The 55,827-nt window shown below is 59.2% G+C and carries 55 protein-coding genes and 1 pseudogene (1 of these 56 cut by a window edge); 28 read left to right on the top strand and 28 right to left on the bottom strand.

Annotated features, from left to right (window positions below):
- From ACU4F7_RS05170 to ACU4F7_RS05135, 8 genes and pseudogenes are all read right to left on the bottom strand, one after another.
- A protein-coding gene (locus tag ACU4F7_RS05170) for a sugar porter family MFS transporter (RefSeq protein WP_029592052.1) crosses the window boundary here: on the bottom strand, window positions 1-378 show its 5' portion. The gene continues 1,041 nt to the left of window position 1, outside the view; the window shows 378 of its 1,419 coding nt (coding positions 1-378); the start codon lies at window positions 376-378; its stop codon lies beyond the left edge, outside the window.
- Window positions 379-742: 364 nt separating this feature from the next.
- A complete protein-coding gene (locus ACU4F7_RS05165) occupies window positions 743-2,278 on the bottom strand; it encodes an FAD-dependent oxidoreductase (RefSeq protein WP_481638181.1) in 1,536 nt (511 codons plus the stop codon).
- A 124-nt stretch (window positions 2,279-2,402) separates the two neighbouring features.
- Entirely contained in the window at window positions 2,403-3,503 is a 1,101-nt protein-coding gene (adrA, locus tag ACU4F7_RS05160; protein ID WP_029592050.1) for a diguanylate cyclase AdrA, read from the bottom strand.
- 103 nt (window positions 3,504-3,606) lie between these two features.
- The gene (locus ACU4F7_RS05155; protein WP_029592049.1) at window positions 3,607-3,921 is read right to left on the bottom strand and encodes a PsiF family protein; all 315 of its coding nucleotides are present in this window, start codon (window positions 3,919-3,921) and stop codon (window positions 3,607-3,609) included.
- Window positions 3,922-4,113: 192 nt separating this feature from the next.
- Window positions 4,114-4,456, bottom strand: a pseudogene (locus tag ACU4F7_RS05150) (alkaline phosphatase); the annotation flags it as partial.
- A 144-nt stretch (window positions 4,457-4,600) separates the two neighbouring features.
- Complete coding sequence (gene iraP, locus ACU4F7_RS05145) at window positions 4,601-4,861, bottom strand: anti-adapter protein IraP (RefSeq protein WP_029592048.1); 261 nt, start codon at window positions 4,859-4,861, stop codon at window positions 4,601-4,603.
- A 235-nt stretch (window positions 4,862-5,096) separates the two neighbouring features.
- Window positions 5,097-6,311: a multidrug efflux MFS transporter gene (locus tag ACU4F7_RS05140; RefSeq protein WP_481638180.1), complete on the bottom strand. Its 1,215-nt coding sequence runs from the start codon at window positions 6,309-6,311 to the stop codon at window positions 5,097-5,099.
- 165 nt (window positions 6,312-6,476) lie between these two features.
- The gene (locus tag ACU4F7_RS05135) at window positions 6,477-7,175 is read right to left on the bottom strand and encodes an extensin-like domain-containing protein (RefSeq protein WP_029592046.1); all 699 of its coding nucleotides are present in this window, start codon (window positions 7,173-7,175) and stop codon (window positions 6,477-6,479) included.
- Window positions 7,176-7,307: 132 nt separating this feature from the next.
- Here ACU4F7_RS05135 and ddlA point away from each other — a divergent pair, with 132 nt between their 5' ends.
- Window positions 7,308-8,408: a D-alanine--D-alanine ligase gene (ddlA, locus tag ACU4F7_RS05130; protein WP_024555675.1), complete on the top strand. Its 1,101-nt coding sequence runs from the start codon at window positions 7,308-7,310 to the stop codon at window positions 8,406-8,408.
- 3 nt (window positions 8,409-8,411) lie between these two features.
- Here ddlA and ACU4F7_RS05125 read toward each other — a convergent pair whose 3' ends face one another.
- Window positions 8,412-8,633: a DUF2754 domain-containing protein gene (locus tag ACU4F7_RS05125; RefSeq protein ID WP_481638179.1), complete on the bottom strand. Its 222-nt coding sequence runs from the start codon at window positions 8,631-8,633 to the stop codon at window positions 8,412-8,414.
- A 267-nt stretch (window positions 8,634-8,900) separates the two neighbouring features.
- Here ACU4F7_RS05125 and ACU4F7_RS05120 point away from each other — a divergent pair, with 267 nt between their 5' ends.
- Window positions 8,901-9,206 carry a DUF2755 family protein gene (locus ACU4F7_RS05120; protein ID WP_024555673.1) on the top strand — a complete coding sequence of 102 codons (306 nt, stop codon included), beginning with the start codon at window positions 8,901-8,903 and terminating at the stop codon, window positions 9,204-9,206.
- Here ACU4F7_RS05120 and ACU4F7_RS05115 read toward each other — a convergent pair.
- From ACU4F7_RS05115 to ACU4F7_RS05105, 3 genes are all read right to left on the bottom strand, one after another.
- The gene (locus tag ACU4F7_RS05115; RefSeq protein ID WP_481638178.1) at window positions 9,203-10,324 is read right to left on the bottom strand and encodes a DUF1615 domain-containing protein; all 1,122 of its coding nucleotides are present in this window, start codon (window positions 10,322-10,324) and stop codon (window positions 9,203-9,205) included. The genes ACU4F7_RS05120 and ACU4F7_RS05115 overlap by 4 nt on opposite strands.
- Window positions 10,325-10,439: 115 nt before the next feature.
- A complete protein-coding gene (sbmA, locus tag ACU4F7_RS05110) occupies window positions 10,440-11,657 on the bottom strand; it encodes a peptide antibiotic transporter SbmA (protein WP_481638177.1) in 1,218 nt (405 codons plus the stop codon).
- A gap of 153 nt (window positions 11,658-11,810) precedes the next feature.
- Window positions 11,811-12,365, bottom strand: a complete 555-nt coding sequence (locus tag ACU4F7_RS05105) for an isochorismatase family protein (RefSeq protein ID WP_481638176.1) — start codon at window positions 12,363-12,365, stop codon at window positions 11,811-11,813.
- Window positions 12,366-12,571: 206 nt separating this feature from the next.
- Between ACU4F7_RS05105 and ampH the strand changes: the two genes are divergently transcribed.
- The 5 genes from ampH (at window position 12,572) to olsF (ending at window position 18,122) form a co-directional block, all read left to right on the top strand.
- Window positions 12,572-13,729: a D-alanyl-D-alanine-carboxypeptidase/endopeptidase AmpH gene (ampH, locus tag ACU4F7_RS05100; RefSeq protein ID WP_029592041.1), complete on the top strand. Its 1,158-nt coding sequence runs from the start codon at window positions 12,572-12,574 to the stop codon at window positions 13,727-13,729.
- A gap of 154 nt (window positions 13,730-13,883) precedes the next feature.
- Window positions 13,884-14,378: a 2-oxo-tetronate isomerase gene (locus tag ACU4F7_RS05095; protein WP_024555668.1), complete on the top strand. Its 495-nt coding sequence runs from the start codon at window positions 13,884-13,886 to the stop codon at window positions 14,376-14,378.
- A gap of 104 nt (window positions 14,379-14,482) precedes the next feature.
- Window positions 14,483-14,962, top strand: a complete 480-nt coding sequence (locus ACU4F7_RS05090) for a carboxymuconolactone decarboxylase family protein (RefSeq protein WP_024555667.1) — start codon at window positions 14,483-14,485, stop codon at window positions 14,960-14,962.
- Window positions 14,963-15,065: 103 nt separating this feature from the next.
- Complete coding sequence (gene hemB, locus ACU4F7_RS05085; protein ID WP_029592040.1) at window positions 15,066-16,043, top strand: porphobilinogen synthase; 978 nt, start codon at window positions 15,066-15,068, stop codon at window positions 16,041-16,043.
- A 363-nt stretch (window positions 16,044-16,406) separates the two neighbouring features.
- Entirely contained in the window at window positions 16,407-18,122 is a 1,716-nt protein-coding gene (gene olsF, locus ACU4F7_RS05080; protein WP_481638175.1) for a bifunctional ornithine lipid synthase OlsF, read from the top strand.
- A gap of 29 nt (window positions 18,123-18,151) precedes the next feature.
- On the opposite strand, the gene melR is transcribed toward olsF, so the two are convergent.
- Window positions 18,152-19,084, bottom strand: a complete 933-nt coding sequence (gene melR, locus ACU4F7_RS05075; protein WP_024555664.1) for a transcriptional regulator MelR — start codon at window positions 19,082-19,084, stop codon at window positions 18,152-18,154.
- A gap of 237 nt (window positions 19,085-19,321) precedes the next feature.
- On the opposite strand from melR, the gene melA reads away from it, so the two are divergent.
- The 3 genes from melA to ACU4F7_RS05060 all read left to right on the top strand — a co-directional run bounded on the left by melA (window position 19,322) and on the right by ACU4F7_RS05060 (window position 22,432).
- A complete protein-coding gene (gene melA / locus ACU4F7_RS05070) occupies window positions 19,322-20,674 on the top strand; it encodes an alpha-glucosidase/alpha-galactosidase (protein WP_029592038.1) in 1,353 nt (450 codons plus the stop codon).
- An 82-nt stretch (window positions 20,675-20,756) separates the two neighbouring features.
- Window positions 20,757-22,175 carry a melibiose:sodium transporter MelB gene (gene melB, locus ACU4F7_RS05065; RefSeq protein WP_481638174.1) on the top strand — a complete coding sequence of 473 codons (1,419 nt, stop codon included), beginning with the start codon at window positions 20,757-20,759 and terminating at the stop codon, window positions 22,173-22,175.
- 2 nt (window positions 22,176-22,177) lie between these two features.
- On the top strand, window positions 22,178-22,432 hold the full coding sequence (locus tag ACU4F7_RS05060) for a SemiSWEET transporter (RefSeq protein ID WP_024555661.1): 255 nt from the start codon (window positions 22,178-22,180) through the stop codon (window positions 22,430-22,432).
- A gap of 70 nt (window positions 22,433-22,502) precedes the next feature.
- Here ACU4F7_RS05060 and asr read toward each other — a convergent pair whose 3' ends face one another.
- The 3 genes from asr to mmuP form a co-directional block, all read right to left on the bottom strand.
- Window positions 22,503-22,898: an acid resistance repetitive basic protein Asr gene (asr, locus tag ACU4F7_RS05055; protein ID WP_481638173.1), complete on the bottom strand. Its 396-nt coding sequence runs from the start codon at window positions 22,896-22,898 to the stop codon at window positions 22,503-22,505.
- A 159-nt stretch (window positions 22,899-23,057) separates the two neighbouring features.
- The gene (gene mmuM, locus ACU4F7_RS05050) at window positions 23,058-23,996 is read right to left on the bottom strand and encodes a homocysteine S-methyltransferase (protein ID WP_481638172.1); all 939 of its coding nucleotides are present in this window, start codon (window positions 23,994-23,996) and stop codon (window positions 23,058-23,060) included.
- Window positions 23,983-25,386 (bottom strand): S-methylmethionine permease, encoded by a 1,404-nt coding sequence (gene mmuP / locus ACU4F7_RS05045; protein ID WP_481638171.1) that lies wholly within the window; start codon window positions 25,384-25,386, stop codon window positions 23,983-23,985. Before mmuP ends, mmuM begins: the two co-directional genes overlap by 14 nt.
- 305 nt (window positions 25,387-25,691) lie before the next feature.
- On the opposite strand from mmuP, the gene fdhF reads away from it, so the two are divergent.
- The 4 genes from fdhF to ACU4F7_RS05025 are packed head-to-tail and all read left to right on the top strand — an operon-like array spanning window position 25,692 to window position 31,579.
- Window positions 25,692-28,664, top strand: a complete 2,973-nt coding sequence (fdhF, locus tag ACU4F7_RS05040; RefSeq protein WP_481638170.1) for a formate dehydrogenase subunit alpha — start codon at window positions 25,692-25,694, stop codon at window positions 28,662-28,664.
- Entirely contained in the window at window positions 28,664-29,149 is a 486-nt protein-coding gene (locus tag ACU4F7_RS05035) for a helical membrane plugin domain-containing protein (protein WP_481638169.1), read from the top strand. Before fdhF ends, ACU4F7_RS05035 begins: the two co-directional genes overlap by 1 nt.
- 17 nt (window positions 29,150-29,166) lie before the next feature.
- Window positions 29,167-30,579, top strand: a complete 1,413-nt coding sequence (locus ACU4F7_RS05030; protein WP_481638168.1) for a cytochrome ubiquinol oxidase subunit I — start codon at window positions 29,167-29,169, stop codon at window positions 30,577-30,579.
- Entirely contained in the window at window positions 30,572-31,579 is a 1,008-nt protein-coding gene (locus ACU4F7_RS05025) for a cytochrome d ubiquinol oxidase subunit II (protein ID WP_029592033.1), read from the top strand. Before ACU4F7_RS05030 ends, ACU4F7_RS05025 begins: the two co-directional genes overlap by 8 nt.
- Here ACU4F7_RS05025 and ACU4F7_RS05020 read toward each other — a convergent pair.
- Genes ACU4F7_RS05020 through ACU4F7_RS05005 form a run of 4 tightly spaced genes read right to left on the bottom strand, consistent with a single transcriptional unit; the run spans window position 31,549 to window position 35,386 of the window.
- Window positions 31,549-32,502, bottom strand: coding sequence for a GlxA family transcriptional regulator (locus ACU4F7_RS05020; protein WP_481638167.1), 954 nt, complete (start codon window positions 32,500-32,502; stop codon window positions 31,549-31,551). The genes ACU4F7_RS05025 and ACU4F7_RS05020 overlap by 31 nt on opposite strands.
- Window positions 32,503-32,534: 32 nt before the next feature.
- Window positions 32,535-33,749, bottom strand: coding sequence for an MFS transporter (locus tag ACU4F7_RS05015; protein WP_481638166.1), 1,215 nt, complete (start codon window positions 33,747-33,749; stop codon window positions 32,535-32,537).
- A gap of 50 nt (window positions 33,750-33,799) precedes the next feature.
- Window positions 33,800-34,561: an SDR family oxidoreductase gene (locus tag ACU4F7_RS05010; protein WP_029592030.1), complete on the bottom strand. Its 762-nt coding sequence runs from the start codon at window positions 34,559-34,561 to the stop codon at window positions 33,800-33,802.
- Between the two features lie 18 nt (window positions 34,562-34,579).
- Window positions 34,580-35,386, bottom strand: a complete 807-nt coding sequence (locus tag ACU4F7_RS05005; protein WP_481638165.1) for an SDR family NAD(P)-dependent oxidoreductase — start codon at window positions 35,384-35,386, stop codon at window positions 34,580-34,582.
- 492 nt (window positions 35,387-35,878) lie between these two features.
- Here ACU4F7_RS05005 and ACU4F7_RS05000 point away from each other — a divergent pair, with 492 nt between their 5' ends.
- Window positions 35,879-36,025 (top strand): Hok/Gef family protein, encoded by a 147-nt coding sequence (locus ACU4F7_RS05000; RefSeq protein WP_028019862.1) that lies wholly within the window; start codon window positions 35,879-35,881, stop codon window positions 36,023-36,025.
- Window positions 36,026-36,187: 162 nt separating this feature from the next.
- Here ACU4F7_RS05000 and zapE read toward each other — a convergent pair whose 3' ends face one another.
- Window positions 36,188-37,195, bottom strand: a complete 1,008-nt coding sequence (gene zapE / locus ACU4F7_RS04995; RefSeq protein ID WP_481638164.1) for a cell division protein ZapE — start codon at window positions 37,193-37,195, stop codon at window positions 36,188-36,190.
- Between the two features lie 207 nt (window positions 37,196-37,402).
- Here zapE and eat point away from each other — a divergent pair, with 207 nt between their 5' ends.
- The 8 genes from eat (at window position 37,403) to ACU4F7_RS04955 (ending at window position 44,755) form a co-directional block, all read left to right on the top strand.
- Entirely contained in the window at window positions 37,403-38,782 is a 1,380-nt protein-coding gene (gene eat, locus ACU4F7_RS04990) for an ethanolamine permease (RefSeq protein WP_029592027.1), read from the top strand.
- A 10-nt stretch (window positions 38,783-38,792) separates the two neighbouring features.
- Window positions 38,793-40,175, top strand: a complete 1,383-nt coding sequence (locus ACU4F7_RS04985) for an ethanolamine ammonia-lyase subunit EutB (RefSeq protein WP_029592026.1) — start codon at window positions 38,793-38,795, stop codon at window positions 40,173-40,175.
- Window positions 40,176-40,177: 2 nt separating this feature from the next.
- On the top strand, window positions 40,178-40,945 hold the full coding sequence (gene eutC / locus ACU4F7_RS04980; protein ID WP_481638163.1) for an ethanolamine ammonia-lyase subunit EutC: 768 nt from the start codon (window positions 40,178-40,180) through the stop codon (window positions 40,943-40,945).
- Window positions 40,946-41,021: 76 nt separating this feature from the next.
- Window positions 41,022-41,591 carry a GNAT family N-acetyltransferase gene (locus tag ACU4F7_RS04975; protein WP_029592024.1) on the top strand — a complete coding sequence of 190 codons (570 nt, stop codon included), beginning with the start codon at window positions 41,022-41,024 and terminating at the stop codon, window positions 41,589-41,591.
- Between the two features lie 183 nt (window positions 41,592-41,774).
- Entirely contained in the window at window positions 41,775-42,995 is a 1,221-nt protein-coding gene (locus ACU4F7_RS04970; RefSeq protein ID WP_029592023.1) for a SpoIIE family protein phosphatase, read from the top strand.
- 14 nt (window positions 42,996-43,009) lie between these two features.
- Window positions 43,010-43,585, top strand: coding sequence for a SiaB family protein kinase (locus ACU4F7_RS04965; RefSeq protein ID WP_481638162.1), 576 nt, complete (start codon window positions 43,010-43,012; stop codon window positions 43,583-43,585).
- The gene (locus tag ACU4F7_RS04960) at window positions 43,578-43,994 is read left to right on the top strand and encodes a DUF1987 domain-containing protein (RefSeq protein ID WP_029592021.1); all 417 of its coding nucleotides are present in this window, start codon (window positions 43,578-43,580) and stop codon (window positions 43,992-43,994) included. Before ACU4F7_RS04965 ends, ACU4F7_RS04960 begins: the two co-directional genes overlap by 8 nt.
- A complete protein-coding gene (locus ACU4F7_RS04955; protein WP_029592020.1) occupies window positions 43,988-44,755 on the top strand; it encodes a GGDEF domain-containing protein in 768 nt (255 codons plus the stop codon). Before ACU4F7_RS04960 ends, ACU4F7_RS04955 begins: the two co-directional genes overlap by 7 nt.
- Before the next feature lie 234 nt (window positions 44,756-44,989).
- Here ACU4F7_RS04955 and ACU4F7_RS04950 read toward each other — a convergent pair whose 3' ends face one another.
- The 4 genes from ACU4F7_RS04950 to ACU4F7_RS04935 form a co-directional block, all read right to left on the bottom strand.
- On the bottom strand, window positions 44,990-45,385 hold the full coding sequence (locus tag ACU4F7_RS04950; RefSeq protein WP_481638161.1) for a VOC family protein: 396 nt from the start codon (window positions 45,383-45,385) through the stop codon (window positions 44,990-44,992).
- 97 nt (window positions 45,386-45,482) lie between these two features.
- Window positions 45,483-46,406, bottom strand: coding sequence for a kdo(2)-lipid IV(A) palmitoleoyltransferase (gene lpxP, locus ACU4F7_RS04945; RefSeq protein ID WP_029592018.1), 924 nt, complete (start codon window positions 46,404-46,406; stop codon window positions 45,483-45,485).
- A 457-nt stretch (window positions 46,407-46,863) separates the two neighbouring features.
- Window positions 46,864-47,040, bottom strand: a complete 177-nt coding sequence (locus ACU4F7_RS04940) for a hypothetical protein (RefSeq protein ID WP_167541506.1) — start codon at window positions 47,038-47,040, stop codon at window positions 46,864-46,866.
- Window positions 47,041-47,097: 57 nt separating this feature from the next.
- Window positions 47,098-47,601 carry a P-loop nucleotide/nucleoside kinase family protein gene (locus ACU4F7_RS04935; RefSeq protein WP_029592017.1) on the bottom strand — a complete coding sequence of 168 codons (504 nt, stop codon included), beginning with the start codon at window positions 47,599-47,601 and terminating at the stop codon, window positions 47,098-47,100.
- A gap of 599 nt (window positions 47,602-48,200) precedes the next feature.
- On the opposite strand from ACU4F7_RS04935, the gene cspE reads away from it, so the two are divergent.
- The gene (cspE, locus tag ACU4F7_RS04930) at window positions 48,201-48,413 is read left to right on the top strand and encodes a transcription antiterminator/RNA stability regulator CspE (RefSeq protein WP_029592015.1); all 213 of its coding nucleotides are present in this window, start codon (window positions 48,201-48,203) and stop codon (window positions 48,411-48,413) included.
- 23 nt (window positions 48,414-48,436) lie between these two features.
- On the opposite strand, the gene ACU4F7_RS04925 is transcribed toward cspE, so the two are convergent.
- On the bottom strand, window positions 48,437-48,832 hold the full coding sequence (locus tag ACU4F7_RS04925) for a hypothetical protein (RefSeq protein WP_481638160.1): 396 nt from the start codon (window positions 48,830-48,832) through the stop codon (window positions 48,437-48,439).
- A 90-nt stretch (window positions 48,833-48,922) separates the two neighbouring features.
- Window positions 48,923-49,885 carry a chemotaxis protein gene (locus ACU4F7_RS04920; RefSeq protein WP_481638159.1) on the bottom strand — a complete coding sequence of 321 codons (963 nt, stop codon included), beginning with the start codon at window positions 49,883-49,885 and terminating at the stop codon, window positions 48,923-48,925.
- Window positions 49,886-50,182: 297 nt separating this feature from the next.
- Here ACU4F7_RS04920 and ACU4F7_RS04915 point away from each other — a divergent pair, with 297 nt between their 5' ends.
- From ACU4F7_RS04915 to fdnI, 4 genes are all read left to right on the top strand, one after another.
- Window positions 50,183-50,353 (top strand): hypothetical protein, encoded by a 171-nt coding sequence (locus ACU4F7_RS04915; RefSeq protein WP_481638158.1) that lies wholly within the window; start codon window positions 50,183-50,185, stop codon window positions 50,351-50,353.
- Between the two features lie 188 nt (window positions 50,354-50,541).
- Window positions 50,542-53,589 carry a formate dehydrogenase-N subunit alpha gene (gene fdnG / locus ACU4F7_RS04910; protein ID WP_481638157.1) on the top strand — a complete coding sequence of 1,016 codons (3,048 nt, stop codon included), beginning with the start codon at window positions 50,542-50,544 and terminating at the stop codon, window positions 53,587-53,589.
- An 11-nt stretch (window positions 53,590-53,600) separates the two neighbouring features.
- On the top strand, window positions 53,601-54,482 hold the full coding sequence (fdxH, locus tag ACU4F7_RS04905; RefSeq protein ID WP_029592011.1) for a formate dehydrogenase subunit beta: 882 nt from the start codon (window positions 53,601-53,603) through the stop codon (window positions 54,480-54,482).
- Complete coding sequence (gene fdnI / locus ACU4F7_RS04900; RefSeq protein ID WP_029592010.1) at window positions 54,475-55,128, top strand: formate dehydrogenase-N subunit gamma; 654 nt, start codon at window positions 54,475-54,477, stop codon at window positions 55,126-55,128. Before fdxH ends, fdnI begins: the two co-directional genes overlap by 8 nt.
- A gap of 52 nt (window positions 55,129-55,180) precedes the next feature.
- Here the strand turns inward: fdnI and ACU4F7_RS04895 are convergent, their stop codons facing one another.
- A complete protein-coding gene (locus tag ACU4F7_RS04895; RefSeq protein WP_481638156.1) occupies window positions 55,181-55,561 on the bottom strand; it encodes a hypothetical protein in 381 nt (126 codons plus the stop codon).
- Window positions 55,562-55,827 lie beyond the last annotated feature (266 nt).

Below are 55,827 nucleotides of genomic sequence, written 5' to 3'. Positions count from 1 at the left end.
CACCGCCACGCCGAGCACCACGCGGAAAATCAGCAACATCTCAAGCGAAGTGGCGAAAGCGGAGCCCAGCGAGCCGAGAATAAATAAGATTGCGCCCGCCAGCAGGCTATATTTTCGTCCCAGCCGCGAGGAGAGCCAGCCGTTAAAAAGCGCGCCAAGCGCGGCGCCCAACATCATGCTGCTCACCACCCACTCCTGCGCCCGGCTGCTCAGGGAAAAATGGTGAGTAATAAAAGGCAAAGCTCCGGAAATAACGCCGATATCAAGGCCGAACAATAACCCGGCGACGGCGGCGGAAACAGAAACAAAGAGGTTCATGCGGCGCACTTTACGCTCGTGCGCGGTTAATCCAGGCGTGACATCACTTACCGAGGACATCTTTACTTCTCCCGTTGAGAGGCACGTTGCCAACACGATAACGGTAGAAGAATCCTGCAAAGAGAGTCAGGCGTTAAAGCGGCGCAGATATGGATTAATCTGCTGCACACCTCCGTTTTGTGACGCAACCGTCAAAATAAAAGGGCGAGTGGCATCACCTTATCGCTCAATTAATCACCAAAAAGTGTGACTGATGCACAATTAGCCGTTCCGTTGCGTATTTTTGAGCGAACAAGCGGCATGGACGATTATGCAATGAGAAGGCGTTACGGAAAAGCCGCGGCGCGCCTGATATGTCCATAAAAAAACCGGGGCGCTAAATAAACGCCCCGGTGTTCTGGCTGCATAAAAAGCTTCGGGGCGATTACCCCTGCGCCGATAAAATAATCTCCTGCGCATCTTCCAGGGTTAATGGCTGCCGCATTCGCAGCAACAGCGCCGCCGTGCCGGTGTAATAACCGCAGCTGAATACGGCTTTCAGCACGCCAGCCTCGCCATAAAGAGCGATAAATTTTTTCTCTGCAAAGGAGCCGATAAATTTAAAATTATCCCAGTTCTTCGTGTGGCCGAGATATTCATAGCGGGTGCCGTAATGGGTGGTCCAGAAAAAAGGCACACGGTCGAACACCTCATTTTTGCCCAGCATATTGCGGGCGGCGATACGCCCCTGCTGCTGCGCCACGCGCCAGTGCTCAACGCGCCGCACGCCTTCCGGCGCCGGATAGCTGGCGATGTCGCCCACCGCCCAGATGTCGGCACTGGCTTCGAGCCGGTCATTGGTGCGCAGGCTACCGTCCTCTTCCTGCGCCAGCGTATGCGTAAAACCCGTAACCGGTTTGATGCCGGTGGCGAAAACGACCACTTCAGCCGCAACCTGGCGGCCATCTTTGAGCTTCACGCTGTGAACGTGCTCGTCGCCTTCCAGCGCCTGCAGCTCGCCAGTGACAAAACGCACGCCGTTTTGTTCGTGCAGCTGGCGAAATCCCCGCGCCACCTCTTCGCCAAACTGCTTCTCAAACGGCTGCGGATGGCGCGCGATTACCGTGACGTCGATATCCTGATTGCGCAACGCTGAGGCGAGTTCGAGGGCGATAAAGCTGTTGCCGATAATCACTAACCGCTGCTCGCTATTGACCTCCCTGAGCAAGCGTTCGGCCTGCCCGATGCTGCGCAGCACATGAACGCCCTTTAACTGGTTGCCGGGCAACGCAGGGCGCTGCGGCGCGCCGCCGGTCGCCAGCAACAGTTTGTCGAAAGCCAGGGTTTCTCCGCTGGCAAGACGCAGCTCACGAAGCGAAGGGTCAAGGGAGTCGACCTCTTCACGGATAACCTCCACGCCGGGCTGCTGCCAGAAATTTTCATCCAGCGGGTGCGGCACCTCGCTGATTTTCATTTTGCCGGAGGGGACGAATTTGCTGAGCGCGGTGCGGTCGTAGGGCGCTTCGCGCTCCCGGTCGATAAGAATTAACTTGCCGCTGAAGCCTTCGTCACGCAGCGTAATGGCCGCCGCGCTGCCCGCCGTCCCGACGCCGAGGATAACGAACGTTTGCGAGCCATCGCCGCGAATTTGCGGGCGTGAGGCGGGCGACATCGCCTTCGGGCTCACGTAGACCTTGCCCTCTTCCACGCGTACCGGATACTGACGCAGGCTGGAAAGCGCTAACGGCTCGCGCCATGCGCCGTTGCTGATGTCAAACACCGCTTTATGCCATGGGCAGACCAGATGCCCTTCGCAGACCGCCCCTTTTTCCAGCGGCGCGCCCGCATGCGGACATTTGCTCTGAAATGCGCGCACCGTCTCACCGGTGCGGATCAGCACCACCTCGCTTTCGCCCACTTCCGCTTTCTGCGGCTGGCTTTCCGGCAATTCATTCATGCTCGCCACATACTGATAATTCATCGCAATGCACCTCCTGATTGTTATTGTGCGTCGGCGCGGCTTATCCGCCGCGTCGCGAGAGTCGGTTATGTTGCAGCGCTCTTTTAAGCCTGGCAGAGATGACGGGGTCGGCAAACGAGGAGGATCAGGCGGCCACTTCAGTGCGGTTGCGGCCCGCTTTTTTAGCTTTATAAAGGGCGTTATCCGCCGCTTTCAGCCATTCGCGGTAGTGCGTCATTTGCGGCGTGAGCGGCGCCACGCCTACGCTTATGCGCACCCGCAGATCCGGCGCGGAGTCAAAGCGATAATCATCAAGATGTTCATGCACCCGGTGCATGGCGGCGATGGCGCTCTGCACCGACGTGCCCGTCATAAACACCGCAAATTCGTCGCCGCCAAACCGGCCGATGACGTCGGTGGTGCGTAACGTGAGCTGTAAATGCTGCGTGATGGCAAGAATCGCTTCATCGCCGACATCATGCCCGTAGGTATCGTTAATGGTCTTGAAATGGTCGAGATCGATCAACAACAGCGTGGAAATGCGCTGATAACGTCGGCAGTTGTCGAACTCGTTATGCAGCAGATGCTCCCAGTGGCGTCGGTTATAGACGCCGGTCATGCCGTCGCGGGTACTGAGAAGCTGCAGCCGACGCTTGCGTTCGGCCAGGTTGATGGCGGTGCGGTAGGTCACAAAGCCAAAGAAAACCGGGTAAATAAGCAGCGCAGGCAAGCAAACCCACATCTCAAGCGGCGTGGTGGCGATATCCACCGGCAGGTTCGTTATCGCAATCGTCGTAAAGCAGGCCGCCGCTTGCAGCAGCAGGCCGACCAGAAAAAGCTTTACGCCGCCTGCCCCCATATTATTCATGTTGACCATCATCAGAATAAGTATGGAGGGCAGCGCGTTGAGCCCGATTGCGCCGATCCAGACGCCGCCCATCACTGAATCGAACGTCAGGTTGCGCTGTTCGGCGGCCATCGGGTTAGCGGCGCGGTCCGCCAGCAGCCAGGCGACATGCGGCCAGATAAACGCGTAAACCGACAGCACCAGCCACCACCAGGCGGAGAGCGGTTGGGTGAGCAGAATGGGGGCGAGAAAAAGAAAGCTGATGCCGTGGCCTACCGTGCGCGGCGGCCAGATGCGGCGTGCGAAGCGTTGCCCGGAGCGCAGATAGTCATCCGTAAAGCGAGCCTGTTGGCGGGCCTGCCAGGAGGTCCATCGACTAAATATTTGTTGTTGATTCATTTTTTCGGGACGGTTTCGCAACATTTCCCAAAGTATAAGGAGGCGGCAAACGGCCCGAGTATGAAATTTCGGGTGAGCGGTTTTAGCCACTCACCCATATGAACTACCAGCCGGATTGGGCCATACAGTCGCCTGCCGCGCGGCGGCGTTCGTCACCATCCAGCATCTGCGTCTGCGCGCTGCATTTTTTCATTTGCTGCTCATACGGCGTCAGGCTTTTATCGCGAGGCGCGCTCTGGCGGTTTTGCAGGCAGTTGCGAATATAGACCTTGCGGGCGTCGCCGGTGATTTGCGCGGCGGTGGCCTGCTGATTGCAGACGGTGCGCGATGGCGGAAGCATAGCGCCGCGTTCGGCGCTCCAGGTCGGCGCTGGCGAGAGCATCCCCATCACCAGCGCGGTAAGCAGCGTGGTTTTCATTGTTTCTCCTGCAAGCGATAGCCGCGCTATAAGCCTGGTCAGGAGAGCCGGGAAAAACCACCTGGCAGCGTCAGGAATGTCTGCCCGGTAGCATTTTTTATAACAGGCCGGGGCTGGCTTTCTGCTGTAGAAAAGAGGGCTTGATGGGTTAAGCCGCTACAGCGGCCGAGCGCGGGCTGTTGTCAATTTTCACGCCGTGGCGCAAGCGGCGGCGCCAGTAATGAAATCGGGCTTGTGGGGTTTTTATCAAGGGGATAGCGGGTGTGCTGGTCAGTCAGCGGCAGCGCGGCACTACCTTTAAAAAAGCCGCCGGCACCCTCGGCGTCATTGCGCGCTGCCGTTATTTCCGAATCATCGATACCATCGCCAATTCACAAAATACCTTTTTTGCCGACCGATTATTTAATGAGGCGCGCAACGCTTCAGTTTGATCGCTCGTCAGACGGCGCGCGCCGGCTGGCTGAGTAATATCCCTTCGCGCCGCCCGATTATCGAGCCCGGACGGTTTGCATGCGCGACACTGGCCGCAACACAACTCAACGATGATATTAAGGCAATTGCTATCGCGCACTTTTCTACCTTATTTCTTGCCTTTAAAAGATAAAAAAGAAATAACAACAGCGCGACGATAGAATCAAATTATGACGGCATCATGACGAATCATGATGCCGTTAACAGACTAGCTTCTGGGGTGCCGTAAAAGCTTTTTTACGTATTGGTTGAGCAATTCAGTATCGCGGTGCGGAACTTCGCTCGGCGGGTTTGCTTCCTGCAATGCCCCTTCAATGCCCTGAATCAGTGCATCCTGCTCTTTCTGCTCCATATGGCGCAGCATTGCAGTCACGACTATCTCCAGCGCCTCGACCTGGGCCACCAGCTCTTTTGACTCTTCCTCTTTTTGTGCAAGCTTTACCAGCAATTCGGCAATAAGATTTTTCATAACCCAATTCCCTTAGTTAATATCGGGTGAAAGTTATCACCCCGTTTCAAAGTTGCAAAGTAAAAATGAATCAATTTTTATATTAATTTAATGGAAGTGTGGCTCGGCACAAAAACTAAGCAATGACGAAACGTTTCTGTTATTTAACTTAAATTCCTGGCGCAGCTATGCAGATAAAACCCTTCTTTTTGTGTATTGTAATTAAGTAAAATCTATTGCATTAGATATCATTAAGTTAAGTCCCCTTTCGACGCAAAGCGCTCAACCGCCGCTGGCGCAGCGACCATGCCAGCTGCCCCACATTCACCAGCACCACCAGCGCGGTGGCGATAAAGACCCAGCGGTAGCCCGCCATCGCCGAAATGCCCGCCCCCATCAGCGGCCCCAGCACATTCCCCAGATACATAAACGACTGGTTGTAACCAAAAATGCGCCCTGTCACCTGGTCGCTTGAATACTTCACCAGCAGCGTCTGCACCGCAGGCAGCATGGCGCCATCGGCGAAGCCGAGCAAAAAGCGCAGCACAGCGAGCTGCGTTGGCGAGGTGACAAAAGACATGGCGAAAAAGAGCGCGACGGCGAAGATAAGCGTCGCCATCAACACCCGGGCGGTGCCGATGCGGTCGCCGAGCTTGCCAAGACGCGGGGCGGAAATCAGCGCCGAGACGCCTGGCACGGCGGCAATCATGCCGCTCAGAAAGGCGATATTGTCGCTCTGCGGCGAAAGCGCCTTAATAAACAGCGCCAGTATCGGGCTGATGGAACCGTTGCAAAGCTGGATAACCATGGTGGTAATAAAGAGACTGATAACCAGCCCCGGATAAGGCAGCGAGGCGAAGACCGCCTTGCCGGAAAGGCGCTGGGCTTTGCTGCCTGCAGGACGCACGCCTTCTTTTATCAGCAGCAGCGTCACCAGGAAGCTTATCATCAGCAAAAGCGCGGTCACCAAAAAGACGGTGCGCAGACCAAGATGGTCGGCCAGAAAGCCGCCCATCAGCGGGCCGCAAATCACGCCGCTGATTTGCGCCGTGGAGAGCGTGCTGAGCGCCCAGCCGCTGCGCTCGCGCGGCACTTGCGAAGCCACCAGCGCCATGGCGTTGGGAATATACCCCGAGGTCAGCCCCATGATGGCCCGCAGGAAAAAGAGCTGCCAGACGTTGGTGGCGAACGCCTGCAACAGAATCGCTATCGCCATGCCGAGGGAAGCGCGCAGCAGCATCAGCTTGCGGCCTTTGCGGTCGGCCAGGCTGCCCCACATGGGAGAGACGATGGCCGAAACCAGAAACGTGACGCTGAAGGTTAAGCCCGACCACATCGACAGGGCTTCATGGGAGGTCACGCCCAACTGGGCGACATAGAGCGGCAGAAACGGGAGGATTTGACTGATGGCGAGGCCGGTGAAAAAGCAGCCGAACCAGACCGAGATAATATTGACCTTCCAGGATTCCATACGCCCGCGACAAAAAGAATGAAATGAATAAGTCCACCATACCAGCCGCTCTCTTCCTGCGCGTGGCATCCCTTGCGCTCTGATTCATTTCAGGATTTTATCTTTCAGAACGAAGTATTTGTGATATTTATCACATAAGCCGCCGTCACTGCCGCACTTTTCTCTTTAACGGCAGATGCCGAACCCCCGCATGCCTAAGTGAAAATGGTTAGCGTGAGCGGCGTTATAGTCCGGTCCCAGCGAATTGCCGAAGAACGGACAGCTCTGATTGAACAGCGCGTGCAGCGTTTCTCCTCGCGCGTTTTGCTCGTTCCACCCTTTCAGCACGGTGATGTGCTGGCCGTTGGCGAAACGAAAGCCGCTAATATCCAGCGCGTCCGCCGTCGCGTGCTCGCTTAACCGTGCGCCGGGGCGGTTGTAGATATTGCGGCAGGCATAGCTGCCTAAATGATCGATGCGCGTCAGCTCGCTCTTCATGATGGAAGCGGCAACGGGTTTCGCGCGCTGCTGGACATACATGGCGCTGCTCAACGCCAGCGGACAACTGGCGAGAAACGAACTGCTGAGCCGCACGTCGCCAAAGCGGGTGACGCGCACCGGCGCGTCGAGCGGACATTTGCCCGCCACGTTAGTTTGCTCGCGAAAGCTAATCATGCCCTTGTCGCTCGCCTGCCTGAGGATGGCGAGGCAGGCCTGCGGCTCGCTTGCCATCTGGCGCAGCTTATAGCGTGTCACCAGGGTGGGCGGGTCATCGGGCGAGAGCGGCGCAAACGGGTTGTACCAGGCGGGCAGCCAGTTATACAAGCTGTACGCGATAAGCGCCGCTACCCCGACTCCCGCCACTACGCCTCCCGCTTTCGCCATGCGCTCTCCCTTTCTTTGATCTGAATTCTGAGTATAGCCGCCGCTTTCCAGCGTACCGCAGGAAGCGCATGAAACGCGCCTTATCGCGTGCTATGTTGTCAGCTTTCGTAAGCATTCAGGATGGATTGTGTGATGGCAAAACTGCGCGTGGGCATCGTCTTTGGCGGAAAATCGGCGGAGCATGAAGTGTCGCTCCAGTCGGCGAAAAATATCGTCGACGCCATTGATAAAGAGAAGTTTGAGGTTGTACTGCTGGGAATTGATAAACAGGGCCAGTGGCACGTCAACGAGGCGTCCGGCTACCTGCTGAACGCCAACGACCCGGCGCGCATCGCGCTTCATCGCTCAGAGAAAACCGTCGCGCTGGTGCCAGGCCAGACCGAAGCGCAGTTGATTGAGGCGAACAGCCGCCAGGCGCTGGATCAGGTGGATGTGATTTTCCCCATCGTGCACGGCACGCTTGGCGAAGATGGCTCTCTGCAGGGCATGCTGCGCATGGCCAACCTGCCGTTCGTCGGCTCCGGCGTGCTCGGCTCGGCGGTCAGCATGGATAAAGATGTCGCCAAGCGGCTGCTGCGCGACGCGGGCTTAAACGTCGCGCCCTTCGTTACGCTCACCCGCGCCAGCCGCAACCGCGTGAGCTTCAGCGAACTTGAGCAAACCTTCGGCCTGCCGCTGTTTGTGAAGCCCGCGAATCAGGGCTCATCCGTCGGCGTAAGCAAAGTGACCAGCGAAGCGCAGTTTCACCAGGCGGTGGCGCTGGCCTTTGAATTCGACCATAAAGTGGTGGTGGAACAGGGCATTAAAGGACGTGAAATCGAATGCGCGGTGCTCGGTAACGACGAGCCGCAAGCGAGCACCTGCGGCGAAGTGGTTGTCAACGACGAGTTCTATTCTTACGACACCAAATACCTTGATGACAAAGGCGCGCAGGTGGTAGTGCCTGCGGCCATCACGCCGGATATTAACGATACAATTCGCGCCATCGCTATCCGCGCTTATCAGGCGCTGGAGTGCTGCGGCATGGCGCGCGTCGATGTCTTCCTGACCGCGGATAACGACGTTATTATTAACGAAATCAACACGCTGCCAGGCTTTACCAATATCAGCATGTATCCCAAGCTGTGGCAGGCGAGCGGCCTTAGCTACCAGGCACTGATTACCCGCCTTATTGAACTGGCGCTGGAGCGCCACCGCGCCGACAGCGCGCTGAAAAGCGCCATCACCCGCTAACGGTTATTCTTTTGCCGCGTCCGGTTTCTCTTCTTCCGGACGCCGGCGAATAATCAGCCCCGCGAGCCAGAAGCTGATAAGCCAGGTTACCAGCCCGACGGCGTAGTTTTGCCAGCCTTTTGTCTCAACGCCCAGCAGGCCGATAATTCCGTTAAGGATAAAAATAAGCCCGATGGCGAAGGCGTAATAGTGCCAGTCGCGGCGGATTTTCACAGGCAGGTTCATTGCGGCTCCGGAGGAAAAAAAGCCATCATCGCATATCCTTTTCAGGCTGTCTGCGGCCCGGGTCGCGGCAGATGGGGAAAATCTGAAATGTTACCTGTTGATTAATAAAGTTACGTAAATGTGAGTATCGACATAAAACTGACATCCAGGAGTAATCCACCCCTGAAATTACCAGAAATCCGATATTGACATTTGCTAACTCCTGTCACACTCACCTTAAGTCAGCTGGCATAACGCCAGCGTGCAGGTATACCCCTGGAGGTCTGTATGGCAGAGATTATGTTGTCGAAACCTGGCTTCGCCAGGAAAAAACGCGAAACAACCCTGCCTGGCAATATCGCTTATGCCGTGTTTGTGCTGTTCTGCTTCTGGGTAGGCGCGCAAATACTGAACCTGCTGGTTCATGCGCCAGGCGTGTTTGACCACCTGATGCAGATGCAAGAGAACGGCCGCCCCCGCATTGAAATGGGGCTTGCGGTGAGCACGCTGTTTGGCGTGGTTCCCTTCCTGCTGGGTTGTGTTATGGCTGGCGCCTTTGCGCTTTATCTGCGCCTGCGCCAGCGCTTTTTCTAACCCTTCTTCATACAGCGGGCCCGGCGATCGTCCACGCGTTTAGCAAACCAGGCGGTGGTTAAATTGCGGGTAATTTTCGGGCTTTCCAGCTGAATGCCGGGCAGCATCTCCCTCGGCAATTTTCTGCCTGCCTTTTGTTCAGCCAGCTTATACATCTTCTGGTAAAGATCGGTCTCTTCGAAATCCAGGCTGTCGCCTTTGCTGAGCGCGCGGTGAATGGCGCTGTCGCTCATGCCGATTTTGCCCGCGAGCTTGCGTACCGCCAGTTCCGTGCTGCCCGGCTCGTCGCTGTTATAGCGAATCAAATCGCCATCCAGCGCCAGCTTCACGCCGCTCGCCTTGCTGACCGCGTTCTGGAAAGCGGCGTTACGGCTGGCGTACCAGCCAGCGTTAAAGTCTGCAAAGCGGTAAAGCGGCTGCGTGTAGTTCGCCGGGTAGTTAAGCAGATGATAGGTACCGAACCAGAGGCCGCCGCGCCGGGTGAACACCTCCTGGCGTACCGTGCCCTCCATTTTGTACGGATAGCCGCGCTCATGCTGCTCGGCGAAAGCGATACTTACCTGCATCGGTCCGCCAGTGTGCACCGGGTTGAGATTGCCAAACAGGGTCTGGCCGAGCGGCACCATGCCGATAAAATCGTCAAAAATGGCGCTCAGCTGCTTTTCCGTTTTCACCTTATCGAGCCGCTCGCTGTAGCTTTTGCCGTTGGGGGATTTAATCAGCAGCGCCGTGCGCACCACGAAGGCCGGAATATGCAGCTTCCCGGCGCGGCGCTCAATCTCCTTCCAGGCGATGTTGTTGAGGCCGGGCACCGTCGGGTCCGCCTGATAGTTCGCCTCCTGCTCCGCCACGGCCAGCACGGAGCAGATGTTCTCTTCCGTGGCGGGCAGCTTCTGGCTTTCAAAGGCGGTGGCGATATCCTTCGCCCAGCCGTCGCGGTCCTTCACGCTTGCCGGCATTTTCTGTTTCACCACGCTCTTCACATCCAGCGGCTTAACCTTTTCCGCCGTCGGTTCGCTTTTTTGACTGGTGCAGCCCGCCAGCGCGAAAAAAGCGGCCAGGCCAAGCGTGAGGGCGCGCCGCGACGGGCGGGCGATCGGGGGAAGCGCGTTTTCCATACCGTTCCTGTTTCGTGTTAAAAGTCCGCCCGAGCGTAACATTTTCGCAAAAAGCGGAGAATCGGAATCGGCTGGCGTAACGGCATAAAAAAACGCTCCCGAAGGAGCGTTGAGGTTACAGCGCCTGCTGCGGTTCGTTGAGCGGCTCGTTATCCAGCTCGCGCTCGAAGCTGCGCAAACGCTTATAGATGGACATCAGCTCCACAAGCGTCGTCCAGGAGCTAATCAGGTACTGGAACGCGCCGCGCACCTGGCCGAAGACGTTGTTGATCTGCTGCATCAGGCCAAGCGTGATAGCGCCCGAAACAATAGACGGGAAAAGCAGGAACAGGCCAAACACGTTATCTACCTGCAGATATAAAATGCGGGCGATGTTGAAATACATGTAGTGGAAATAGAGGCGGAAATAGTTGCGCCGCACGTTGGCGAACAGCTCGCTCACGGTCGGCGGGGTGGCGCGGGTCGGGTCATCTTCGCCGTAGACCAGCTCTTTACGGTAAGCGGCTTCCACCCGCTGGTTTTTAAACTCCAGCCCCGGCAGCTTAATGCCCACGACCGCCAGCAGCCCGGTACCGAGCAACGACCAGACAATCGCCGCAATCACCAGGCCGTAAGGGATATGCCCGATAATCGGCAACTCCTGCACGTGAGGCGACAGCGCCACCAGCACCGGCAAGAAAGCGATAAGCGTCATCACCGCGCTGATAAAGCTCACGCCCATATCTTCAAGCGTGGAGGCGAAGCGCATGGTGTCTTCCTGCACGCGCTGCGCGGCCCCTTCAATGTGGCGCAAGCGCTGCCAGTGCGCCATGTAATATTCGTTCATCGCCGTGCGCCAGCGAAACACGTAGTGGCTGATGAAAAAGTTATTCAGCACGCCGACTACCACGGCAATCAGCGCGATGCCGAGGAACACGCCGACCTCATGGTAAAACTGCTCGATCTTAACCTTATGGGGCGCGCTTAACGCCGTCTGGATGAGATCGTAGAACGGTGCGTACCAGGCGTTGACCGCCACGCCCACTTCCACCAGAAACCAGGTCACGAAAATAATCAGCGCCGAGCCGAGAATCGACCAGTGCTGCCAGCGGTGTGGGCTGTAGAGCATCCAGAAGAGCGCGAAAACGCCTACGCAAAGCGCGTAGTAGGCGTAAAAGACCAGATAATTCACCGACCAGAAGCGCGCCGCGCTGATGGGGACCTCTTTTTCAGCGCCGGCAAGACGCAACAGCCAGTCGCCGCCGCCCGCCTGCCAGAAAATGACGGCAAGCATCGCCCAAATAAAGGCCGACACAAAGAAGGCGGTCGGCCGGGGGAAAAAGGATTTAAACATCACTACACTCCTGCACTGCTGATTGTTATGGCGTTGCTGCGCTTCATCTTCGCCGTTTTTAACCACGACGGACGTTAGCTTACCTAAAACCGCCCGTAAGGCGCGGTGAATGTTGTTGCTAAAAATAAAAGGCGCCAGACCGCGCTGCGCCTGTTAAGACAAAACGGGAAAAGATGAGTTCGTCCGCCACGCGGCAAGAATAGTTTGGGTGGGAAGCACCTGGGGCGGATTAGCCGGCGCGATGAACGAACGCCAGACATCATTGTAGTGGCGGATAAGCACGTCGGCTGGCGCTGCCGGACGGTCGGCGGTGGTATGGGCGTCTTCTGCAATGGTAATGCGATAACCCCGGCTGACGCCGTTTTTGAGGGTGGCGTCCACGCAGTAATCTGTCGCGCAGCCGCAAATCACAAACTCATCGATGTTTTGCTCGCGCAGCAGCGCGTCGAGCGACGTATTGTAAAACGCGTCGCAGGCGCTTTTCGTCACGTAAAACGCCCCTTCAGGCTGGTTAAGCTCCGCCAGCAGCGCGAACGCCTCGCTCCCTTCCGGCAACGCGTCCTCATCGGCATGCTGAATAAAGATGACGGCGTCAGCCGCCTGCGTCAGCGCATTGATGCGCGCCGCGCACGCTTCGCGGTTAAGGCGCGGCGTGGCGAAGACGCCGTTTTGCATATCAACAACCATAACGACACGTCGGGTCGGCATGAGAGGCTCCATAATGAATTAAAAGGGAAGATTGTAGCCTGGCGCAACGTAACGGTGAAAAAGAGTATGAGGGGAGAAAAGAAAAAGTGCTGTGGTTACTCATCGTTACGCTTTTTCGCGTTTTATGTCGCTAATCGGCCCTTTGCACAACGGCGCAGAGTAGTATAAATAGCCTTTACCCCTTAATGACTGTATGGATCCGTCCGTTGAAACGTTGCTTGCTTTTTCTCGCTGCGCTGAGCGCTGCGGTGTTGCCTGCGGCTCAGGCTGCCCCCGCCTCGCCTGACCCGGTATTTGCTTCCGAAATCGTTGACCGTTATGCCAATCATATTTTTTATGGCAGCGGCGCCACCGGCATGGCGATGGTGGTTATCGATGGCAACCAGCGCGTCTTTCGCAGCTTCGGCGAAACCCGCCCCGGCAATAATGTGCGTCCGCAACTCGATTCGGTCATCCGTATTGCTTCCCTGACCAAACTGATGACCAGCGAAATGCTGGTGAAGCTGCTCGACCAGGGCGTGGTGCAGCTTAACGATCCGCTCAGCAAATATGCGCCTGCCGGCGCGCGCGTGCCGACTTATCAGGGCAAGCCGATTACGCTTGTGAACCTCGCCACTCACACCAGCGCCCTGCCCCGCGAGCAGCCCGGCGGCGCGGCGCACCGCCCGGTGTTTGTCTGGCCGACCAAAGAGCAGCGCTGGAACTGGATTAGCCAGGCGAGCCTGAAGGCGGCGCCAGGCTCTATCGTCTCTTATTCCAACCTGGCGTTTGATCTGCTGGCGGATGCGCTTTCGCGGGCGGCGGGCAAACCGTATCCGCAGCTTTTTGAAGAGCAGATAACCCGCCCCCTCGGCATGAAAGACACCACCTTCACCCCGTCGCCCGACCAGTGCAAACGCCTGATGGTGGCGGAGAAAGGGGCCAGCCCCTGCAACAACACGCTGGCGGCCATCGGCAGCGGCGGCGTGTACTCCACGCCTGACGACATGATGCGCTGGATGCAGCAGTTCCTCGCCTCCGACTTCCATTCACGCGGTGCGCAGGCGGACCGGATGCAGACGCTGATTTACCAGCGCGCGCAGTTCGCCCGCGTGGTCGGTATGGATGTGCCGGGCCGGGCCGACGCGCTGGGATTGGGCTGGGTCTACATGGCGCCGAAAGCGGGCCGCCCTGGCATCATTCAAAAAACCGGCGGCGGCGGCGGCTTTATTACCTACATGGCGATGGTGCCGCAAAATAATATCGGCGTTTTCGTGGTGGTGACCCGTTCGCCCTTAACCCGTTTCGTGAACATGAGCGACGGCGTTAACGATCTGGTTACGGAACTGAGCGGCAACAAGCCCCTGGCAACGCCCGCCTCCTGAATGCCTGTGACGGCGCGGGGTGTCAGCCTGCGCCGTTTTTTTACGCGTCTCCCCTCCCCCGCAAGAAAAGCGCATCAATACCCCGGCCTCGCCGCTCCGTTAATGGCCAGAGTGTCATCTATACTCCTTAGGGTTCTGGTTACAGGAGATAAAAATGAATGATGCTATCGAACGCGCTACCACTAAAGTCAGAGAATACCTTCGTGCGAAAGGCCTGAAGCTTGCCACGGCGGAGTCGTGCACCGGCGGGCTTATCGCCTATTCGCTGTGCGCCACCGGCGACACCACCGATTTCTTCTCCAGCGGCTTTACCACTTACACCAATAAAGCGAAGCAGAATATGCTGGGCGTGAGCGAAGAGACGCTGCGCCTTTATACCGCCGTCAGCGAACAGACGGTAAAAGAGATGGCGCAAGGCGCGCGCGACCGCTCCGGGGAAGATGTCAGCCTGTCGGTCAGCGGCTACGCCGGGCCGGACGGCGGCGAAGACGGCACGCCCGCGGGCACCGTCTGGTTTGGCTGGGCGCTGAACGACGGTCGCGTGGTGGCGGAAAAGCGCCATTTTAACGGCGACCCAAAAACCGTTATCGATCAGGCGGCGGCCTTCGCTCTGGAACGTTTAATCGAACTGTTGAAAGAGCAAGAGTAACCCGCCTTATGGTCTGCCTGTAAACTCACAACATGGACCTGTAAGGCAGACCATACTCCCGGCACAATGACGCCAGTTCATTCAAACACGTCGGGAGAATCACCATGTCACAACGTCTTAACTACTTCCAGGCCGCGGGCGATCTGGCGAAAAAGTGTATGGAACTCAGCGCCGCGCTCAACCAAAAGCCGGTCATCAAAGAGCTGGGGCAGCTTATTATGCTGCGCGCTTCTCAGCTTAACGGCTGCGCCTTTTGTGTCGATATGCACGTAAAAGAGGCGAGAATGCACGGCGAGCGCGAGCTGCGTCTGCATCATGTCGCCGTCTGGCGCGAATCCACGCTCTTTTCCGCCCGCGAACGGGCGGCCCTGGCCTGGACCGAGGCGCTGACCCGCCTGACCAACCAGGAGGTCTCTGACGAAGAGTGGGGCGCGGTGCGCGAGCACTTCAACGAAGAAGAGATTGCGCAAATCAGTTTCCAGATAGCCGCCATCAACAGCTGGAACCGCATGGGCGTGGCGTTTCGCGCGACTCCCGGCTCCGCCGACGCGGCTTACGGGCTGGATAAAGCGGGCCTGAATTAAGCCTGAAGAGCCAGGGATGGCCGTTTAGCGACCATAATCGTAAAACGTCGCGCAATAAATCGGGTAAAATAAGGGTTTTTCTTGCCGACAAAAGATAACCGCCATGTCCGATTTTTCCCTGATTTCCCGTCCGCGCCGCCTGCGCAAATCGCCTTCGCTGCGCGCCATGTTTGAAGAAACCTCGCTGAGCCGCAACGACCTGGTGCTGCCCATCTTCGTTGAAGAGGGGCTGGAGGATTACAAACCCATCGCTGCGATGCCGGGCGTCGTGCGCATTCCGGAAAAATACCTCGCCAAAGAGATTGAGCGTATCGCCAACGCGGGCATCCGCTCGGTGATGACCTTCGGTATCTCCCACCACACCGACGAGTGCGGCAGCGACACCTGGAACGAAAACGGCCTGGTGGCGCGCATGTCCCGCATCGCTAAAGACGCGGTGCCGGAGATGATCGTCATGTCCGACACCTGCTTTTGTGAATACACCACCCACGGCCACTGCGGCGTGCTGTGCGACCACGGCGTGGATAACGACCAGACGCTGATTAACCTCGGCAAGCAGGCCGTGGTGGCCGCACGCGCGGGCGCGGACTTTATCGCCCCTTCCGCCGCGATGGACGGCCAGGTGAAAGCGATTCGTCAGGCGCTGGACGCGGCGGGCTTTACCGATACCGCCATCATGTCTTACTCCACTAAATTCGCCTCTTCGTTCTACGGCCCGTTCCGTGAAGCGGCGGGCACCGCCCTGAAAGGCGACCGCAAAACCTACCAGATGAGCCCGATGAACCGCCGCGAAGCGATTCGCGAATCCCTGCTGGATGAAGCGGAAGGCGCGGATGCGCTGATGGTGAAACCGGCAGGCCCCTATCTGGATATTCTGCGCGATATCCGCGAGCGCACCGCCCTGCCGCTCGGCGCTTATCAGGTGAGCGGCGAGTACGCGATGATCAAATTCGCCGCCCAGGCGGGCGCGATTGATGAAACCAACGTCGTGCTGGAAAGCCTGGGCGCCATTAAGCGCGCCGGCGCGGATCTCATCTTCACCTATTTCGCGCTCGATCTGGCCGAGAAAAACATTATTTAATGCGTTAAAAAGGCGGCTTACGGGCCGCTTTTTTTATTAAGCGCCGCTATTGTCGTTTTTTAACGATCGTTTTTGACCTTTTTCGCTTACCGCCTCGCCGGGAGCCCTTACCATCCCTGCGATTTATGCGCAGAATCTCAGTGGTTAACAATTACGCTACAATGCAGGTTATCTTTCGCCAGCCAGGCGCTATCCCGGGCTAAAGAGAGGTTCTTTAAACCCCTTCATCACACATTCGGTGAAAAAAACCTGAATCCCTCTTTTTTCGCTGCGCTCACGCTGTGATGTTTCCTTCATGCTGCTGACACGGCGCCGTCATCTTTTCTCGTTATGTTCACCTCGTTAACGCGAGGAGAGCCTGGCATGTTCAGTATCGATAACGTCCTGCACGACCTTAACCCCCACGGCAGCACTGCCCCCTGGCTAAAGCGCGTATTAAAAAGCCTGCTTCACGAAGAGGAGTTCCGGCTTTTCGCCGACCGCCACCGTCACCTTAAAGGGCTGGATATGGTGGAACAGGTGCTGGAACACCTGCAGATCCGCTGCGATATCGCGGCAAGAGAGCTTGAGCAAATTCCCGATCGCGGGCCGCTGGTGGTGGTGGCGAACCATCCCACCGGCACGCTTGACGGCCTGCTGCTGCTCTACGCGCTCTCCCGCGTGCGGCGGGATATCAAAGTGGTGGCTAACCGCATGTTGAGCCATCTCGAACCGCTCTCTTCGCTCTTTATCGCCGTGGATAATCTGGGCAATCGCACCCGGAAAAGCGCCATTAAGCAGATGGAAGCGCAGCTTGAGCGCGGCGGCGTGCTGATTTTTTTCCCGGCGGGCGAAGTGTCGCGTCCGGCGACGCAGGGCATTGTGGATAAAGCCTGGAACCCGGGCTTTGTTAAGCTTGCCAGCCGCTATCGCGCGACGGTGCTGCCAGCACACCTGGCCGGGCGCAACAGCCTCGCTTTTTACGGCGCCTCGCTGCTCTCTCCCACGCTCGCCATGCTGATGTTGATTGGCGAAATGTTCCGCAAACGCGGCGCCACGCTGCCTGTGCGCATCGGCGAACGCATTCCCTGGACTTGCTGGCATGAGCCTGACGCCGGGGCGAAAGAGACGGCGGCGCGCTTTCGCCGCCATGTGCAGCAACTGGGTAAAGGCCGCAAGGGCGTTTTTAACAGCGAATGCGCCATCGCCAGACCGGAAGACCGCGCCACGCTGCGCCACGCGCTGGCGCAGGCGGAAGTGTTAGGACAAACCCCTGACGGCAAGACGATTTACCTCTGGCAGCGGCGCGGCGCGGAAGAAGCGCCAGTGCTGCGCGAACTGGGCCGCCTGCGGGAAATCGCCTTTCGCGCGGTGGGCGAAGGCAGCGGCAGACGCCGCGATATCGACCGTTACGACGATGACTATCAGCATCTGATCCTCTGGGATGACGCGGCGCTGGAGATAGTCGGCGCTTACCGTTTCGCCCCCTGCGCCGGGCTGGTGGTGCAGCATGGCTTTGACGCGCTCTACAGCCACACGCTTTTCCACTATGACGAGCGAATGAAGGCGATAGTCAGTCAGGGCATTGAGCTGGGACGCAGCTTTATTCAGCCGCAATACTGGGGACGTCGCGGGCTGGATTATCTGTGGAGCGGCATCGGCGCTTATCTGGCGCGTTATCCGCACTACCGCTATCTCTTTGGCCCGGTCTCTATCTCCGGCGGGCTGCCGCCTGCCGCGCGCGATTTGCTGGTGGCGTTTTACCGGCTCTGGTTTCCGGCCCCCGGGGCGCTGGCCGCCTCCCGCCGCCCTTATCCCGTTTCGCTGCCCAAAGCCCTGGCGCAGTTTAGCGGCACAGATTATGTGGAAGATCTGACGCGCCTGAAAACGCTGCTCGGTAATCTCGGCTGCGCCATTCCGCCGCTCTATAAGCAATATTCGGAGCTTTGCGAACCTGGCGGCGTGCAGTTTATCGACTTCGGCAGCGATCCGGCGTTTAGCAACTGCGTGGACGGGCTGGTGCTGGTGGACTTAACGCGCCTTAAAGCGTCGCGGCGCGAGCGTTACATCAGCGTCCATCAACGCGCGGCGGGCGGTTAAGACAAACGACGCGCTGACGCAGCGCCAGCCTATGCCAGTTCGTTTCCCCGCCGCCGCAGCTGGCTCAGCTTGCGGTACTTTTGCGGCGTCATGCCGACATATTTATTGAAGGTGCTGTAAAAACGGCTGCTGGAGCCAAACCCGGCGGTCAGGGCGATATCCAGAATGGTTTTGTCCGTATCGCTAAGCAGCGCGCGCACGTGGTTGATGCGCATGGCGGTAATGTACTGCTTCATGGTGAGCTGCATGACGCGCTGGAAAATCCCCATCGCATAGTTGGGATTGAGCTTTACATGCTCGGCAATCGCGTCAATGGTCAGCATCTGATCATAATTAACGGCGATAAACTCCAGCATCTGGCTGACGTAAAACTGCGCGTGCCGCGAGACGCTGTTTTTATGGGTGCGCGAGGTTTTGTTCACCAGAATCGGCTGCCAGCCGGAAAGGCTAAAGCGCTTGAGCATCAGGCCGATTTCATCTATCGCCAGCTGGTGTATCTGTTCATTATCGCTGTTGAGTTCGTTCTGCCAGCGCTGCACCTCGAAGGCGCTTAACTGCTGGGCGGCCAGCGACTTAATCACCATGCCGTGAGTAACGTGGTTAATGAGTTCGCGATCGAGCGGCCAGGAGAGAAACAGGTGCATCGGCAGATTGAAAATCGCCATTTGCGTACAGTCGCCAGGCCGCGTCAACTGATGCGGGGTACAGGCCCAGAAGAGCGTGATGTAACCCTGTTTAATGCGCACCACTTCATTGTTTATCAAATACTCCACGTCGCCGTCGAACGGCACATTCACCTCCACCTGTCCGTGCCAGTGGCTGGCGGGCATCGCGTGCGGCGGGCGCAGTTCAACTTCCATCCGCTGATATTCTGAATAGAGCGACAGCGGGCCGCGGGTCTCTTTCTCATCGCCGCTGCACATATCCGGTCTTGCCGGGGATGGCGTCGTTAGTTTTCCCATCTTCTCCCTCTTTCCTGGATTCTCATTTTCATGCAGCGGATGCCGGCTTGCTCTTCCAGTTTAGCCAGTCGGGTTGCCGTTAACTCTGCTAAATCGGCTCTTTTTTCCCGAAACCTCAGATCCCGCGCGCCGTATGGCGCGATCTGAGGTTTCGGGAATGCCCTGCCGGGAAGAGAGCGGATAGCGCAAAAGGGGCGTGCCACGCTAAGCAGACATCACCACACCAGGGAGAAAGCTATGTCCGCTCCAAAAATTACCTTTATCGGCGCCGGTTCCACGGTTTTTGTGAAAAACATCCTCGGCGATGTCTTTCAGCGTCCCGCGCTGAAAGCGGCCCACGTCGCGCTGATGGATATTGACGCCGCGCGGCTGGAAGAGTCGCATATCGTGGTCCGTAAACTGATGGACTCCGTCGGCGCGCACGGGCAGATAAGCTGCCATACCGACCAGAAAAGCGCGCTTGCCGACGCCGATTTTGTCGTCGTCGCCTTCCAGATTGGCGGCTATGAGCCCTGCACCGTCACCGACTTTGAGGTCTGCAAGCGCCACGGCCTTGAGCAAACCATCGCCGATACGCTCGGCCCGGGCGGCATCATGCGCGCGCTGCGCACCATTCCGCACCTCTGGCGGATTTGCGAAGAGATGACGGAAGTCTGCCCCAACGCCATCATGCTCAACTACGTCAACCCCATGGCGATGAATACCTGGGCGATGTACGCCCGCTACCCGCACATCAAACAGGTTGGGCTGTGCCACTCGGTGCAGGGCACGGCGGAAGAGCTGGCGCGGGATCTTGACCTCGACCCGGCTTCCCTGCGCTATCGCTGCGCCGGCATCAACCATATGGCGTTCTATCTGACGCTTGAGAAAAAGTGCGCGGACGGCAGCTACGTCAGCCTCTACCCGGAGCTGTTGCAGGCTTATGCCGAAAAACGCGCGCCGAAGCCTAACCTGCACGGCAACCCGCGCTGCCAGAACATTGTGCGCTACGAAATGTTTAAAAAGCTGGGCTATTTCGTGACCGAATCCTCCGAGCATTTCGCCGAATATACGCCCTGGTTTATCAAACCCGGACGCGAGGATCTGATAGCCCGCTACCAGGTGCCGCTGGATGAGTATCCAAAACGCTGCGTGGAGCAGTTAGCGAACTGGCGCAAGGAGTTAGAGGAGTTTAAAACGGCCGACCGCATCGACGTGAAACCCTCTCGCGAATACGCCAGCACCATCATGAACGCCGTCTGGACGGGCGAACCGAGCGTGATTTACGGCAACGTCCGCAACGATGGGCTTATCGACAACCTGCCGCAAGGCTGCTGCGTGGAGGTGCCCTGCCTCGTGGACGCCAACGGCATCCAGCCGACCAAAGCAGGCCGCCTGCCCGCGCACCTGGCCGCCATGATGCAAACCAACATTAACGTGCAGACGCTGTTGACGGAGGCGGTGTTGACGGAAAACCGCGATTACGTTTACTACGCCGCGCTGATGGATCCGCATACTGCCGCCGTTCTGGGTATTGAGGAGATCTACGCGCTGGTGGACGACCTTATCGACAGCCACGGCAGTTGGCTGCCCGCCTGGCTGCACCGCTAATGCCTGCACGGCAGCCGGGCCAACGAGCCCGGCTGCTTTCGCGCTCCCCCTGCCCGACACTGAAAGAGGCAATCGGTACCCTATGAGTATTTCAATGACAACAAAGCTCAGCTACGGATTCGGCGCGTTTGGTAAGGATTTCGCTATCGGCATCGTCTACATGTACCTGATGTATTACTACACCGATATTGTCGGCCTGTCGGTCGGCATGGTCGGCACCCTGTTTTTGATAGCCCGCATTCTCGATGCGCTGGCGGACCCGATCATGGGCTGGATTGTGGAGTGTACCCGCTCGCGCTGGGGGAAATTCAAGCCCTGGATCTTGATTGGCACCCTGACGAATTCCGCCGTGCTCTACATGCTGTTCAGCGCGCACCACTTCGAAGGCGCGACGCAACTGGTATGGGTCTGGGCGACCTACCTGCTGTGGGGTTTTACCTACACCATCATGGATGTGCCGTTCTGGTCGCTGGTGCCGACCATCACGCTCGACAAGCGCGAGCGGGAACAACTGGTGCCCTACCCGCGCTTTTTCGCAAGCCTTGCGGGCTTTGTCACCGCAGGCGTGGCGCTGCCTTTCGTAAATGCGGTGGGCGGTGCGGATCGCGGTTTCGGCTTCCAGATGTTCACGCTGGTGTTGATTGGCTTCTTTGTGCTTTCCACCTTCGTCACCCTGCGCAACGTGCATGAGGTTTACTCCTCGGATAAACAGGCCGGCGCCGGGAGCGACACGATGGGCCTGAAGCAGATGCTGATGCTTATCGTTAAAAACGATCAGCTCGCCTGTCTGCTGATTATGGCGCTGGCCTATAACACGGCGGCCAACATTATCGACGGCTTCGCCATTTATTACTTCACTTACGCGCTCGGCAATGTCGACCTCTTCCCGTACTACATGTCTTATGCGGGCATCGCCAATTTGCTTATTCTGATCCTGTTTCCGAAGCTGGTGAAACTCTTCTCGCGGCGGATTTTATGGGCCGGGGCGTCGATATTGCCGGTGCTGGGCAGCGGCGTACTGCTGTGGATGGCGATGACGGGTTTTACCCATGCGTTCATCATCTTGCTGGCGGGCGTGCTGTTTAGCATCGGCAAAGCCTTCTTCTGGGTGTTGCAGGTGATTATGGTCGCCGACACCGTGGACTACGGGGAATATAAACTGAACGTGCGCTGCGAAAGCATCGCCTATTCGGTGCAGACGCTGGTAGTCAAAGCGGGCGCGGCGTTCGCGGCGTACTTTATCGCGGTTGCGCTCGGTCTTATCGGGTATGTGCCGAATGCTGCCCAGTCCGCCGGCACCCTGATGGGGATGCAGCTTATCATGCTGGCGCTGCCTGCGATCTTCTTCCTCGTTTCGCTGCTGGTTTACTTCCGCTTCTACAAGCTCAATGGCGATCTGCTGCGCCGCATTCAGATCCACCTGCTGGATAAATACCGGCATGTCGATCGGTCGCCGGCGAAGCCGGATCGGGCGGTCACGGCTGACCAGGTCGGGGCGTAGGTATGGAATGGGTGAAGATAATCGGCTATCTGGCGGCGAGCCTGACCACGCTGTCGTTTCTGCCGCAGGCGATAAAAGTGCTCACCACCCGCAATACGCAGGGCATTTCGCGGATGATGTACGCCATGTTTGTCTGCGGTCTGGTGCTCTGGCTGGTGTATGGGATGTTGATTAACGACATCGCGGTTAGCGCGGCCAATCTGCTGACGCTGCTGCTGGCGTTGCCGATTCTGCTGATGACGCTGCGCCGGGAGTAAGCGCGGCTGAAACGCCACAAAAAAACACCCGGCGAGCCGGGTGTTTTGCGGGGGGACAAACGAATGAAACTTATGCGGCAGGCTGGGCAGCCGGTTTAGCGGCGGTGTGTTTTACCGCTTTTTTGTGATGCTTTTTAGCCGCCTGCGCTTTCTGCTCTACCGGTTTCTGCTCGGTAGTGGCAGCCGCTTTTTTGTGGTGCTTTTTAGCCGCCTGGGCTTTCTGTTCTACCGGTTTCTGCTCGGTAGTGGCAGCCGCTTTTTTGTGGTGCTTTTTAGCCGCCTGCGCTTTCTGCTCAACGGCTTTATTGTGCGCTTTCTTATGGTGCGTTTTCGCAGCCGGGGCTTTCGCCGGCGCGGAAGTGGTGGCGGTGGCGGCCGGAGCCGGCGCAGCAGCGTTATCCGCAGCGAAAGCGGCGGCGGACAGGCCCATGGTCGCAGCAACAATCAGTGCTAATACTTTTTTCATCTCTTTACCCTCAACGTTGTTTTGTTCGCTACCCCACTGCGGGGCCGTTGAGGTCACTATAGAGAAGCCGCGCAGCCGCTTCCGTGAGTGATTGGTATCGGCGTGTAACCGAATGTACAAGGCGGGAGAGCCGCCCCTTTCGGGGCGGAAAACGCGCATCTACGCGCGACGTTGACGGGCAAGCGCGGCGATATCCTGCGGCGTGGTGCGACAGCAGCCGCCAATCAGCTTCGCGCCCGCTTCCCGCCAGGCGGGCAGATAGTGTTCAAGCGTATGGCAGGCGTGGCCGCTGTGGCGCCAGGTTTTACTTGCCGCGTCATACTCCTCGCCGGAGTTGGGGTAAACCACCAGCGGCAGCGGCGTTAAGCTGTGCAGGTGAGAAAGCGCAGCGGTAGTTTTCTCAAGGGCGATGCAGTTAATGCCGAGCGCCACAATCTGCGGATTATCCTTCAGCGCTTCCACCACCTCGCCGAGCGGCGAACCGTCGCTGATGTGCTCGCTGTCGCGAAGCGTAAACGAGAACCACGCGCGGGCCTGCGGAAACTCCGTCAGCAGCGCGGCCAGCGCCCGCGCCTCGGCCAGCGACGGCAGCGTTTCGCAGGCCAGCAGATCCGCCCCCGCCGCCAGCAGCGCCGCAACGCGCGGACGGTGGAACGCGTTAAACGCCGCTTCGCTAAGCTGGTAGTCGCCCCGGTATTCCGCGCCGTCGGCAAGAAAAGCGCCATACGGCCCTACCGAGCCCGCCACCAGCAGCGGCGCGGCCTGCGGCTGTTCTTTAAGCAAGTCCTCCCGCGCCTGGCGCGCCAGCTCCACGCTGCGGGCTATCAGCGCGCAGGATTGCGCTTCATCCAGCCCGCGCGCGGCGAAACCTGCGGGCGTGGCCTGGTAGCTCGCGGTAATGGCGCACTGCGCCCCGGCGCGAAAGTAATCCAGATGCACCTGGTAAATCAGCTCCGGGTTTTCCATCAGCACTTTCGCCGACCAGAGGCTGTCCGCCAGGTTGCAGCCGCGCGCTTCGAGTTCGGTGGCGAGCGCGCCGTCCAGCACGACATAAGGCTGCTGGCTCAACAGCGCATCTAAAGGATTATTCAGTGGCATGGCGCGGTTCCTCACGGGTCTGACGCGTTGAAAAGGCGTGCGTAACATAATAGGCACCATAGCAGAGCGCAACAAAAGGCAGCCCGCACCACAGCGCAATGCGCTGGCTCGGGTCAAACGCCAGGCCCACGCAGGCCACCAGGCAGAGGATAAAGCCCAGTATCGGCGTCAGCGGGAACCACGGCGCGCGGTAGTGCAGTTCATCAAGCGCGCGCCCCTCGGCCAGATGGCGGCGGCGGAAAAGATAATGCGACGCGCAGATGCTCAGCCACACCGCCACCACCGCGAAGCCGGAAATGGCCGACAGCGCAACAAACACCGTATCGGGCGCGATAACGCTTGAGAGCAGCGCCAGCACGCCGCCCAGCATGCTCACCGAAAGCGCGGTCAGCGGCACGCCGCGACGCGTCAGGCGAGAAAAGCAGCGCGGCAGCGTGCGCTCGTTAGAGAGCGACCAGAGCATGCGCCCGGAAGCATACAGCCCGGAGTTCGCCGCCGACAGAATCGCCGTCAGGATGACAAAGTTAAAAATGTCCGCCGCATACGGGATGCCGACCTTTTCAAACACCAGCACGAACGGGCTTTTCACCACGCCCGCCTGGTCCATCGGGATAAGCGCCGCCAGCACCAGCACGGTGCCGATAAAAAAGATAATCAGCCGGGCGATGGTGGTGCGGATAGCCACCGGCACCACGTGCTGCGGGTTCTCGGTCTCCCCTGCGGCGATGCCGATAAGCTCCGTGCCGGAGAAGGCAAAGTTCACCGCCACCATGGTCATCAGAATAGGCAGCACGCCGTGCGGGAACCAGCCTGCCGCCGTGAGGTTGTGCAACAGCGGCGCGGGCGAGCCGTCTTTCATCGGCAGCCAGCCAAACATCGCCGCCCCGCCGAGCACGATAAAGGCGATGATGGTAATGACCTTAATCAGCGAGAACCAGAACTCCCCTTCGGCGAAAAGCCGGGTGGAGAAAACGTTAAGCGCAAAAATCACCACGCAGAAAACAAGGCACCAGATCCAGACTGGCACTTGCGGGAACCAGTACTGCATGCAGAAGCCTGCGGCGGTAAAGCTTGAGCCGAGCGCCACGGTCCAGGTAAGCCAGTAGAGCCAGGCCACCGTGTAGCCCGTGGCCGGGCCGAGGTAGCGCGCGGCGTAAACGTGAAACGCGCCGGTTTCGGGCATGGCGACCGCCAGCTCGCCCAGGCACTGCATCACCAGCCAGACCACCAGCGCGCCGATAAGATAGGCCAGCAGCGTGCCCGCCGCCCCGGTGGTGGAAATAATGTAGCCGGTGTTGAAAAAGAGCCCGGTGCCGATCACGCCGCCGAGCGAGAGCATCACCAGATGGCGGGTTTTCATGGTGCGTTGTAGCTGTTGCGATTCCTGCATATCACCTTCTATACGTTCAGACGTCTAAACATCCATGGAAGAACGTTATACCGATCTGCGCGGCAAATTGCAAAACCGCCTGTTTTCTCAGACGTTACGCCGTCTGTTTTCTGCGCGACTGCGCTATTTTTCGCGTTTCGCTTAGCCCATACCGTACATACTTCGCAACATCCCTTTCTGGCGAAGCCCTGATGCCATAGCTACCTTTAAACCACTATAACGAGAACGCATCCCGTCGGGAAAAGACGTTCTCATCAGCTGCGGCGCCGTTCGCCGACAGCCACTGGCAAGGTTGAGGAAGTATAATGAGTGAATCTCTCTGCACCCTGTTTTACGACGGGCGGCCGGTTACTGGCCCTGCGAATGTCCCGTTAATCGATTTTCTGACCGCAGGGGGCCTGACGCTGCCCCACGTCTGTTACCACCCATCGCTTGAACCGATGCAGACCTGCGACGTCTGCTGGGTCGAATACCAGGGCGAACTGGTGCGCGGCTGCACGCTGAAAAGCGCAGAAGGGATGGAGATAACCAGCCGCACGGAAAAAGCCCAGGCGGCGCAGCACGAAGGCATGGACCGCCTGCTGGCGAAACATGAGCTTTACTGTACCGTTTGCGAACACAACACCGGCGACTGCACGTTGCACAACACTATGGCGGATATGCATATCCCCATTCAGCGTTACGAATACCAGCGCAAGCCTTACGTTAAAGATCACTCCAACCCCTTCTACACTTACGACCCCGACCAGTGCATTCTCTGCGGCCGCTGTGTGGAGGCGTGCCAGAACGTCGAAGTAAACGAGACGCTGAGCATCGACTACACCATGGCGCACCCGCGCGTGCTGTGGGACGGCGGCGAAACCATCGCCGGGTCAAGCTGCGTGAGCTGCGGCCACTGCGTGACCGTCTGCCCCTGCAACGCGCTGCTGGAAAAAACCATGCAGCCCGACGCCGGGCCTTTCACCAGCATGAAACAGACGCTCAAGCGCCCAATGATCGATCTCGTGAAGGCGATAGAGAACAGCACCGGGGCGGAAATCATCACCGGCATTTCGGTGATGGACATGCACTGGCGGCAGCCGGAAATCAAACGCACCAAAACCGTCTGCACTTACTGCGGCGTGGGCTGCAGCTTTGAGATGTGGACGCGGGACCGCCATGTGCTGAAGGTGCAGCCGGTCGCCGATGCGCCCGCCAACGGCATCTCCACCTGCGTAAAGGGCAAATTCGCCTGGGATTTCCTGAATGACAAAGAGCGCCTGACCACGCCGCTGATACGCGAGAACGACCGCTTTCGCAAGGCGAGCTGGGACGAGGCGCTGGAGCTGGTGGCCCGCCGTCTGCTGCAAATCCGCGACCAGCACGGCCCGCAGAGCATCGGCTTTATCGGCTCCAGCAAGGCGAGCAACGAAGAGGCTTACCTGACGCAGAAAATCGCCCGGCTTATCATCGGCACCAACAGCGTCGATAACTCCTCGCGCTACTGCCAGAACCCGGCCACCAAAGGGCTGTTCCGCACCGTCGGCTACGGCGGCGACGCGGGCACCATTGATGACCTGCAAAAAGCGGAGCTGGTGATTATCGTCGGCAGCAACACCGCTGAAAACCATCCGGTTATCGCCTCGCGCCTCAAAGCGGCGAAAAAACATCACGGCCAGAAGCTGCTGGTGGTGGACCCGCGCCGCCACGAAATGGCCGAGCGCGCCGACCTATACCTGCGCATCCGCCCCAGTACCGATATGGTCTGGGCCTCGGCGATGTCGCGCTATCTGTTTGACAACGGCTACGCCGATAAGACGTTTCTGGCGAACCACGTCAATCAGGTGGATGAGTACCGCCAGTCGCTGGCGCCCTTCTCGCTGGAGTTCGCCGCGAAAACGACGGGCCTTTCCGTAGAGGAGCTGACCGCCGCCGCCGAGCTTATCGGCAACGCGGGTTCGGTTTGCATTGTCTGGGCGATGGGCATTACCCAGCACAGCCACGGCGCCGACACCAGCACGGCGCTCTCTAACCTGCTGCTGGTGACCGGCAACTACGGCCGCCCCGGCACTGGCGGCTACCCAATGCGCGGCCACAACAACGTGCAGGGCGCGAGCGATTTCGGCTGCCTGAAAAATTACTACCCCGGCTATGAATCGGTGAGCGATGAAAGCGTGCGCGCCAAATGGGCCAACGCCTGGGGCGTTGAGCCGGAGCGGCTCTCGCTTGAGGTGGGTTCGGATAACTTCGAGATGGTCGAGCATGCGCGCACCAGGCAGATTCGCGCCATGTACGTTATCGGCGAAGAGACGGCGTTTTCGGATGCCGACACCACCAACGTTCACGAAGGGTTTACCGACCTCGATTTTCTGGTGGTGCAGGATCTGTTCTTAAGCCGCACCGCGCAGTTCGCCGACGTGGTGCTGCCCGGCTGCCCGAGCGTGGAAAAAGAGGGCACCTTCGTCAACACCGAGCGGCGCATCCAGCGCTTTTACGAGGCGATGGCGCCGCTTGGCGACAGCCGCCCGGACTGGCGCATCCTCACCGACCTTGCCGCGCGCATGGGCCACGACTGGGGCTACACGCACCCTTCGCAGATCATGGCGGAGGCGGCAAGCATCGCCACGATTTTCGCAGGCGTAAGCTATGAGCGGCTCGAAGGGTGGAATTCGCAGCTCTGGCCGGTGAAACCGGATGGCGAGAGCACGCCGCTGCTCTACACCGACGGCTTTACCTTCCCCGACGGGCGCGCCGTGCTCTACCCGCTGGAGTGGCAGCCGCCCGCCGAAGCGCCGGATGAAGAGTATGACCTTGCGCTCAACAACGGGCGCATGCTGGAGCATTTCCAGTCCACCAACCAGAGCGGACGCGGCGGGCGCACGATGTCGCTCTCGCCGGACTGGTTTGTGGAAATCAGCCCGCAGCTCGCCGCCGAACGCGACCTTGCAGAGGGCGACTGGGTGAAGCTCACCTCGCGGCGCGGCTCGCTGGAGGTGCCGGTCGTGGTGACGGACCGGGTAGCTGGCGGCTCGCTCTTTATCTCGATTCATCAGGGCAAGCCGGGCATCAACCTGCTTACCGGCGAACATCACGACCCGGTGGTCAACACCCCGGCCTACAAAGAGCTGGCGGTGAAGCTCGAGAAACTCTCCCGCGAGCCGCATCCCTCTCCCCTGCCCCGGCATAATTTCCGCTATGGCAAGCGCACCCCCATCACCCACGTGCCGGTCGAGGCGAAATGGCAGCGTGACGACTATACCCCGCCGCCCGCACAGGAACCGCATCCGGAGAAATTTTAATGGCTAAATCAATTGAATATCAGGTGGAGCCGCCCAAAATCGGCCCCACCGCCGAGGAAGAACTTCAGCGCCTGTTGCAGACGCTGCATGAGCATGGCGTGCTGCGTCTCGCCAACGATCTGGTGGCGTCCAACAACGAGTGGATGCAGGTGATCGTAAGCGGCCTGAGCCGTAAAGGCTCGCTGAACACCATCCAGAACATCTCGGTGCTGCTGCTGGCGCTCTCCACCATTCCGCCTGAGCGCATGTATAAACTCGCCTTCGGCCTGCGCGATTTTATGGCCGAACTCAGCCGCGAAGAGCAGGAGGAAAGCGCGGGCAACAGCGCGCCTGGCGCGCGCGGCGCCTGGAAAATGCTGCACGACGACGAACTCTGGCAGTCGCTCACGCCGATTCTCAACGGCATGAAGGCGTTCTCCCGCCGCATGGAGGAAGAGGTGGATAAACCGATTTCGTCGTTCAGCGGTAAACCAAGCGACGCCTGAGTTTCTGCGGAGGAAGCATGATAAGCCAGGAGACGGCTTTACTACTGGCGCGCAGTCAGTTCGCTTTTACCATCGGCTTTCATATTGTGCTGGCGGCGTTTACCATCGGCCTCGCGCAGTGGCTGATGCTGCTGGAGGGGCTGTGGCTGTGGCGCAAGCAGCCGGTTTACCTCAACCTCTATAAATACTGGAGCCGGGTTTTCGCGCTTAACGTGGCGGTCGGCGTGGTGACCGGCGTGTTGATGGAGTTCCAGTTCGGCACCAACTGGGGGGCGCTTGCCAGCCGCGCCGGCGCGGTAATGGGGCCGATGATGTACATGGAGGTGCTGATCGCCTTTTTCCTTGAGGCCGGCTTTATGGGCGTGGTGCTGTTCGGCATGGGCAAGGTGCGCCCGTGGGTGCACTTCTTCGCCACCTGCGTGGTGGCGGCTGGCTCCATTTTCAGCGCCTTCTGGATACTTTCCGCCAACTCCTGGATGCAAACGCCCGCAGGCTTCATCACTGGCGCGGACGGCCGTTTTCAGCCCGTCGACTGGTGGGCCGTTATCTTTAACCCCTCTTTTCCGTATCGTTTCGCGCACATGACGATAGCCGCGATGCTGGCTGCCGCCTGCCTGATAGCCGCCGTGGGAGCATGGCACCTGCTAAAGCATCCCGATAACCGCGGCGCGCGGCTGATGTTCTCCTGGGGCCTGTGGTTGCTGCTGGCGGCGGCGCCGCTTCAGGCGGTGGTGGGCGACCTGCATGGCGAGAACACGCGCGATCACCAGCCGGTGAAGCTCGCGGCGATGGAGGGAAGCTGGAATCCGCCGCCGCCAGGCCAGGGGGAACCGCTGCGGCTCTTCGCCATTCCGGATATGCAGGCGCAGCGCAACCATGCCGAACTGGCTATTCCCAATATCGGCTCGCTCTATCTGCGCCATAACCTTTCCGGCACCATCCATAGCCTGAACCAGTATCCGGCGGATGAGCGCCCCTGGGTGCCGGGCGTGTTTTTTTCGTTTCGCGCCATGGTGGGGCTGGGGCTGCTGATGATCTTTTTCGGCGTGGCCGGGCTGGTGACGCGGCTGCGCGGCAAACTGTGGAGTGCGCGCTGGCTGCAGCGCGGCATGGTGGCGATGGCCCCGGCGGGCTTTTTCGCCATGCTGGCGGGGTGGCTGGTGACGGAAACCGGACGCCAGCCCTGGACCGTCTATGGGGTGCTGCGCACCGCGCACAGCGCCTCGCCTGTCGCCCCTTCGCTGGTGTTAACCTCGTTTATCGCCATCGTGTTGATTTATCTCGCTATCTTCGCCATCGGCCTCTGGTTTCTGCTGCGTCTGCTGGGCAGAGCGCCGCAGGGCGATGAGAAAGAAGCCAACGCCGAAGTGGCGGAACAGACCGGAAGCGGCATTACGTCGCAGAGCATAAGAGGACGCTACGATGCTTGAGGTTGCCCTCTCCCTGCCGCCGCTCACGCTGCTCTGCGCCATGGCGCTGGCCTGCGGCGTGCTGATTTACGTGCTGCTCGACGGCACTGACCTCGGCGTGGGGCTGCTGGCGCCGTTTCAGTCCACCGACGCCCGCCAGCAGATGAACCTCACCATTCTGCCGGTATGGGACGGCAATGAAACCTGGCTGGTGCTCACCGCTGGCGCCCTGCTGGCGATGTTTCCCGTCGCCTTCAGCATTCTTTACAGCGCGCTTTATCTGCCGGTTTACATCATGCTGCTGTCGCTTATCGTGCGCGGCATGGCGATTGAGTTTCGCCACCAGCGCCCGGCGCTTTTTGATGCGCTGTTTATTGCCGGCTCATGGGTCGCCTCGTTAAGCCAGGGGGCGACAATGGGCGCGTGGATCGAGGGGATCAGCCATAACGGCCAGCACTTCACCGGATCCGCCATGGACTGGCTCTCGCCTTTCTCGCTTTACTGCGCCGTGGCGCTAAGCGTGGGATACGCGCTGCTGGGCGCCTGCTGGCTTATCTGGCGCTGCGAAGGGGCGCTTGCCACCTGGGGCCGTCGTCAGGCGATGCGGCTTGCCCCGCTTACCGTCCTGCTGCTGGCGGCGCTGGTGGTGTGGACGATGCAGTTGCAGGAGAGCTACCGGCTGCACCTGCTGGCGTGGCGCTACAGCGGGCCGCTGGCGCTGATCGCGCTGCTGGCGCTGGCGGGGCTTGGCGCCGCGCTGCGCGGCAAACGGGCGTTTTTGCCACTGGCCATGACGCTGACGCTGTTTGTCGTCGCCTTCGGCGGCATGCTGCTGGCGGTGTTTCCTTATTTATTGCCGCCCGACCTGCTGCTGACCCAGGCCGCCGCGCCGCCTGCGACCCAGAAGCTGATGCTTATCGCCTTCGGCGCGTTTGTGCCCGTCACGCTTATCTACAACAGTTGGGGCTTTTGGATCTTTCGCGGCAAGGTTCACGCCGCGCGTGAAGAAGAGCGCCCCTGACGCAGCGCCTGCGGCGGCACGCCGAAGCCGCGCACGAAGACCTCGCGCATATGGCGGCGGTCGCGAAAGCCCGCCTCGCGGGCGATGGCGTCCATCGAGAGACGGCTTTGCTCAATCATCAGGCGCGCCGCCTCCAGCCGTAAGCCTTCAATGGCTTTTGCCGGAGATTTGCCCGTCTCTTCGCGAAACAGGCGGCTGAACTGGCGCGGGCTTAAATGCACGGCGCTGGCGAGATCCTCCACCGTCAGCGTGCGGCTTAAGTTTTTGCGCGCATACTCCAGCGCGCTCTGAATACGATCGGACCGCGGCGAAAGCGCCAGCATCTCGGAGTGCTGCGTCTGGCCGCCGGAGCGACGGTGATGCATCACCAGCCGGTGCGCCACGGAGCGCGCCACTTCCGCGCCCAGATCTTTTTCTACGATGCCAAGCGCCATATCCAGCCCTGCCGTCATGCCCGCCGACGTCCAGACCGCGCCGTCGGTAATAAAAATGCGGTCTGATTCAATAAGCGCCGTGGGTACTCTGGTTTTTAACGCTTCGGCGTGCGCCCAGTGGGTGGTGACGCGCTTGCCGTCCAGCAACCCCGCCTCGCCCAGCACAAACGCCCCGGTGCAGATGCCCGCAATGCGGCGTGAATTAAGGCTCGCGGCTTTCAGAAAATCGACCACCGCAGGCGTTGGCGGCGCTTCCAGCGGGTTTATCACCCCGCCGACAAGCCAGGTATCGGCACGCGTTTGCTCGCTTAACGGCTGGCTGCTGACCGTGACCCCGGCCGACGAGCGCACCGCCCCGCCCGCTTCCGACCAGGTCTCCAGTTCGTAAAAAGGCTCGCCGATCACCAGATTAGCGAACTCAAACACCGAGGGCGTCGAGAGCGCCAATAGCTGAAAGCCGTCCGCCAGTAAAAAGCCAATCTTGTGCATGCACGCCTCCGGAGCGAAGAAGAGTTCTCTTTTTACGACAAAATGCGCGTCGCCGAACAGAGGGCGGCGCATTTTTCCTGCTCGCGCCGTTTCGCCCGTTCGGACACCGCCAGGCTTGCCAGCGCCAGCGCCAGCAGCAGCACGGAAAGCCCGAGCAACCCGCCATAGCCGAAACGCGGATAGACCCATGCCGCCACCGCCGAACCAAAGCCGATGCCGCAGAACATAAAGGCGCTGGTGAGCGCGAGCGCAATGCCCCGCCACGGCCCGGCGACCTCCACCACCCGCCGCTGCTGGGTCGGCCAGAGAATATCGGTGGCGAACGCCCAGACGGTGAACGCGGCGAAAAGCAGCGAAAGGTGCGGCGGCGCGGCCAGCATCAGCAGCATGTCGACCATCAACAGCCCGATGCCCGCCACCAGCAGCCTCTCGGCGCTGAAATGACGCGCCGCGCGGGCGACCGCCAGGTTGCCGACAATCCCGGCGACGCCCAGCACCGCCAGCGCCACCGATACATCGTGCGCCGTGCCGTGAAAGCTGTCGCGCACCACCGGGGCGATAAACGCATAGGTGGCGAAGACCCCAGCGGCAATAAAAAAGACCACCAGAAAGGCGCTCAGCAGTTTCGCATTCGTCAACACGTCGCCGATGGTGGAGAGCCGGATGCGCGCGCCCGCGCCCGTTTCCGGCACCGTCAGGCGAATATTCAGCGCCACCAGCAGGCTGACCGCACCCACCGCGCCAAACAGCGCTCTCGGCCCCCAGGCGTCGGCAAGCCAGGCGGCGAGCGGGATGCCGAGCATGCTGGCGAGCGACAGCCCGAACAGCACTTTCGCAATCGCGCTGCCGCGCTCTTTCTCATGCACCAGTTCGGCGCCTAACCCCACCAGCACCGGCCCCATCAGCGAGGCGCCAAGCCCCATCACGATGCGCGACGCCGCGAGCACGCCGTAATCGGGCGCCAGCGAAAAAAGAAACGCGCCGCCGCCGAAGGTCGCTGCGCCATAAAGCACCAGCTTGCGGCGCGGCAGATGGCCGAACAGCACCTGAGAGAGCGGCGCGGCAAGGGCGAAGGTGATGCCGAACAGCGCCAGCAGCCAGGCGCTTTGTGATTCGCTGATGGCCCACTCGCGGGCAATCGGCACCAGGCTGCCGGACACCGCCAGCGAACCGGTGGCCTGTACGAAATAGGCGAAGCTTAACGCCCGTAAGGCCCGGCGCTGGGGCAGTGAAAGTGAAGGTGTCATGCGCGTCTCCCACCTGAGAGCAAGGCCGGGCGCCAGGCCCGGCATGAGAATTAATGAACCGGAATAGGGTTTTCCGCCATCGTCTGGTTGAACTGGTTCACAAGCCCATGTTCGTTGCGGCCAGGGTTGTCGCGCACCGGCAGGACGCGGTCGACAATCGCTTCCTCTTCACCCGCCGCCAGTTTCTCCAGCGTCTCGCGGATGAAATCATCCAGCGGCATGGCGCGCTCGTCGCCGCTTTTGTAGATAAGGTCGGTATCCACCCACGGCGGCGCAATCTCCACCACGCTTACGCTGGTATCACGCAGCAGGAAACGCTGAGAGAGCGTGTAGGAGTGGATAGCCGCTTTGGTGGCGGAGTAAAGCGCGGTGGCGGCCAGCGGCAGGAAGGCGAGCACCGAGCTGTTGTTTATCAGCCACGCCTGCGGCTGCTTTTTCAGGTGGTCGACAAAGGCGGCGCTGACGCGCACCGGGCCTAACAGATTGGTGGTGACAAGCGTCACCGCCTGGTCGTCATCCAGCGCGCCGGCGGCGTCGTCAAACGGCATGATGCCCGCGTTGTTGATAACCACGTTCAGCGACGGGTACTTGGCGATAAGCTGCTGCGCCGCCTGTTTAATCTGCTGCGGGTCGGTGATGTCGAGCTCAACGAAATCCATACCTGGATTCGCTTTGCTGACCGCTTCCAGCAGCGCCCTGCGACGCCCGGAAATAATCACCTGGTTGCCAAGCTTGTGCAGCGCTTCTGCCAGTCCACGGCCAATACCGGATGTGCCGCCAGTGATAAAGATGGTGTTGTTGGTCAGTTTCATGGTTTTTCTCCAGATTTGTTATTGAGCGGCCTGGTAACGAGGCGCGGGTTTATTCACGGAAAGGTGTTGCATCATGGTCTGGCGAGCGGCTTCAAACGCCTGCCATTCGCTTTCGTCCTGCAAAGAGGGCAGCGTAATCAGCTCGCCGCGGTCGAAGCCGACAAGGGCGGCGTCCACCAGCGCCTGCGGCGTCATTACGATGTCGGGATCTAAATGCTCAAGCGCCAGCCCGCCGGTTTCCCAGAAGTCGGTGGCGGTCGCGCCCGGCAACACCGCCTGCACCTGGATCCCCTGGCCGTGCAGTTCGTGGTGCAGCGACTGGCTGAAGGCCTGAACGTAGGCTTTCGAGCCGCCGTAAACGCCGTTTAAGATTTCCGGCGCGATACTAACGATGGAAGCGATATTGATGATGGCCCCCTGCCCGCGCGCCACCATGCCAGGAACAACCGCGTAGGTCAGACGCGTGGGAGCAATGACGTTGAGGTCTATCATCTGCTCCATGCGGTCAATATCGCTTTGCAGCAAAGCGGTATGGGTGCCGACGCCCGCGTTATTCACCAGCAGCGTGATGCTGGCGTCCTGACGCAGCTTCTCTTCCAGCGCGCGCAGCGCCTGCGGGTTGTTCAGGTCAACCGCCGCCACCTCCACGTTCCGGCGCGTTTCGGCGGAAATCTGGCGGGCCTGCTGGTTCAGTTTGTCGCGATTGCGGGCGACGATAATCAGGTCGTAGCCGCGACGCGCCAGGCGGTCGGCGTAAACGGCGCCGATGCCGCTGGACGCGCCGGTAATCACCGCGGTGCCTTTGTGCTCTGCTGCTCTGTTCATGCTGCTTCTCCGGTTCAGGTAAGGTGTTGTTGTGTCGATGAACAGAGATTACGCGAACTCAGCATGACCTGAATGACGAATAGGGTAGTGATTCAGGACATCCTGCAAAAGGTGGCGGAAAACCGTCGCGGTCGGTAAAGGGGTTTATTTACAGGAAGGCTTAATAAACGCAGGCGATAATAAGCAAGGGCAAATGAAAGCCAATGAAAATAATAAAAACAAAATGCGAGGCGGCTCGTAATTTAAAGCAGGACGAAGAATCATCTTCTATTAATAACGGCAAAAGTACGCACTTCGCCGGAAATAAATAGCTGTGATAAGGCGGGTTATTTATTATTTGCGCGGGCGCCTGAGGCTTTCTGGTTTCAGGCAATGTGTGGTTTCCAGAAAGATGAAGGCCCCGAGTTAATCACTTAACCCGAGGCCGACACATGAACCACAAACAGTCATGATGTTAGCCTCTTACTCGCCTCACGGCAAGGAGAAAAGGCTATGAAGCACAACACTTCTGTATGGCGTCTGGTTATCGTCTGCGCGACGGTGCTGGCAATAATACTCCTTACCCGGGAAAGGCTTTACGAACTCCGTTACCGGGATGGGGAAAAAGAGGTAACGGCTTTATTAGCCTGTAAACCCTGAAAGTAAGCGTCTACGCGGGGAGCAATCCCCGCGAATCAGGCTGTCAGGATCATGTCCAACGGCGCCCTTTTTTTTCATTATTTCAATAACGACTTTATGTAAGCCGTTATTTATTTTCGCTTCCGCCCTGGCTTTTTCTTAATTAATTCGCGCCAGGTTAATTTATTCCGCCGTTAATTGCGAAAGGCGGCTGGCGGTGCGCGCAATGTCTTCCTGCTCCACGCCCGCCACCAGCTCCGTAAGCGGACAAGCGGCGGCGATAAACAGGCGGCGTTGCTGGTCGTAGAGCACATCGACCAGGTTGATAAAGCGCTGCTGCGCGGCGGGGCTGACGCGCGCAAGCGGCGGCACGCCGTCAAGGAACCAGCGCTCATGCCCTTCGCACAGCGCCAGATAGTCCATTACCGCCGTGGGCGCCTCGCAAAGGCCTGCAAAGGTGAAATGCAAAAACTCGCCGGGTGCGGAGGCGGCGTGCAGCGTGCGGTGGCCGACAGTCAGCGCAACCGCCCCGGAGGCGTCCGGCAGCCCCAAAGCCTGCCGCCGGGCCGCATTTGCGGGCCACAGATAAGCGCCTTCGCTGAAAACGCCGTGGCCCGCCGCCTGCTGGCGATAATCCCGCGGGCCATTGAGCGCCATAACGGTCATGTGGCGCTCGATAAGCGCAATGGAAGGCACAAAGCGATCGTGATAAAGCGGGTTCGCCAGCAGCGCGCACGGCGGATAGTTTGAGGTGAAGATAAGCGCCACGTCGCGCGCTACAGCCAGCGCTAACAGCCTTTTCACCAGCATCGCGTCGCCGATATCGTGCAGATGGAACTCATCAAAGCAGAGCAACCGCGCCTCGCCCATCAGCTCAAGCAGCGCGGCGTCCAGCCCCTGACCGTTAAGCTGCTGATGCAGTTCGCGAAAGAAGGTATGAAAGTGGGCGCGCTTTTTTTGCGCCAGCGGCAGCGCGGCGAAAAAGCTGTCGACGATAAAACTCTTGCCGCGTCCGGGTTGCCCCCACAGGTAGAGCCCGGCGAAAGCGGCCCGGCGGCGCTGCAACGTTTCGGCAAGCGTCTCCAGATGCCGGATGAGCCGCTGCTGGTCGTTATCAAGCCGAATCCCTTTCTCCTGCGCCTTGCGGTTCATCACGTCGGTAAAGTTCAGACGCGGTTCTTTCAGCAGCATCGCTTTTCTCAATCGTTTTGTGAATGAATTGTTATTTACCCATAAGCGGACGTAATTTTCAAAAGCTTCACCAAAAGGGCGCACGCCCTGCCACTTCACGAGGCAGCGCCTCATACCGACGGTTGAAACGTTGCCCGTTTTGCCGCTGGTACACTCCTTGCAATAGCCCTGCGGGATATCCGTTTATTGGCGAGGTGAGTAATGAGAATGCAAACCGAACAGTCCGGATTAAAACGCACGCTGGGCAGCTTCCGCCTGTGGGGCATTGCCGTGGGGCTGGTGATTTCCGGTGAATATTTTGGCTGGAGCTACGGCTGGTCGCAGGCGGGCACCATGGGTTTTCTTATTGTGGCGCTGGCGATAGCCGCCATGTATTGCGCGTTTATTTTCAGCTTTACCGAGCTGACCACCGCCATTCCCCACGCAGGCGGTCCCTTTGCTTACGCCTACCGGGCATTCGGGCCGACAGGCGGGTTTATCGCTGGTTTCGCGACGCTGGTGGAGTTTGTTTTCGCGCCGCCCGCCATCGCCATGGCGATTGGCGCTTACCTCAACGTGCAGTTCCCTTCACTCGATGCGAAATGGGTCGCCTGCGCCGCTTACGTTATCTTCATGACGCTCAATATTCTGGGCGTCGGCATTGCCGCGACGTTTGAGCTTATCGTCACCCTGCTCGCCATCTTCGAACTGCTGGTCTTTATGGGGGTGGTGTCGCCGGGCTTCTCGTGGAGCAACTTCACCGCCAACGGCTGGGCCGGGTCGGAAACCTTCAGCAGCCTGGCGCTGCCGGGGATGTTCGCCGCCATTCCGTTCGCCATCTGGTTTTTCCTGGCCATTGAGGGCGCGTCGATGGCGGCGGAAGAAGCCAAAGATCCAAAACGCACCATTCCCCGCGCCCTCGGCGGCGGCATCATCACGCTGACCTTGCTGGCGGTAGGGGTGATGATTTTCGCCGGCGGCGTGGGCGACTGGCGCACGCTCTCCAACATCAACGACCCGCTGCCGCAGGCGATGAAAATCATCGTCGGCGCAAACAGCGGCTGGCTGCATATGCTGGTGTGGCTGGGGCTGTTTGGCCTGGTGGCGTCGTTTCACGGCATCATCATGGGATACTCGCGGCAAATTTTCTCGCTGGCGCGGGCCGGTTATCTGCCAGCAAGCCTCGCCAGAATCAACCGTCGCACCCGCACGCCGCACCTGGCTATTCTTGCGGGCGGCGTGGTGGGCATCGCGGCGATTTTTTCTGATTCGCTCATCACCATTAACGGCATGCCGCTGACCGCCAGCATCGTCACCATGTCGGTTTTTGGCGCTATTGTTATGTATATCGTCTCTATGGCGTCGCTGTTTAAGCTGCGCCGCAGCGAGCCGGGGCTGGAGCGCCCGTTCCGCGCGCCGCTCTACCCCCTCGCCCCGGCCTTCGCGCTGGGCATGGCGGTGCTGTGTCTGGCGGCGATGGTTTACTACAACCTGGTGCTGGCGGCCATCTTCGCCGTCATGATGCTGGCGGGCTATCTGTGGTTCCGGCTGACGGCGCGCGCCCGCGCCAGCGCGGCGCTGGACCCGCAACTGCGCGTCGCCTCGTAAGGAGTCACTCGTGTACCAGACTACGCTTGCGCATACGGTTTACCGCTTCTCTTCTCTGAAAGACTTGCTGGCGAAAGCCTCCCCGGCGCGGTCCGGGGATGTGCTGGCGGGCGTCGCCGCGCAAAGCGCCGAAGAGCGCATGGCGGCGAAGATGGCGCTCGCCGACCTGCCGCTGCGCGAGCTGCTCAATAACCCGCTCATCCCTTACGAGCAGGATGAAGTCACGCGTCTGATTATCGACACCCACGACCGCGACGCGTTCTCCCCCATTCATCATTTAACGGTGGGGGAGTTCCGCGACTGGCTGCTGGACGACGCCACCACCTCTGAGACGCTCTCCCGGGTCGCGCCAGGCGTCACGCCGGAGATGGCGGCGGCGGTCAGCAAGCTAATGCGCAACCAGGATTTGATTCTGGCGGCGAGCAAATGCCGCGTCGTCACCCGCTTTCGCAACACCATCGGCCTGCCGGGCCATTTAAGCGTGCGCTTACAGCCCAACCACCCGACGGACGACCTGCGCGGCATCGCCGCCAGCATGCTCGACGGGCTGTTTTACGGCTGCGGCGACGCGGTGGTCGGCATCAACCCGGCGAGCGACAGCCTGCCGGTGCTGGAGCGGCTCAACTATATGCTGGATGACGTTATCAGCCGCTTTGCAATCCCCACGCAGTCTTGCGTGCTGACACACGTGACCAACACGCTCCAGCTCATCGAGCGCGGCGCGCCGGTGGACCTGGTGTTTCAGTCGGTGGCGGGCAGCGAGGCGGCCAACAGCGGCTTTGGCATCAATCTCGCCCTGCTGGAAGAGGCGCGCGAGGCGGCGTTAAGCCTCGGTCGCGGCACGCTTGGCGACAACGTCATGTATTTCGAAACGGGCCAGGGAAGCTGTCTTTCTTCAAACGCGCATCACGGCGTCGATCAACAAACCTGCGAAGCGCGGGCCTATGCGGTGGCGCGACATTTTAAGCCGCTGCTGGTCAATACCGTCGTGGGGTTTATCGGCCCGGAGTATCTCTACGACGGCAAACAGATTATTCGCGCGGGGCTGGAAGATCACTTCTGCGGCAAGCTGATGGGGCTGCCGCTCGGCTGCGACGTTTGCTATACCAACCACGCCGAGGCGGACCAGGATGATATGGATACGCTGCTTACCTTGCTGGCGAACGCCGGGCTGACGTTTCTCATCGGCGTGCCGGGGGCGGACGACATCATGCTCAACTACCAGAGCACCTCGTTTCACGACGCCCTCTATATTCGCCGCCTGCTGGGCCTGAAGCACGCGCCGGAGTTCGCCGCCTGGCTTGAGAAGATGCAGATTATCAACGCCCAGGGGCAGCTGCGGCTGACCGGGGCCAACCATCCGTTGCTGGCGGCGCTGCCGCAGGAGGTATAGCGATGAGCGCCCACGACGCCTGGGATCTGTTACGCCAGTTTACCGACGCCCGCATTGCGCTGGGGCGCAGCGGCGCCAGCCTGCCTACCCGCGAAGTGCTGAAATTCGGCCTCGCCCATGCGCAGGCGCGGGACGCTATTCATCAGCCTTTTGACAGCGAACCGCTGCGCGGCGAGCTGGAGGCGCTGGGCCTGGAAACGCTCACTGTTCACAGCGCCGCCGCCGACCGCGATACCTATCTTCACCGCCCCGACTTAGGCCGCAGGCTGGATGAGGAGAGCCGCGCGCTGCTGGCGCGCCGCAAAGGGAATGCTGACCTGCTGCTGGTGATTGGCGACGGGCTCTCTTCGTACGCCGTGCACCGCCAGTCCGTTGGGCTGATTCGCGCCCTGCTGCCCTATATAGAAACGCTCGGCTTAACGCTCGCGCCGGTGGCGCTGGCGCATCAGTCGCGAGTGGCGCTGGGCGATGATATTGGCGAAGCGCTCGGCGCGAAAGCGGTGGCCATATTGATTGGCGAGCGGCCCGGCCTCTCGTCGCCCGACAGCCTTGGGGTTTACCTTACCTGGAAACCCGAACGTTCGCGCATCGAGTCCGAGCGTAACTGCATCTCTAACATCCGGCCTGAAGGGCTGCCCTGGGAAGCGGCGGCGTTTAAGCTCGCCTGGCTGCTGGAGCAGGCTTTTTTGCGCAGGCTTACCGGCGTGAAGCTCAAGGATGAGAGCGACAACCCGGCGCTGCACGGCAAAGTAAAGCCGCTGCTGCGCTAACCTCCTGCAAAGCGGGGTCGACAGGCGCGCCGTTCTGTGTAAAAACGGTGTTTTACTGTTGAGAAAGGAAGCCGTCATGACAGCGATTCCCGCCGCGCCTGAACTTCATACCGAACGCCTGCTGCTCAAACCGCTCGCGCCGGAAGATGCGGAACAGATACAACAGACGTTCCCCCGCTGGGAAATTGTGCGCTACCTGGTGGCGAGCGTCCCCTGGCCCTATCCCCCGGACGCGGCGCGGCATTATGTGAATAACGTGGCGCTGCCTGCGGCGGCGGAAGGCCGCGGCTGGTTCTGGACGCTGCGTCGCCGCGAAGCGCCGGCGCAGTTGATTGGCGTTATCTGCCTGCTGGATGAGCCGGACAACAACCGCGGCTTCTGGCTGGCGCCGGAGCAACAACGTCAGGGGCTGATGAGCGAGGCGTGCCGGGCGGTGAACGATTTCTGGTTTACCGTGCTCGATCGCACGGTGCTGCGCGTGGCGAAAGCGCAGGCTAACGACGCTTCGCGCAATCTCTCAAACCGAAGCGGCATGCGGCTTATCCGCCGCGAAAAAAAGCAGTACGTCAGCGGCGAGCTGGATTCCGAAGTATGGGAAATTACGCGTGATGAATGGCAGCGAGTAAAGCAGGCGGGTTGCGTTTAAGGGATAACGCCGCGCTGCGCCGGGGCGCAAAGACGGGCGCAGCGCTAATAGTTTTTTATGGCTTCAGTTTAATTTTAGTGACGCTAAACTCTTGAATTACGCTTAAGTTTGTTATTGCAGTAAAAGTGTCACACTTCTCCCCTACTCTAAGATAATTCTTACTTCGTACGGGTTATCTGGTTAATGGATATTCCACTGGCGCTGGCCTCCTCGTCGCAGCAGCTTAACGCCGGGATCCTGCGCATCGCGGTGCCCCACGTCACGCCGGGTTCCACCAATCTGCAGGTGATGGCGCTCTTTAACGAGCACAAATCGCTGATTGGCCTGCCGGTGCTGGAGAACAACCGGCCGATTGGCATGATCAACCGGCACATTTTTCTCTCGCAGATGAGCCGCCCCTTTTTCCATGAGCTTTACGATCAGAAAAGCTGCATCGCGTTTATGGATAAAACGCCGCTTATCGTCGAGGCGGACGCCGGGCTGGAATATCTGGCCGAACGGGTGGTGGAGACAGGCGACAAGGCGGTCGCTGAAGGGTTTATTCTCACCGAAGCGGGCGACTACGTAGGCATCGGCCTTGGCATCGATCTGATTAAAACCGTCTCTGGCCTGCAGGCCCGTCAACATGAGCAGATTATGCAAAGCATCGAATACGCGCGCGTGATTCAGGACTCCATGCTCAACCGCTCGCGCCAGACGATGGAAGCGCACCTGCGCGACTGGTGTCTCTCCTGGTACCCGCGCGACTGCGTGGGCGGCGACATTTACGCTTTCCAGCGTTACGAACACGGTTGGCTGCTGGTGATAGCCGACTGCACCGGCCACGGCGTGCCCGGCGCCTTTATGACCTTTATCTTCTCCTCCGCGCTGGAAAAGGCGCTGACGCAGGCGGCGCCCGACGAGCCGGACCGACTGCTGAGCCTGATTAACCAGTACATCAAACAGACGCTGAGCCAGCTTCAGACCACGCCTAACCATAGCCAGTCGAACGACGGCTGCGACGCCATCGCGCTGTTTGTCGACGCCCGCGACGCGCAGATTGTCTGGGCGAACGCGCAGATGCACGCCTTTGTGCTGGGCGAGGGGGAAGCTGAGGTGGCGCTGCTGGAAGGCGATCGTAAAGGGATGGGCTATATCGACACGCCTGCCGATTTTCGCTGGCAGCGCCATCGGCGCGCGCTTAAGCCTGGCGATCGGGTGCTGATTGTCACCGACGGCGTGACTGACCAGATCGGCGGCGAGCGCAACATTATGTTTGGCAAAAAACGCATCCAGTCGCTGCTGCTGGCGCAGCGTCACCTGCCGATGCGCGAGTTTTCCGACGCACTCTTTGCCACGCTTCGCGACTGGCAGGGCAAACAACCTTCCCGCGACGACATGACGTGGTTTGGCTTTCGCTGGTAAATAAAGAGATGAGTATGAGTGAATTACAGGTAAAAGCAGCGGCGCTGTTGCCGCTGCTTACCCCACAGCGACAGGGCGGCGTCGCCCTCTCCTACACCGGTTTTATTTCGCAGCAGAATATTGTGTCGATGGGCGAAGTGGTCCGCGCCTGGCTTGATGAAAACGAGGCCTCCGCGGCGCTGCGCCGCAAGCTCTTTTCGGTGTTTGTCGAAATGGGCCAGAACATAGTGCGCTACTCCTCTGATGAACGCTTTTTACACAAAGGCGAAGAAGAACTGCGCTACGGCTCGCTCTGCTTTCACACCGACTGCACGCGCTATTACCTCGAAACCGCAAACCTGGTGGGGCCGGAAGAGTCCTCTTTACTGCGCGCCAACCTTGAAGTGCTGCGCGCCATGACGCAGGACGAAATCCGGCAGGCCTGGAAGCGGGGATTGCGCAGCGAAGCGCCGCCCACCAGCAAAGGCGCCAACATCGGGCTGCTGACAATGGCGCGGGACACCAGCGAGCCGCTGGAATACCGTTTACATCCCCTGGCGGCGAGTCATCTGTCCGCCTTTCACCTGAAGGCGACGTTCTGCCATGACTGACACCACCTTAACGCCTGCCGTTGTACTGGCGGCGACCCACTCCACGCCGGAAGTGAATTTTGATTTCGCCGCCCATCGCCTGTGGCTGAAAGGCGAAGCCTATCCGGAAAACGCCGCCGCTTTTTTCCGCCCGCTCATTCAGGCGGTGGAGAACTGGCTTGACGCCTCGCCCGTCGACGCGCAGCCCATTGAGCTGCACGTGGCGCTCAGCTATTTCAACAGCTCCAGCACCAAGCTGCTGTTTGAGTTTTTCGAATGCCTCAACAGCTTCGCGAAGCGGGGCAAACGCTGCGAGCTGCACTGGTATTACGATGAAGAGGATGACATTTCCCAGGAGTTCGGCCAGGAGCTGAGCCTGGACTTCACCTCGCTGTCGGTGCTGCTGAAGCCGGAACTGAACGTATGCTAGATATTAACGAGCTGTTCCAGGACGAGTACGCCGTGCTGGAAGAGGCCCGCCTCGCCGCCGCCAACCCGCAGCTTAGCGCCGACGCCTGTCGCGATAAGCTGTGGCTGATAGCCAAACATTATCAGCGGCTGATTCGCCACTCCTACCGGCTGATTTCCCGCAGCGACCGGGCGGAGCGGGAGCTGACGCGCATGAACGAGCAGCTTCAGAAGCTGGCGCGGCAGCTGGAGTATGAAGCCACCCATGATTCCCTCACCGCCGTCTTTAACCGCAGCGCCATTATCCACCAGATAAACCAGGCGCTGACGCAAGGCAACGTGGGGCTTATCCTGCTGGATATCGACCACTTCAAGCGCATTAACGACGAGCACGGCCACCCTACCGGCGACCGGGTGATCTGCTCGCTGGTGCAAAGGGTGCGCAAAGCCTTGCCCGCTCACGCCGCCATCGGCCGCGTGGGGGGTGAGGAGTTTACCGTGCTGCTGCCGGGCAGCCGCGTTGAAGAGGCGATGATTATCGCCAGCTACATTCACGCTTCGCTGAACGCCTCGCCGCTCGACGTCCTGCCCGAACAGCGGGTGACGGTAAGCCTTGGCGTCAGCCTTGGGCTGCGCGACAGCGATTTCGAAACGCTTTACGGCGCGGCGGACGCGGCGCTTTATGTGGCGAAAAAGCGCGGACGTAACCAGGTGGCGCTCAGCGACACGCTTTTTCGCCCGCCGTCGCTGCCTTTAGCCGCGGGAAAGCTGCGAATGGAGTAACCCGCCGCACGTGGTTCGCCGCGCTGGCGGCGCGTTTCAGGCGGCGCGGATAGCATCGTCAGGACGTGCCGCTGGCGGCGTGAAACTCCGCCGTATCTGTTGTGACATCACTCTTGCGGCTTAAAGCCAGACGGTTCAACGAAAGTGACATCCGTAAAGCCTGGACGCTATCAGTACGATAAGCCCAGCGGGAGGCGAAAAAACAGCGGCGGCTCGCTACGACCCGGTTAATTATCACTTGCCGTAATACATCCCCTCGAGCTTCATGCCGTCCGGGTCGAGGAAAAAGACGGCGTAGTAATCAGGGTAATATTCATCGGCAGGGTCAACGATAGTGGCCTGCTGCGCCTCCAGCCACTGCTGGAGTTCATCCACTTCGGCGCGGCTGCCAAGGGACCAGGCGTAGTGGTGAAAGCCGGGGTTGCCTTTGCGATAAGGCGTTTCTTTTCCCTGCTCATCGGCCTGGTAAATCCACAGGCGCGTGACGTCGTTGCGCCAGCCGATGGCGTTTTCCATCTCGTCCATTATCTCAAAACCCAGGAATTTCATTAGCGGGCCGTAGAAGGCTTTCGAGCGAGCAAAATCGCTGACGGACAGCACCAGATGGTCAACACCGGTTACGCGTGGCATGGGCGGCTCCTTATTTAAGGTAAAAAGTAACTATAGACCGCGGCTCGCGCCCATAAAAAAACCGGCGGCCTGGGCCACCGGTTTTGGGTATATCGCGTTACAGGTAGAGCGACGCTTCGCCCGCCGGGCGGGTCTTGAAGCGGCGGTGGATCCAGAGATACTGCTCCGGCGCGCGCAGGATTTCCCGCTCAATCACTTTGTTCATGTAGCACGCTGCGGCGGCCTCGTCGTCACGCGGGTAATCTTTCAGCTCCGGCTGGATTATCAGTTGATAACCGCTGCCGTCCGCTTTTCTTATCATCACGATAGAGAGCAGCGCCGCGCCGCTCAGGCGGGAGAGCACGAAGGTGCCTTTGGTGGTGGCCGCGTCGTTCACCGCAAACAGCGGCGCGAAGGTGCTGCCGCGCGGGCCGTAGTCTTGATCCGGCGCGAACCAGACCGCTTCGCCTTTTTTCAGGGCGTTGACCATGCCTTTGAGATCTTTGCGATCGAGCATCGCCTTGTTTGACCGCATGCGCCCGCGGGTTTGCGCCCACTCCAGCGCCGGGTTGTTGTGCGGACGGTACATCGCCATCATCGGCCGACAGAGGCCCATAACGCGCCCGCCCAGCTCCAGCGACATAAAATGCACACCGATAACAATCACGCCGCGGTTGCCATCGACCGCCTGTTGCAGATTGTGCAACCCTTCAACGTCAAACCAGCGTTTGATGCGTTTATCCGACCAGAACCACGCCATGCCTGTTTCCAGCAGCGCCATGCCGAGCGAGAGGAAGTTATCGGCAATCAACCGCTCTTTCTCATCGGGTGAAAAATGGGGAAAGCAGAGCTCAAGATTGCGACGCAGAATCTTCTCGCGTCTTTTCAGCACGGGCCGCGCCTTCGCGCCGAGAAAAGCGCCAAGACGCATCAGCAGCGGATAAGGCAACTGCACCAGCAGCCAGAGCAGCCCAAGCCCACACCAGGTAAGCCAGTAGCGCGGATGCAGGAGCGATGAAGAGAAGTGTCCGGTTTTATTCATGATTGACCCTTTATGCCTGTAGCGGTATCGCATAAAGAAACCCTTTCGTTAGCGGTACACTCTGTTTTGTTTGATGTAGACGACAGAAAAAACGCCCGTGCGTGAACCGGCAGTACCCCCTGCGACACGCGGACGCGAAAACATAATGCGCGAATGATAAGTAACCCTGATTAGCTGTTTAAACGTTGCGACGGTCTACGCGACCCGATTTTTTGTCCGCCGTGCGGCGAGAAAAAGGAGGGTTGAGTTGAAAAGACGAGCCACCTGTTTGGGGCGATGCTCAATGAAGCGATATGACTGCGACGATGAAGCCGCCCACCACCACAGTGGGCTTTCCGCCGGTAAAAAGATAGCGAAATTTTGTAAAGTAAGTGAAGAAATTATGAAGCTCTGCGGGTGAAGCGAAGCGCCGGTTTCACCCGCAAGCGGTCTGCTCTGATTTTAACCTTTCGTGCGGTTAAAAGACGTTCAAATAGTGGTCCAGACCGTAGTAAGCCCAGTAGAGCGCGGAAGCGCCGACATAGGCCCAGCATCCCCACCAGGCTATCGGCTCGCGGTCCGTTTTCGCGCGGGGAAGAAAGGCAAACAGATAACACACCGCCGCGATCAGGGCGACAAAGTAAAAGAACTTCATAACACCGCTCCTTATATCCCAAAGAGTTAAGTTTTCAGGATAGACAGCTTTGCCGGGTTACGCCTGCGGCGGCGTGTGGCGGACGATGTTAAACCCTTCATCCGGAGCGGGCGCGGTAAAGTAGCGGGTGATGAGAGTGAACTGAGCGTCGGTAGTGGCGAAATCATGCGTTCCCGCTTCGTTGCGGGCGTGCAGGCGCGCCTTGCACAGCGCTTCCGGCACATCCAGATAATGCAGCTGATGCGCCGCGCCGCTCGCCTCGATGACCTGCTTCATCCAGGCGCGGTTTTCCACCGTATTGGCCGGAAAATCGAGCACCACCGACACGCCTGCGCGCAGCAGCGACGCCAGATGCGGCTGCATCGCCTCCCGAAGCCTTGCGGCATAACGAACGTAATCGGCGACGCTTTGCATCTCCTCGCCATACAGCCGGGCGAGCCAGGCGTCTTCGCTGACGAGCACGGTGCCGGGCTTGTCGGCAAGCGTGGCGGCAAGCGTCGATTTTCCTGAGGCGATTTTGCCGCACAGCAGATGCAGGACGGGAGTGGATGTAACGGACATAGCGACCTCGCGCAGTGAATTTCAATTACCCGATAATAAAGCGCCTGCGCTCTTGCGCCAGCCCCGCAAACGGGTGGGTTTTGTGCTTTTGCCCGCCTGCGGACTATAAAGAAAATAAGACCGTTTCTACGCCCGATTTTTTGCTTAGGTTTACCCGCCTCACTTTAAAAAAGCGTCCGCCGGATTATCTGAACACAGGCGGAAAATTTGACGCGCAGAGAGCGTATTATTCTACAGAGCGTAGCCTCATTTATTTTATTTTCCGCCGCTGCGCTTATAAGAAATAAATAAAGCCATGCATGACCTATTCGCCGTTCCGTTGTTTGATTTACCGTTTGTGACGCTTCTGGCCATACGGCCGTCCGGGCGCTTATGCGTTTAAAATAAACATTGCTTAATAAATTTATCCATGTCTTAATAGCGCCATCGGTTTGGAAAACAGACCTTATGAAAGCAGTTTTAGTAAAGCAGTCCTCAGTTCAAGTGTTATCCCCAGATACCCTTCTTCATGAGTCTTCTCCTAAGCGCCTAATAAGTAACGCTCTGCATAACAGGCCATCATCGCCGCCCTGAGTGGCTCATTAATTAAGGAATTGTCTATGTCTGGTAAAATGACTGGTTTAGTAAAATGGTTTAATTCAGATAAAGGTTTTGGCTTTATCACGCCGAATGACGGCAGCAAAGATGTATTCGTGCATTTCTCTGCAATCCAGAGCGATAGCTACAAAACGCTGGATGAAGGTCAGCAGGTTTCTTTCACCATTGAAAATGGTGCTAAAGGCCCGGCAGCCGCCAACGTTACCGCGCTGTAATAAGCGTGAATTATCGTCGGCGCTTACGATAGCGATGAAGGCAATGACCTGAGCAGTGAAGCGTTGCGATAAGCAATAAACCCGCCCCGAGCGGGTTTTTTATTATCCAAAATTTGTTTTGTCGCGGTTTTAAATATTTCTGTCGCCTGCCAGGCCTGTTTACCTTGATAAAAATATCTGCAGCGAATCCCTACCTGTTCAGGTAGTTTAAAGGGGATGTTGTAACTAAATAAAGAAAAACACGCTATGCTGTTTTTTTCTGCTGCCGGAGCCTGAACGCCTATGTCCACCTTTTCCCTTATCGCCATTCCGCTTTTCCTCTGCGGGATGATGATGCTGTTGCTGGCCGCCACGTTCAAAAAGCGCGGTTTTCTTAGCTCGGGGGTTGCCCTGACATCTTCTTCGGTGGTTTTCGCCACACTCGGCATGACGCTTTAGCGGCATGAAAAAGCCCCTTGCGGGGCTATGTTTGTTACGGACTCAGGCACACGCTGACTTCATCTGGTCGCTTATGCGCTTTTCAGCACCTGCTGAATGGCGGAAGAGAGTTCGTTAATTTCGAATTTCGCCACGTAAGCGTTGGCGCCCACTTTGCGCACGTGTTCTTCGTTGGCGCTGCCGGAAAGCGACGAGTGGATAACCACCGGAATGTGCTGCAACCGCGCGTCGCGCTTGATGTTGCGCGTGAGGGTAAAGCCGTCCATTTCCGGCATTTCCAGGTCGGTCAGCACCAGCGCGATTTTATCGTCAATCGATTTGCCTTCCGCCTGCGCCTCGTCGGCCATGATTTTAATTTTTTCCCACGCCTCTTTGCCGGTGGTGTGCAGCAGCGCCGGAATGCCCATCTGCTTAAGCCCCTGCTCGAGCATGGTGCGCGCCACTTTCGAGTCTTCCGCCACGATGGCGACCGCGCCGGGTTTGAGGTTAAAGCTGTTCACGCGCGACTCTTCCGCCTGCGGGCCGCGCGAGGCCGGGATGATGTCATAGAGAATTTGTTCAACGTCCAGCACCAGCGCGAGGTTGTTGCCCTGCTTGTCGCCGTCGATGCAGGCGATGCTGGTAATGTTGCTGCGGCTGCTGACGCCCGCTTCCGCCGTATGCACCTGGCTCCAGTCCAGACGCACAATATTATCGACAGACTCCACGGCGAACGCCTGGGTGCTGCGGGCATACTCGGTAATAAGCAGCAGATTAAGGCCGGTTTCCGGCTTGCAGCCCGCGATGGCCGGCAGGTCGATAACCGGGATAATCTGGTCGCGAATATTGGCCACGCCGAGCAGCGGCGACTTCATGCCGGCCGCTTTCGTCACGGCGGGCATCGGGATAATTTCGCGAAGCTTGAAAACGTTAATGCCAAACAGCTCCGTTTTGTCTTCCTGCGCGTCTTTCCCCAGACGGAACAGTAAAAGCTCAAACTTGTTCGATAAGGCGAGGTTCGCCCTCTCATCAATCTCTTTCTGAAAATTGTCCATCTTTGCCTCTAAGCCATGACAGGGAAGTACGCTCGCGGGCCGAAAGCCGCAGGTCGTCTGTAAGGGTTATCGGCAGAGAAAAGAAAAAGCACAGGGGGATTTTTCGCCAGGTGATATTTATCACGCCAGAACGTAACGGCGTTTTTTAAGCGAAGCAGCAAAAGGGGGCTATTCTTAGAACAAGCAGAAGAAATAAATAAGCCGTTTAATGGCCCTTGCCTGAATAACAGCGAAGCCCGCCCGTCATTTAATTTTTTGTATGAACCATGAGCCAGAAATAAACATAAGGTCCGGAACATGAAAACGCTGCTGATAGCCTTAATAACGATGCTGGCTGGCTGCACCACCACCACGACCACCCTGCCCGTACCGCACAGCAAAGCCGACTGCGAAACCACCGGCATCGGCGGCGACGCCTGCCACCTCACGCCGTCGCAGCCCGCGCTGCCGCCTGTCGCAGATAAATAAAGCTAACGCGAAAGCGTTAACAGGCCTTATAAACCGGTAACCCGGTACGAGTTATCTTTCTGATTTTAACCTACTTATTAATAGGTAATTTCCGCGAAATGTCCTGCCGCTTTGATTTCACGCAATAATCCCCTGCCCTGGGTTGCTATTTTCCCCCGCCGTAAATCGTCATAAAAAATGGGGATAAAATGAACGTCAGCCGCAGAAAGTTTTTTAAACTCTGCGCCGGCGGAATGGCAGGCACAACAGCGGCGATGCTCGGCTTTGCTCCACAACCGGCGCTGGCGGAAGTGCGCGATGATAAATTGCTGCGCGCAAAAGAGACCCGCAACACCTGTACTTACTGTTCCGTAGGGTGTGGATTATTGATGTACAGCCTGGGCGACGGCGCGAAAAACGCCGCCTCCAGCATTTTTCATATTGAAGGGGACCCGGACCACCCGGTCAGCCGCGGCGCGCTCTGCCCGAAAGGGGCGGGGCTGCTCGACTACATTCACAGCGAAAGCCGCCTGCGCTACCCGCAATACCGCGCGCCAGGCTCTGACAAATGGCAGCGCATCAGCTGGGAGGAGGCGTTCGAGCGCATCGCCCGCCTGATGAAAGCCGACCGCGACGCCAATTTTGTTGAGCGCAACGCCGCAGGCGTGACCGTCAACCGCTGGCTCTCCACCGGCATGCTCTGCGCCTCGGCGGCCAGCAACGAAACCGGCATGCTCACCCAGAAATTTGTCCGCTCGCTTGGCATGCTGGCGGTGGATAACCAGGCGCGCGTCTGACACGGACCAACGGTAGCAAGTCTTGCTCCAACATTTGGTCGCGGTGCGATGACCAACCACTGGGTGGATATCAAAAACGCCAACGTGGTGATGGTGATGGGCGGCAACGCCGCGGAAGCCCACCCGGTCGGTTTCCGCTGGGCGATGGAAGCCAAAAACAACAACGACGCCACGCTGATTGTAGTGGACCCGCGCTTTACCCGTACCGCGTCGGTGGCGGATATCTATGCGCCCATCCGCTCCGGCACGGACATTACGTTCCTGTCCGGCGTGCTGCTCTACCTGATAATCCACAATAAAATCAACGCGGAATACGTTAAGCACTACACTAACGCGTCGCTGCTGGTGCGCGAAGACTTCAGCTTTGAGGATGGCCTGTTCAGCGGCTACGACGAGGCTAAGCGCCAGTACGATAAAACCACCTGGAATTACCAGTTCGACGAGAACGGCTTTGCGAAGCGCGACGAGACGCTGAGCGACCCACGCTGCGTCTGGAACCTGCTGAAAGCGCACGTCGCGCGCTATACGCCGGAGGTAGTGGAAAATATTTGCGGCACGCCGCGCGCCGATTTCCTGAAGGTGTGCGAAGCGCTCGCCTCCACCAGCGCCGCCAACCGCACCGCCACGTTCCTCTACGCGCTTGGCTGGACGCAACACACCGTCGGCGCGCAGAACATCCGCACCATGGCGATGATCCAGCTGCTGCTCGGCAACATGGGCATGGCGGGCGGCGGCGTGAACGCGCTGCGCGGCCACTCCAACATTCAGGGGCTGACCGACCTGGGGCTGCTCTCCACCAGCCTGCCGGGCTACCTGACGCTGCCTTCAGAGAAGCAGACCACAGTTGAAAGCTACCTTGCGGCCAACACGCCGAAAGCGACGCGCCCGGACCAGGTGAACTACTGGAGCAACTACCCGAAGTTCTACGTCAGCCTGATGAAAGCGTTTTACGGCGACGCCGCGCAGAAAGAGAACGGCTGGGGCTTTGACTGGCTGCCGAAGTGGGACGCCGGTTACGACGTACTGAAGTACTTCGACATGATAGACCGCGGCCTGGTCAACGGCTATATCTGCCAGGGCTTCAACCCGGTGGCGTCGTTCCCGGATAAAAACAAAGTGGTGGCGAGCCTCAGCAAGCTCAAATACCTGGTGGTGATCGACCCGCTGGTGACCGAGACGTCCAACTTCTGGCAGAACCACGGCGAGATGAACGACGTTGACCCGTCCGCCATTCAGACCGAGGTGTTCCGCCTGCCCTCCACCTGCTTCGCCGAAGAAGACGGCTCTATCGCCAACTCCGGACGCTGGCTGCAATGGCACTGGAAAGGGGCGGACGCGCCGGGGGAAGCGCGTAACGACGGCGAAATCCTGGCCGGGCTGTACCAGCGTCTGCGCGAGCTTTACCGCGCCGAAGGCGGCAAAGGCGTCGAGCCGCTGCTGAAGATGCGCTGGGATTACAAACAGCCGGACAAGCCGGCAGCAGAAGAGGTGGCGAAAGAGAACAACGGCTACGCGCTGGAGGATCTCTATGACCAGAACGGCGTGCTGCTTGCGAAGAAAGGCGAGCTGCTGAGCTCGTTCGCGCTGCTTCGCGACGACGGCGCCACGGCGTCGGCCTGCTGGATCTACGCCGGAAGCTGGACCGCCCAGGGCAATCAGATGGCGAACCGCGATAACAGCGACCCGTCCGGTCTTGGCAACACGCTGGGCTGGGCCTGGGCCTGGCCGCTCAACCGCCGCGTTATCTACAACCGCGCCTCGGCGGACCCGCAGGGCAAGCCCTGGGACCCGAAACGGGTGCTTATCGAGTGGAACGGCACGAAGTGGGTTGGCAACGATGTGCCGGACTTCAACACCTCGGCGCCGGGCAGCGGCGCCGGGCCGTTCATCATGCAGCCAGAAGGCGTAGGCCGCCTGTTCGCCCTCGACAAGCTCGCCGACGGGCCGTTCCCGGAACACTACGAGCCGTTCGAGACGCCGCTTGGCACCAACCCGCTGCACCCGAACGTGGTCTCAAGCCCGGTGGCGCGCCTCTTTGCAGCGGACGCGAAGCGCCTGGGCAACCATAAGGCGTTTCCGTATGTCGGCACCACCTATCGTCTGACCGAACATTTCCACACCTGGACGAAACATTCGCGCCTCAACGCGATTGCGCAGCCCGAGCAGTTTGTGGAAATCAGCGAACAGCTTGCGAAAGCGAAAGGCATCAGGAACGGCGACAGCGTGAAGGTGAGCAGCAAGCGCGGCTTTATTCGCGCGAAAGCGGTGGTGACGCCGCGCCTGCAAACGCTGACGGTGGCGGGCCGCGAGGTAGAAACCATCGGCATTCCGCTGCACTGGGGCTTTGAAGGCGCGGCGCGCAAGGGCTATCTCGCCAACACCCTGACGCCATCGGTGGGCGACGCCAACTCACAAACGCCAGAGTACAAGGCGTTTCTGGTCAACATTGAGAAGGCGTAGGGAGCGAACTTATGTCCATGCAATCTCAGGATATTATCAAACGCTCGGCGACCAACAGCTTCACGCCCCCACCGCGAGGACGCGATGATAAAGAGCAAGTCGCCAAGCTTATCGACGTCACCAGCTGCATCGGCTGCAAGGCGTGCCAGGTCGCCTGCTCGGAGTGGAACGACATTCGCGACGAGGTGGGCCACTGCGTTGGGGTGTATGACAACCCCGCCGATCTCAGCGCCAAATCCTGGACGCTGATGCGCTTTAGCGAGACGCGCCAGAACGGCAAGCTGGAGTGGCTCATCCGCAAGGATGGCTGCATGCACTGCGAAGACCCCGGTTGCCTGAAGGCCTGCCCTTCCGCCGGGGCCATCATCCAGTACGCCAACGGCATCGTCGATTTTCAGTCGGAGCACTGCATCGGCTGCGGCTACTGCATCGCCGGCTGCCCGTTCCACATTCCACGCCTTAACAAAGAGGATAACCGCGTTTACAAATGCACGCTGTGCGTGGACCGCGTGACCGTAGGCCAGGAGCCCGCCTGCGTGAAAACCTGCCCTACCGGGGCTATCCGCTTCGGCACCAAAAGAACGATGCTGGAGAAGGCCGAAGCGCGGGTTGAAAAGCTTAAGGCGCGCGGCTACCCGAACGCGGGGCTCTACAACCCGCCGGGCGTTGGCGGCACGCACGTGATGTATGTGCTGCACCACGCCGACCAGCCGGAGCTGTATCACGGCCTGCCGAACGATCCGCAGATTGATACGCCCATCAGCCTGTGGAAAGGGATCCTCAAGCCGCTGTCGGCGGCGGGCTTTATCGCCACCTTCGCCGGGCTGATTTTCCACTACGTTGGCGTGGGCCCGAACGAAGAGACGGATGACGAGGAGGAAGATCATGAGTAAACGCAAAATGATTGTCAGGACGACCTTCATCGACCGCGCCTGCCACTGGACGGTGGTGATTTGCTTCTTCCTGGTGGCGCTCTCCGGCATCGCGCTCTTTTTTCCGACGCTGCAGTGGCTGACGGAGACTTTCGGCACCCCGCAGATGGGGCGTATTCTGCACCCGTTCTTTGGCGTGCTGATTTTCTTCGCGCTGATGTTTATGTTTGTGCGCTTCGTGCATCACAACATTCCGGATAAACACGATTTGCCGTGGCTGAAAGGGATTGTCGAGGTGCTGAAGGGCAACGAGCATAAGGTGGCGGACGTCGGTAAATATAACGCCGGGCAGAAGATGATGTTCTGGAGCATCATGAGCATGATTTTTGTGCTGCTGGTGACCGGCGTGATTATCTGGCGGCCTTATTTCGCCGACTTTTTCCCGATCAAGGTGGTGCGCTACAGCCTGCTTATCCACGCGACCGCCGCCATTGTGCTTATCCACGCCATTCTGATTCATATGTATATGGCGTTCTGGGTGAAAGGCTCAATCAAGGGGATGATTGTCGGCAAGGTCAGCCGCCGCTGGGCGCAGAAGCATCATCCGCGCTGGTATCGCGCCATTCTCGCGCAAGAGGCGAAAAAGGAGAGCACCGAGGGGCTTTAGGGCGCCGGTGCGCTGAAATGAGAAAAAGCCGGGGAAACCCGGCCTTTTTATTTTAATGCGCAAGATGAACAAGCTGCCCGGCGCAGTCTTCATAACCGCGTTCGGTCAGTACGAAGCAGGGTTCTTTAATGAAGTCGCACAGGTGGCAGACCAGATCAAACAACAGGCCGGTGAGCGGCTTCGTCAGTTGCGGCGTTAAGGCGCGGCTCAACAGCGCCATGTTCAGCGCCCGGCAGTAGCCTGCCAGAATCGGCTCTTCGCTGCCAAGGCACAGGGGAAGCTCCGGGGAAAGTTCGCTTGCAGTGAGCGACGGGTAAAGATGAGCCGGGATGGGCCGCTCCAGCGCCGCCAACAGCGCGTCCAGCGCACAGGCCAGCCTGCCCGCGAACGCCAGAGAAAGCGTGTCGTCGCGGCATTCCAGCAACTCGCTCACCAGTTTCTCGCACAGCGTGGCGGGTGGAAGAAATTCATTTCTGACGTTATCGCACCCTCGCGGAGCGTTGTCTCGTTCAGAAAATCCGGCACGGGCTGAACAGGACAACTGACGGCGGACAGCCGCGCCGTATTGCGCGGATGAAGTTTGGGAATAAGGGTAATCAAATTCAGGGCGAGCGTGTGTGTTACTATTGGCGGTAGCCATAGCTGTTACCTCTTTTAACAGATTGTGGTCAGACGCTCCGGTTGTGGTGGTGCACACCG

Source organism: Franconibacter pulveris (assembly GCF_056780215.1).
The sequence above is the reverse complement of the archived record's forward strand: the minus strand, read 5'-3'. Positions and strand labels throughout refer to the sequence as shown.

Coding starts and splice junctions, on each gene's coding strand:
- ACU4F7_RS04935 (WP_029592017.1), bottom strand. CDS start 47,601: ATGTCCGTTACATCCACTCCCGTCCTGCATCTGCTGTGCGGCAAAATC.
- ACU4F7_RS05115 (WP_481638178.1), bottom strand. CDS start 10,324: ATGGAAAACGCGCTTCCCCCGATCGCCCGCCCGTCGCGGCGCGCCCTC.
- ACU4F7_RS04915 (WP_481638158.1), top strand. CDS start 50,183: ATGAAAACGCTGCTGATAGCCTTAATAACGATGCTGGCTGGCTGCACC.
- melR (WP_024555664.1), bottom strand. CDS start 19,084: ATGGGAAAACTAACGACGCCATCCCCGGCAAGACCGGATATGTGCAGC.
- ACU4F7_RS05025 (WP_029592033.1), top strand. CDS start 30,572: ATGCTTGAGGTTGCCCTCTCCCTGCCGCCGCTCACGCTGCTCTGCGCC.
- fdxH (WP_029592011.1), top strand. CDS start 53,601: ATGTCCATGCAATCTCAGGATATTATCAAACGCTCGGCGACCAACAGC.
- ACU4F7_RS05000 (WP_028019862.1), top strand. CDS start 35,879: ATGAAGCACAACACTTCTGTATGGCGTCTGGTTATCGTCTGCGCGACG.
- zapE (WP_481638164.1), bottom strand. CDS start 37,195: ATGCTGCTGAAAGAACCGCGTCTGAACTTTACCGACGTGATGAACCGC.
- ACU4F7_RS05005 (WP_481638165.1), bottom strand. CDS start 35,386: ATGAACAGAGCAGCAGAGCACAAAGGCACCGCGGTGATTACCGGCGCG.
- ACU4F7_RS05090 (WP_024555667.1), top strand. CDS start 14,483: ATGTCACAACGTCTTAACTACTTCCAGGCCGCGGGCGATCTGGCGAAA.
- ACU4F7_RS05135 (WP_029592046.1), bottom strand. CDS start 7,175: ATGGCGAAAGCGGGAGGCGTAGTGGCGGGAGTCGGGGTAGCGGCGCTT.
- ACU4F7_RS04950 (WP_481638161.1), bottom strand. CDS start 45,385: ATGCCACGCGTAACCGGTGTTGACCATCTGGTGCTGTCCGTCAGCGAT.
- ACU4F7_RS05030 (WP_481638168.1), top strand. CDS start 29,167: ATGATAAGCCAGGAGACGGCTTTACTACTGGCGCGCAGTCAGTTCGCT.
- ddlA (WP_024555675.1), top strand. CDS start 7,308: ATGGCAAAACTGCGCGTGGGCATCGTCTTTGGCGGAAAATCGGCGGAG.
- ACU4F7_RS05140 (WP_481638180.1), bottom strand. CDS start 6,311: ATGGAATCCTGGAAGGTCAATATTATCTCGGTCTGGTTCGGCTGCTTT.
- ACU4F7_RS04970 (WP_029592023.1), top strand. CDS start 41,775: ATGGATATTCCACTGGCGCTGGCCTCCTCGTCGCAGCAGCTTAACGCC.
- ACU4F7_RS05010 (WP_029592030.1), bottom strand. CDS start 34,561: ATGAAACTGACCAACAACACCATCTTTATCACTGGCGGCACATCCGGT.
- ACU4F7_RS05060 (WP_024555661.1), top strand. CDS start 22,178: ATGGAATGGGTGAAGATAATCGGCTATCTGGCGGCGAGCCTGACCACG.
- ACU4F7_RS05035 (WP_481638169.1), top strand. CDS start 28,664: ATGGCTAAATCAATTGAATATCAGGTGGAGCCGCCCAAAATCGGCCCC.
- ACU4F7_RS04940 (WP_167541506.1), bottom strand. CDS start 47,040: ATGAAGTTCTTTTACTTTGTCGCCCTGATCGCGGCGGTGTGTTATCTG.
- fdnI (WP_029592010.1), top strand. CDS start 54,475: ATGAGTAAACGCAAAATGATTGTCAGGACGACCTTCATCGACCGCGCC.
- ACU4F7_RS05155 (WP_029592049.1), bottom strand. CDS start 3,921: ATGAAAACCACGCTGCTTACCGCGCTGGTGATGGGGATGCTCTCGCCA.
- iraP (WP_029592048.1), bottom strand. CDS start 4,861: ATGAAAAATCTTATTGCCGAATTGCTGGTAAAGCTTGCACAAAAAGAG.
- asr (WP_481638173.1), bottom strand. CDS start 22,898: ATGAAAAAAGTATTAGCACTGATTGTTGCTGCGACCATGGGCCTGTCC.
- ACU4F7_RS05120 (WP_024555673.1), top strand. CDS start 8,901: ATGGCAGAGATTATGTTGTCGAAACCTGGCTTCGCCAGGAAAAAACGC.
- mmuM (WP_481638172.1), bottom strand. CDS start 23,996: ATGCCACTGAATAATCCTTTAGATGCGCTGTTGAGCCAGCAGCCTTAT.
- ACU4F7_RS05015 (WP_481638166.1), bottom strand. CDS start 33,749: ATGACACCTTCACTTTCACTGCCCCAGCGCCGGGCCTTACGGGCGTTA.
- ACU4F7_RS04920 (WP_481638159.1), bottom strand. CDS start 49,885: ATGGACAATTTTCAGAAAGAGATTGATGAGAGGGCGAACCTCGCCTTA.
- ACU4F7_RS04975 (WP_029592024.1), top strand. CDS start 41,022: ATGACAGCGATTCCCGCCGCGCCTGAACTTCATACCGAACGCCTGCTG.
- ACU4F7_RS04965 (WP_481638162.1), top strand. CDS start 43,010: ATGAGTGAATTACAGGTAAAAGCAGCGGCGCTGTTGCCGCTGCTTACC.
- ACU4F7_RS05165 (WP_481638181.1), bottom strand. CDS start 2,278: ATGAATTATCAGTATGTGGCGAGCATGAATGAATTGCCGGAAAGCCAG.
- ACU4F7_RS04960 (WP_029592021.1), top strand. CDS start 43,578: ATGACTGACACCACCTTAACGCCTGCCGTTGTACTGGCGGCGACCCAC.
- melB (WP_481638174.1), top strand. CDS start 20,757: ATGAGTATTTCAATGACAACAAAGCTCAGCTACGGATTCGGCGCGTTT.
- mmuP (WP_481638171.1), bottom strand. CDS start 25,386: ATGCAGGAATCGCAACAGCTACAACGCACCATGAAAACCCGCCATCTG.
- fdhF (WP_481638170.1), top strand. CDS start 25,692: ATGAGTGAATCTCTCTGCACCCTGTTTTACGACGGGCGGCCGGTTACT.
- melA (WP_029592038.1), top strand. CDS start 19,322: ATGTCCGCTCCAAAAATTACCTTTATCGGCGCCGGTTCCACGGTTTTT.
- sbmA (WP_481638177.1), bottom strand. CDS start 11,657: ATGTTTAAATCCTTTTTCCCCCGGCCGACCGCCTTCTTTGTGTCGGCC.
- cspE (WP_029592015.1), top strand. CDS start 48,201: ATGTCTGGTAAAATGACTGGTTTAGTAAAATGGTTTAATTCAGATAAA.
- ACU4F7_RS04955 (WP_029592020.1), top strand. CDS start 43,988: ATGCTAGATATTAACGAGCTGTTCCAGGACGAGTACGCCGTGCTGGAA.
- eat (WP_029592027.1), top strand. CDS start 37,403: ATGCAAACCGAACAGTCCGGATTAAAACGCACGCTGGGCAGCTTCCGC.
- ACU4F7_RS05095 (WP_024555668.1), top strand. CDS start 13,884: ATGAATGATGCTATCGAACGCGCTACCACTAAAGTCAGAGAATACCTT.
- adrA (WP_029592050.1), bottom strand. CDS start 3,503: ATGAATCAACAACAAATATTTAGTCGATGGACCTCCTGGCAGGCCCGC.
- olsF (WP_481638175.1), top strand. CDS start 16,407: ATGTTCAGTATCGATAACGTCCTGCACGACCTTAACCCCCACGGCAGC.
- ACU4F7_RS05020 (WP_481638167.1), bottom strand. CDS start 32,502: ATGCACAAGATTGGCTTTTTACTGGCGGACGGCTTTCAGCTATTGGCG.
- ACU4F7_RS05125 (WP_481638179.1), bottom strand. CDS start 8,633: ATGAACCTGCCTGTGAAAATCCGCCGCGACTGGCACTATTACGCCTTC.
- eutC (WP_481638163.1), top strand. CDS start 40,178: ATGAGCGCCCACGACGCCTGGGATCTGTTACGCCAGTTTACCGACGCC.
- lpxP (WP_029592018.1), bottom strand. CDS start 46,406: ATGAATAAAACCGGACACTTCTCTTCATCGCTCCTGCATCCGCGCTAC.
- ACU4F7_RS05105 (WP_481638176.1), bottom strand. CDS start 12,365: ATGCCGACCCGACGTGTCGTTATGGTTGTTGATATGCAAAACGGCGTC.
- hemB (WP_029592040.1), top strand. CDS start 15,066: ATGTCCGATTTTTCCCTGATTTCCCGTCCGCGCCGCCTGCGCAAATCG.